The 57,671-nt window shown below is 33.7% G+C and carries 37 protein-coding genes (1 of these 37 running past the window's edge); 17 read left to right on the forward strand and 20 right to left on the reverse strand.

Translation table 11 applies throughout. The annotated features are described in order from the left end of the window. The 3 genes from GWR14_RS14940 to GWR14_RS14950 all read left to right on the forward strand — a co-directional run. Positions 1 to 2,915 (forward strand): T9SS sorting signal type C domain-containing protein (locus GWR14_RS14940; protein WP_163409882.1); only part of this gene is annotated, 2,915 nt, incomplete at its 5' end. A gap of 332 nt (positions 2,916 to 3,247) precedes the next feature. After that, entirely contained in the window at positions 3,248 to 6,388 is a 3,141-nt protein-coding gene (locus GWR14_RS14945; protein ID WP_163409883.1) for a DUF7507 domain-containing protein, read from the forward strand. 190 nt (positions 6,389 to 6,578) lie between these two features. Further along, the gene (locus GWR14_RS14950) at positions 6,579 to 10,424 is read left to right on the forward strand and encodes a calcium-binding protein (RefSeq protein ID WP_163409884.1); all 3,846 of its coding nucleotides are present in this window, start codon (positions 6,579 to 6,581) and stop codon (positions 10,422 to 10,424) included. Here GWR14_RS14950 and GWR14_RS14955 read toward each other — a convergent pair. Both GWR14_RS14955 and GWR14_RS14960 read right to left on the reverse strand, forming a co-directional pair. Then, on the reverse strand, positions 10,421 to 11,287 hold the full coding sequence (locus GWR14_RS14955) for a cupin-like domain-containing protein (RefSeq protein ID WP_163409885.1): 867 nt from the start codon (positions 11,285 to 11,287) through the stop codon (positions 10,421 to 10,423). The genes GWR14_RS14950 and GWR14_RS14955 overlap by 4 nt on opposite strands. Positions 11,288 to 11,427: 140 nt before the next feature. Then, positions 11,428 to 13,815, reverse strand: a complete 2,388-nt coding sequence (locus GWR14_RS14960) for an outer membrane beta-barrel family protein (protein ID WP_163409886.1) — start codon at positions 13,813 to 13,815, stop codon at positions 11,428 to 11,430. A 237-nt stretch (positions 13,816 to 14,052) separates the two neighbouring features. Between GWR14_RS14960 and GWR14_RS14965 the strand changes: the two genes are divergently transcribed. From GWR14_RS14965 to GWR14_RS14980, 4 genes are all read left to right on the forward strand, one after another. Next, positions 14,053 to 15,414, forward strand: coding sequence for a sensor histidine kinase (locus GWR14_RS14965; protein WP_163409887.1), 1,362 nt, complete (start codon positions 14,053 to 14,055; stop codon positions 15,412 to 15,414). After that, entirely contained in the window at positions 15,414 to 16,103 is a 690-nt protein-coding gene (locus tag GWR14_RS14970) for a response regulator transcription factor (RefSeq protein ID WP_163409888.1), read from the forward strand. Before GWR14_RS14965 ends, GWR14_RS14970 begins: the two co-directional genes overlap by 1 nt. Before the next feature lie 10 nt (positions 16,104 to 16,113). Continuing rightward, positions 16,114 to 16,533, forward strand: coding sequence for a hypothetical protein (locus tag GWR14_RS14975; RefSeq protein ID WP_163409889.1), 420 nt, complete (start codon positions 16,114 to 16,116; stop codon positions 16,531 to 16,533). A gap of 260 nt (positions 16,534 to 16,793) precedes the next feature. Next, positions 16,794 to 17,207: a helix-turn-helix domain-containing protein gene (locus GWR14_RS14980; RefSeq protein ID WP_163409890.1), complete on the forward strand. Its 414-nt coding sequence runs from the start codon at positions 16,794 to 16,796 to the stop codon at positions 17,205 to 17,207. Positions 17,208 to 17,598: 391 nt separating this feature from the next. Here the strand turns inward: GWR14_RS14980 and GWR14_RS14985 are convergent, their stop codons facing one another. From GWR14_RS14985 to GWR14_RS15020, 8 genes are all read right to left on the reverse strand, one after another. Continuing rightward, entirely contained in the window at positions 17,599 to 18,063 is a 465-nt protein-coding gene (locus GWR14_RS14985) for a hypothetical protein (RefSeq protein WP_163409891.1), read from the reverse strand. Next, positions 18,060 to 18,794, reverse strand: a complete 735-nt coding sequence (locus GWR14_RS23785) for an RHS repeat domain-containing protein (protein WP_246236327.1) — start codon at positions 18,792 to 18,794, stop codon at positions 18,060 to 18,062. Before GWR14_RS23785 ends, GWR14_RS14985 begins: the two co-directional genes overlap by 4 nt. A 70-nt stretch (positions 18,795 to 18,864) precedes the next feature. Continuing rightward, the gene (locus GWR14_RS14995; protein ID WP_163409892.1) at positions 18,865 to 19,341 is read right to left on the reverse strand and encodes a hypothetical protein; all 477 of its coding nucleotides are present in this window, start codon (positions 19,339 to 19,341) and stop codon (positions 18,865 to 18,867) included. Between the two features lie 3 nt (positions 19,342 to 19,344). After that, positions 19,345 to 23,616, reverse strand: a complete 4,272-nt coding sequence (locus GWR14_RS15000; protein ID WP_163409893.1) for a DUF6443 domain-containing protein — start codon at positions 23,614 to 23,616, stop codon at positions 19,345 to 19,347. A gap of 48 nt (positions 23,617 to 23,664) precedes the next feature. Next, a complete protein-coding gene (locus GWR14_RS15005) occupies positions 23,665 to 27,378 on the reverse strand; it encodes a choice-of-anchor D domain-containing protein (RefSeq protein WP_163409894.1) in 3,714 nt (1,237 codons plus the stop codon). Between the two features lie 764 nt (positions 27,379 to 28,142). Further along, positions 28,143 to 29,231, reverse strand: a complete 1,089-nt coding sequence (gene bioB, locus GWR14_RS15010) for a biotin synthase BioB (RefSeq protein ID WP_163409895.1) — start codon at positions 29,229 to 29,231, stop codon at positions 28,143 to 28,145. A gap of 172 nt (positions 29,232 to 29,403) precedes the next feature. Further along, positions 29,404 to 29,841 (reverse strand): hypothetical protein, encoded by a 438-nt coding sequence (locus GWR14_RS15015; protein ID WP_163409896.1) that lies wholly within the window; start codon positions 29,839 to 29,841, stop codon positions 29,404 to 29,406. Between the two features lie 119 nt (positions 29,842 to 29,960). Further along, positions 29,961 to 30,890, reverse strand: a complete 930-nt coding sequence (locus tag GWR14_RS15020; protein WP_163409897.1) for a bifunctional riboflavin kinase/FAD synthetase — start codon at positions 30,888 to 30,890, stop codon at positions 29,961 to 29,963. Positions 30,891 to 31,087: 197 nt separating this feature from the next. Here GWR14_RS15020 and GWR14_RS15025 point away from each other — a divergent pair, with 197 nt between their 5' ends. Beyond that, entirely contained in the window at positions 31,088 to 33,751 is a 2,664-nt protein-coding gene (locus GWR14_RS15025; RefSeq protein ID WP_163409898.1) for a zinc-dependent metalloprotease, read from the forward strand. A gap of 1 nt (position 33,752) precedes the next feature. Here the strand turns inward: GWR14_RS15025 and GWR14_RS15030 are convergent, their stop codons facing one another. Beyond that, positions 33,753 to 34,433, reverse strand: coding sequence for a ComF family protein (locus GWR14_RS15030; RefSeq protein ID WP_163409899.1), 681 nt, complete (start codon positions 34,431 to 34,433; stop codon positions 33,753 to 33,755). Positions 34,434 to 34,671: 238 nt separating this feature from the next. Here GWR14_RS15030 and GWR14_RS15035 point away from each other — a divergent pair, with 238 nt between their 5' ends. The 5 genes from GWR14_RS15035 (at position 34,672) to GWR14_RS15055 (ending at position 40,460) form a co-directional block, all read left to right on the forward strand. Further along, positions 34,672 to 36,210 carry a glycine--tRNA ligase gene (locus tag GWR14_RS15035; protein WP_163409900.1) on the forward strand — a complete coding sequence of 513 codons (1,539 nt, stop codon included), beginning with the start codon at positions 34,672 to 34,674 and terminating at the stop codon, positions 36,208 to 36,210. Between the two features lie 195 nt (positions 36,211 to 36,405). Then, positions 36,406 to 37,218, forward strand: coding sequence for a LytR/AlgR family response regulator transcription factor (locus GWR14_RS15040; RefSeq protein WP_163409901.1), 813 nt, complete (start codon positions 36,406 to 36,408; stop codon positions 37,216 to 37,218). A gap of 176 nt (positions 37,219 to 37,394) precedes the next feature. Beyond that, positions 37,395 to 37,631: a hypothetical protein gene (locus GWR14_RS15045; protein ID WP_163409902.1), complete on the forward strand. Its 237-nt coding sequence runs from the start codon at positions 37,395 to 37,397 to the stop codon at positions 37,629 to 37,631. A 107-nt stretch (positions 37,632 to 37,738) separates the two neighbouring features. Further along, positions 37,739 to 39,784: a tetratricopeptide repeat-containing sensor histidine kinase gene (locus GWR14_RS15050; RefSeq protein ID WP_163409903.1), complete on the forward strand. Its 2,046-nt coding sequence runs from the start codon at positions 37,739 to 37,741 to the stop codon at positions 39,782 to 39,784. Then, positions 39,774 to 40,460: a response regulator gene (locus tag GWR14_RS15055; RefSeq protein WP_163409904.1), complete on the forward strand. Its 687-nt coding sequence runs from the start codon at positions 39,774 to 39,776 to the stop codon at positions 40,458 to 40,460. The genes GWR14_RS15050 and GWR14_RS15055 overlap by 11 nt, the downstream gene beginning before the upstream one ends. Before the next feature lie 84 nt (positions 40,461 to 40,544). Here GWR14_RS15055 and thiL read toward each other — a convergent pair whose 3' ends face one another. Continuing rightward, the gene (gene thiL, locus GWR14_RS15060; RefSeq protein ID WP_163409905.1) at positions 40,545 to 41,591 is read right to left on the reverse strand and encodes a thiamine-phosphate kinase; all 1,047 of its coding nucleotides are present in this window, start codon (positions 41,589 to 41,591) and stop codon (positions 40,545 to 40,547) included. Positions 41,592 to 41,681: 90 nt separating this feature from the next. Here thiL and GWR14_RS15065 point away from each other — a divergent pair, with 90 nt between their 5' ends. Beyond that, entirely contained in the window at positions 41,682 to 41,852 is a 171-nt protein-coding gene (locus tag GWR14_RS15065; RefSeq protein ID WP_163409906.1) for a hypothetical protein, read from the forward strand. A gap of 127 nt (positions 41,853 to 41,979) precedes the next feature. Here the strand turns inward: GWR14_RS15065 and GWR14_RS15070 are convergent, their stop codons facing one another. Continuing rightward, positions 41,980 to 42,195 (reverse strand): helix-turn-helix domain-containing protein, encoded by a 216-nt coding sequence (locus GWR14_RS15070; RefSeq protein WP_007807654.1) that lies wholly within the window; start codon positions 42,193 to 42,195, stop codon positions 41,980 to 41,982. Positions 42,196 to 42,332: 137 nt separating this feature from the next. Here GWR14_RS15070 and GWR14_RS15075 point away from each other — a divergent pair, with 137 nt between their 5' ends. Then, on the forward strand, positions 42,333 to 42,527 hold the full coding sequence (locus GWR14_RS15075) for a hypothetical protein (protein ID WP_163409907.1): 195 nt from the start codon (positions 42,333 to 42,335) through the stop codon (positions 42,525 to 42,527). A gap of 290 nt (positions 42,528 to 42,817) precedes the next feature. On the opposite strand, the gene GWR14_RS15080 is transcribed toward GWR14_RS15075, so the two are convergent. Next, positions 42,818 to 43,738, reverse strand: a complete 921-nt coding sequence (locus GWR14_RS15080) for a hypothetical protein (RefSeq protein ID WP_163409908.1) — start codon at positions 43,736 to 43,738, stop codon at positions 42,818 to 42,820. 277 nt (positions 43,739 to 44,015) lie between these two features. Beyond that, complete coding sequence (locus GWR14_RS15085) at positions 44,016 to 48,071, reverse strand: T9SS type B sorting domain-containing protein (RefSeq protein ID WP_163409909.1); 4,056 nt, start codon at positions 48,069 to 48,071, stop codon at positions 44,016 to 44,018. 324 nt (positions 48,072 to 48,395) lie between these two features. Between GWR14_RS15085 and GWR14_RS15090 the strand changes: the two genes are divergently transcribed. Beyond that, positions 48,396 to 48,875, forward strand: a complete 480-nt coding sequence (locus GWR14_RS15090; RefSeq protein ID WP_163409910.1) for a DinB family protein — start codon at positions 48,396 to 48,398, stop codon at positions 48,873 to 48,875. Between the two features lie 65 nt (positions 48,876 to 48,940). On the opposite strand, the gene GWR14_RS15095 is transcribed toward GWR14_RS15090, so the two are convergent. From GWR14_RS15095 to GWR14_RS15115, 5 genes are all read right to left on the reverse strand, one after another. Beyond that, on the reverse strand, positions 48,941 to 49,900 hold the full coding sequence (locus GWR14_RS15095) for a helix-turn-helix transcriptional regulator (protein ID WP_163409911.1): 960 nt from the start codon (positions 49,898 to 49,900) through the stop codon (positions 48,941 to 48,943). 176 nt (positions 49,901 to 50,076) lie between these two features. Further along, positions 50,077 to 51,195 (reverse strand): hypothetical protein, encoded by a 1,119-nt coding sequence (locus GWR14_RS15100; protein WP_163409912.1) that lies wholly within the window; start codon positions 51,193 to 51,195, stop codon positions 50,077 to 50,079. Positions 51,196 to 51,626: 431 nt separating this feature from the next. Next, complete coding sequence (lepA, locus tag GWR14_RS15105; protein ID WP_163409913.1) at positions 51,627 to 53,423, reverse strand: translation elongation factor 4; 1,797 nt, start codon at positions 53,421 to 53,423, stop codon at positions 51,627 to 51,629. Positions 53,424 to 53,587: 164 nt separating this feature from the next. Beyond that, a complete protein-coding gene (locus GWR14_RS15110) occupies positions 53,588 to 54,325 on the reverse strand; it encodes an NUDIX hydrolase (RefSeq protein ID WP_163409914.1) in 738 nt (245 codons plus the stop codon). Between the two features lie 27 nt (positions 54,326 to 54,352). After that, the gene (locus GWR14_RS15115; protein WP_163409915.1) at positions 54,353 to 55,069 is read right to left on the reverse strand and encodes an NUDIX hydrolase; all 717 of its coding nucleotides are present in this window, start codon (positions 55,067 to 55,069) and stop codon (positions 54,353 to 54,355) included. A gap of 697 nt (positions 55,070 to 55,766) precedes the next feature. Here GWR14_RS15115 and GWR14_RS15120 point away from each other — a divergent pair. After that, positions 55,767 to 57,671, forward strand: the 5' portion of a protein-coding gene (locus tag GWR14_RS15120; RefSeq protein ID WP_163409916.1) for a SusC/RagA family TonB-linked outer membrane protein. Its footprint extends 1,233 nt past the window's final position; the window shows 1,905 of its 3,138 coding nt (coding positions 1–1,905); the start codon lies at positions 55,767 to 55,769; its stop codon lies off the right edge, out of view.

The raw sequence follows: 57,671 nt of genomic DNA on the forward strand, positions 1-57,671 counted from the left end.
CTTCAGGCTGGGAAATTTCGACAACTTCAGGTGGTAGCACTTATACAGCTTTATCGCTTCCATATACAGTGGCTTATACTGATAATGGCAAGAATATTAGATATTATGCTACAAATGGCTGCGGAACAACTTATAGTAATGTTGTAGCGATAACAGTAAATCCTCTTCCCGGAACTCCAACTGCTACTGCTGCTACTGATGTTACTTGTTCTAGCTTTTTAGCCAATTGGACTGCAGCTACTAATGCGACAGGTTATTATTTAGATGTATCGACAGTTAATAATTTTTCGAGTATTGTTGCTGCTTATAATAATTTAGATATTGGGCTTGTAAGCTCTTATAATGTCACGGGATTAACCAAGAAAACTACATATTTTTATCGATTAAGGGCATATAACAGTTGTGGCACAAGTGTAAGTTCTAATTATATTCAAATAAAAACACTAGATGTTGCTACTGCTACAATAAGTGGAACAACAACTGTCTGTAAAGACGCTGCTTCACCTGCTATTACTTTCACTAATTCTGAGGATAATGCCATAACGGTTACTTATAATATTAACGGAGGCACAAATTTAACAATAAATGTAGGCGCAAATGCTACAGCTACAGTTAGTGCTCCAACAGGAACTTCAGGAACGTTTGTTTATAATTTAGTGAGCGCAGTGTATCAGTCAGTAACAACTTGCCTTACTAGTCTGTCAGGTTCTGCTACAGTAACTGTTAGATCTACACCAACGGCAACGATTAGTGGTACAACGACAGTATGTCAGGGAGTAACATCTCCAAATGTAACTTTTACAAATCCGCTTAGTTTACCAGTAACAGTTACTTATAATGTTAATGGAGGTACAAATGCCACTGTAAACGTAGCAGCAAATGCTTCATCAACTGTTGCAGTTTCTACAGGTGCTTCAGGGGTATTTACTTATAATTTGGTTAGTGTAGCATATCAGTCAGGATCTGGCTGTTCTGCAACTTTAATAGGGTCAGCAGTTGTTACTATTAATTCAGTTTCAACAGCTCCAACAGTAGGTACCATAACAAATATTAGTTGTACAACGAATACCGGTAGTGTTGTATTGAGTGGTTTGCCAACAACAGGCACTTGGTCAATAACAAGTACACCAGCAACAGTAACAACACCAGGGTCTGGTAGTAGTACAACAATTTCAGGTTTAGGATTAGGAAGTTATACTTTTACTGTGACTAATACCAGTGGATGTCCTTCAGCAGCTTCAGCATCGGTTACAATTTCAGATTTTTCGTCAACCACCTGGAATGGATCAGGATGGAGTAATGGACTACCAGATGCGACCAAAAATCTTATTATTGCTTCGTCTTCAGGGGCTCCTTTTGCAGCTGATTTAGCAGGCTGCGCCTTGACGGTTAATAATGGTATAGTAGCATCAGTACCATCTGGGGTAACTTTGACGATTACCAATGCTGTAACGGTTACTGGTACTGGTTCCCTAACATTTGAGAATACAGCCAGTCTGGTTCAAATTAATCACATTTCGAATTCCGGAGCAATTGTTTACAAACGTAATTCAGCTCCAATGAAAAACTTTGATTATACGTATTGGTCATCACCAGTTGCAGGACAAACATTATACAATTTATCACCAAACACGCTTTGGGATAAGTACTTTTCATTTTCAGGTACAGCCTGGGTGCAGATCACCAATGGAGCGGGAACAATGGAGCCCGGAATTGGATATATTATCCGTGTTCCTAAACCAAATTCAACATATACCAATGGTAAAGATAACTGGACGGGTAGTAGCTATGTGCAACCAGTAGAATTTATTGGGGTTCCAAACAATGGAAATATAACTAGTAGTCAGACAATGGTAGCAGGGAATTTATATTTGATAGGGAATCCATATCCATGTGCAATGGACGCTGATGAATTTTTATTTACGAATCTTCATAACAGAGCTATTTTAGAGGGAACTATATATTTTTGGACACACAATACGGCTATTACGCCAACAGGAACACAATACAAATATACTTCAGATGATTATGCTTCTTACAACTTAACGGGAGGAACAGGAACAGCTGCCAGTAGTTCAGGGAATAAAACAGTACCAGATGGTTATGTAGCTGCCGGGCAGTCTTTCTTTGCAACAGCACAAGCACCCGGAAGTGTTGAGTTTAATAATTCTATGAGAGCTGTGGCTTATAATAGTACTTTTTTCAAACCTGGTAAAACATCAAAATCAGTAAAATTAGAAAAACATCGTTTATGGCTTAACATGATTAATTCGGAAGGTGCTTATAAACAGGCTTTAATAGGATATATAGAAGGTGCTACTAATAGTTTTGACAAAAGTTTTGACGGACTAAGTTTTGACGGAAATAGCTATATTGATTTTTATAGTGTTAATGCAGCTGATAATTATGTAATTCAGGGACGCGCTTTGCCTTTTAATGATACAGATGTTGTGCCTTTGGGCTATCGTTCAACTGTGGCCGGTGATTTTACCATTGCAATCGATCATGCCGATGGTAATCTGGCAACTCAAAGAGTTTATCTGGAGGACAAGCAAACTGGAATAGTTAATGAATTGACAGCAGGAAATTATACTTTTAACACAAAAGCCGGAACTTTTAATAACCGTTTTGTATTAAAATATACTAATCGAACACTTGGAACAGGAGATTTCGAAACAGAGGATAATTCGATTTCTGTAATTACACAAAACAAAACGATTACCATTAATTCTGTGAAGGATAATCTTGAAAAAGTTTTTATTTATGATGTTACCGGTAAACAATTATATACAAAAGATAATGTAAACAATCTTCAGCTTATAATGCAAAACCTGCCATTCGCACAACAGGTTTTATTGGTAAAAATATTTTTAGAAAATGGTACAGTTACAACTAAAAAGGTAATTTTTAAATAAGAAAAACCGAGAAATAAACCGAAAAATCCGGCAGCGAAAGTTGTCGGATTTTTTTTTGAATAATATAAAAGGGATTCGTTTCCGGAAATCCTAATGAAGTAAAGTAGCTTTATTCTTTCTTTTATTTAATCAAAAAACAACAAAAGGAGGTTTTATATCGAATAAATATGCTTTTAATCGAATTTGCTTTTTTTTATAGTTACGACGAAATCATTACTGCTATTTTTGCGCCCGTTAAATACTTCTTTTTAAGACTATAAGAGATGTTTTAGTAGTATTAATTTTGGTATTAACATACTGCCCCGAAAACCAATTTAAAATAACCTGCTACAATGATTCAAAAAATACTTTTGAAGGAGCGCCTTTTGCTACTAAAGGCTGTCGTTTTATTTTTTTTGTTTACTACATCTAAAGCTTTATCTCAAACTAGTGCCACCAGAATTTATACCGACTGGAATGGGTATTTTACATCAAGTTCAACTACTAGTGTTGTGGCTGACCAGCCAAATAACGAAAATAATTTATTAGCTTTTTCCTGGAATGGAAAGACTTATGCAACAGGTGCTAATAATGCTGTTTTAACTAGTCATTCTGTTAATTTTGAGAATAGTCGTTTCAGGGCTTTAAAAATCCAGTCTTTGCCATATGATGCTAGTAGTTATTATTTGCAAGGTTCTTATATTGATGGTTCTTTAACCAATAGGGTATTAACACCTGCTTTGGTTGGAACTCTGTCAACTCCTGCAGAATTAGCTTCCAGACTTACAGATGGTATTAATGGTTTAGCATTAGGAACAGGAATTGCAAATATAAAAGCAAATACTTCTGCTGAATTTAAAGTGGGTACAAATAATATACAATTAGGGATAATTGGAGATGGCATTCCTGATATCATAGTTACTCAGGTTGCTCAGCCTAGTTCAGTAGTTGATAAATTTAGTTTTGTTAATGCAGCAGGAGTCATTATAGGTAATTCTGTTAATATAGATTTTACTTCTAGTTCTATTCCCGCTGTTGGGACTTACAGACTGGATTTATTTAATACCAATAACGGAGCTCCAGCATCTGGTTTTAGTGCAAATGACACCCGTGATATTCGTTTGCTTGCCTTTGATTTAAGTGCCTTTGGAATTACAGATGCGACTTCATCACAGATAGATCGTTTTGTAGTTAATTTTTCAGGTAGTTCTGATTGTGCTTTTATCGCTTTTAATACAAATTCATTAAAATTAGCAACCGTAGCTTTAGTAAAAAAAGCAACATTGCTGGGATGTGGTGTAGGAAGTAAAATTCAGTATACTTTTGAAGTTACCAATACAGGGGAGGTTCCGTTAACAAATATAGTGGTAACTGATCCAATGATTGGTGCAATATCAGGTTCCCCTATTGCTTCTTTAGCTGTCGGGGCAACGACAACTCTAACCGCAGATTATACTATTACAGCAGCGGATGTAGCTTTAGGGAAAGTTACCAATTCGGCAAAAGTTACAGCTCTCGATCCTTCATCAAACACGGTCGAAGACATTTCAGGTTCTTCAACGGGGAATGACATCGAAACAGTTACTAATTTATTGACTCCGCCAGCAATTGGAACAGTAAAAAACATCACTTGTAATTCATTAGGGACTATTGATTTAAGCAATTTGCCTTCTACAGGAACGTGGACTCTTGAGAGAAACCCCGGAGGTATTACATCAACAGGTACAGGATCTACAACCACAGTATCAGGTTTGCCAATTGGAACCTATAGTTTTAGAGTGACAAACAGTACCGGATGTAAATCTCCTTCGACAGCAAATATTTCTATAACAAGTCAGACTACAAATACGTGGGATGGAAGTGCATGGTCAACAGGTTCAGCTCCAACATTAGACCAAAATATCGTATTTACCGGGAATTATCCTCCTGCAACAGATCCTAATGTTGATTTAAATGGCTGTACTTGTCTGGTTTCAGGAAGTACTACAAAAGTGACTATAAAATCAGGACGTACTTTAACAGTTACGAACTGGGTAAATGTAGCAACAGATGAGAATTTAATTTTCGAAAATAATGCAAGTCTGATGCAAACTACCAATGTTGTCAATACAGGTAAAATCATATACAAACGAATTTCTCAGCCAATGAAAAATTTTGATTTTACTTATTGGTCATCGCCTGTAGCTGGGCAAACGTTGTTTAATTTGTCACCCAATACACTATGGGATAAATATTTTTCATATTCAGGAACTGGCTGGCAGCAAATAAGTAACGGAGCAGGAACAATGGCATTAGGAATTGGTTATATTATCAGGACGCCTAAAGCGGGTGTTTGGTCTGCACCTTATCCTGAAACAGTAGTTTTTCCTTATGCACAGCCTGTTCAGTTTATAGGGGTTCCTAATAATGGAAACATTACAAGCAGTCAGTCTATGACGGTCGGAAATTTTTATTTGATAGGAAATCCTTATCCATCTGCACTTAAGACAAATGATTTTTTATTTACAAATACTAATAATCACAATGTTTTAAACGGAACTATTTATTTATGGACTCATAATACGGCTATAGTACAAAGCGGTTCAAAATATATTTATGTTTCTGATGATTATGCTTCTTTAAACGGGACAGGAGGTACTGCTACAACCAATGGTGGCAATAGTGCTATTCCATCCGGTAATATAGCCGCAGGACAGTCATTTTTTGCCAGTGCAAAAAGTAATGGAAGCGTTGAGTTTAATAATTCAATGCGTATTGGCGGAAGTAATAATGCACAATTTTTTAAACAGTCACAGGAATCAAAATCTGGAGATTTAGAGAGACATCGTTTATGGCTGAACATGACCAATTCTGGTGGTGCTTTTAAACAAACCTTAATTGGTTATGTTGAAGGGGCAACTAATGACTATGATGATGATTTTGACGGTCTCAGTTTTGACGGTAACAGTTTTATTGATTTTTATAGTGTTAATGCAGCAGATAATCTTGTAATTCAGGGCCGTGCTTTACCATTTTTAGATACTGATGTAGTTTCTTTAGGCTATCGTTCAACTGTGGCTGGCGATTTTACGATTGCTATAGATCAGGCCGATGGTAAGCTAGCTGCTCAGACTGTTTATCTGGAAGATAAGCAAACAGGTACCACCAATGAGTTGACAGCAGGTAATTATACTTTTAATACAAAACCAGGAACTTTTAACAACCGTTTTGTGTTAACATATACCAATAAAACATTGGGTACAGGCGACTTTGAAACTGAGGAAAATCAGATTTCTGTAATTGCTCAAAACAAAAGTATTACGATTGATTCTGTAAAAGAAAATATTGATAAGGTGTTTATTTTTGATCTTTCGGGAAAACAATTATCTAAAATAGAAAAAGTAAATAATCTTAAGTTGACAATGCAAAGTTTACCCTTTGCCCAACAAGTTTTATTAGTAAAAATAGTTTTGGAAAATGGATATGAAACGACAAAAAAAGTAATCTTTAAATAAGTTTCACCTTGAAAATAACAAAGAATCCGACGGCGAAAGTTGTCGGATTTTTTGTTTTCAAGATGTTTTATAATGAGTTGAAAATCACTAAATGTTGGTATTGTCAGATGCATGTTGTAAATATATATTGCATGTAAATTCTTACTAATTGATATTGTTGAATCATACGTGTAATCCAAATCTATTTATTTTGAAATTAAAACTGTACCATCTGCTAACTATTGTTTTTTGTTTTTTATCTATTGAAAATAATGCCCAACAGGGAAAATTAGATACCACTTTTAATACCTATGATGATGGTCTTAGCGGAGATGGTTTTAACAATACAGTCAGAACATTATCAATGCAGACTGATGGTAATTTAATTGTGGGTGGGGATTTTTTGAGTTTTAACGGAAAACCACTTTCTTATTTAACCCGATTGAAAGCAGATGGAACTGTAGATACAGATTTTGATACAGGATTTGGTTTTAACGGAAAAGTATATGCTTCATGTATTCAGCCTGATGGTAAAATCATTATAGGAGGTAATTTTACAAGTTTTAACGGAGTAAGTGCCGGCAGGTTAATTCGTTTAAATAATGATGGTTCGCAGGATACTGCTTTCAATACATTAGTAGCTGCCACAACAGGGATTATTAACCAAATTGCATTGCAGCCTGACGGAAAAGTTATAATTGTCGGAAGTTTTACAAAGTATAACGGAGTCACCGTAAATAGAATAGCCCGAATTTTAACTGACGGAAATTTAGATGCCTCTTTCGTTACAGGCTCCGGGACTCCTGCCAATATTAATGCAGTACAGATTCAGCCGGATGGTAAAATTATCCTGGCTGGAAATTTTATCAAATTTAATGGCGTTGATGCTAATAAAATTGTACGTCTTAATTCTGACGGAAGTATTGATGTCGGATTTAGTACCGGAACTGGTTTTGATAATGACATAAATGCAATGGTTTTGCAGCCCGATGGCAAAATTATTCTGGGAGGAGAGTTTACAGCTTACAACGGAACAGTATCAAACAGAATCATCCGACTGAATTCAGATGGAACAATAGATGCAACTTTTTTGTCAGGTACAGGTTTGAGTAATGGTGTGGTTCATGTTATAAAAACCGATTCATTAGGAAATATTATGTTGGGCGGCTCGTTCACAGATTTATACAATGGTTCAGACGTAAACCGATTACTTTTTTTAAATGTAGATGGTACTTTAAAAAGTGATTTTGATATTGGTTCTGGCCCGGCGTCTGCATCTGTTTTGGCATTAAGTAATTCATTAGAGGGCTCCTGGTTTGTTGGAGGTTCTTTCTCAGTTTTTGATTCACAAAATCAGGGGAGACTGGCTAAAATTGATACAAACGGAATTCATGATATTGGATATCTGTCTGCCGGAGTTGGTTTTGATAATTCGGTTTTAAAAGTTCTGCCTTTGTCTGATAATCGAACAATGGTGTTTGGTAATTTTTCCAGATTCAATGGAACTCCTTCTTCAAGAATTGCCCGACTTTTATCAAACGGTGATTTGGATATGACATTTAATATTGCTCAGACTGGAGCTAATAATGTTATAAAAACTGCAGCGCAACAGTCAGATGGCAAAATAGTTATAGCAGGAGGTTTTACCGCTTATAATAATACAATATGCAATCGTATTGCCAGAATCCTTCCGGATGGCAGTTTAGACAGCAGTTTTCTTTCCGGAAGTGGATGCAATGGTCAGGTGTATTCAGTAGTTATCCAAACAGATCAAAAAATCGTAGTTGCAGGAAGCTTTACAAAATATAATGGAGTTAGTGTAGGTCATGTTGTAAGATTATTACAGGACGGAACAATTGATAGCAGTTTTAACACTGTTTCAGGTACAGATGGAACAATAGATGTAATAATGCTTCAGCCGGACGATAAAATTATCTTAGGAGGAAGATTTGATACGTTTAATGGCACGGCACATTCCAGACTAATTCGTTTGAATGCAGACGGAAGTATTGATACCAGTTTTTCCGTAGGTATTGGATTTGATAAAAATGTATATGCTTTAGGTTTGCAGTCAGATGGAAAAATCATAGTTGGCGGCTCTTTTTTAAATTACAACGGAATTTCTAAAAAACGAATTTTGAGACTGCTTCCAGACGGAACTTTGGATACAACTTTTGATTCAGGTACCGGTTTCAGTAATAGTGACGTACGAAGTATTTTAATACAACCCGATGACAGGATTTTAGCAGGAGGTGGTTTTTCAGGTAATTACAACGGTACGACAGCTTTGCGTTTAGTACGTTTGACATCAAATGGAAGTATAGATACGTCATTCAACGTAAATCTGAACAGTACTTTATTTACAATGGAATTTACAGTTGACTCGAAACTAATAATTGGCGGTAATTTTAATTCGGTTTCAGGAGTTGCAAAACACAGGATTGCACGTTTGAAATTGTGCAATAACAGTTCAAAATGGAATGGTACTGACTGGTCTAATGGCACGCCTTCAGCAGGAAAAGAAGTAACATTTGAAGAAGATTACTTGTTTTCATCTTCAGTAAATGTATGCTGTTGTATTATAAATTCAGGGAAAATAGTAACTGTTACCGGTGGCAAAACTTTGGGACTGAGTTTTAATTATTCAGGCGCGGGAACTTTGGTTTTAGAAGACACTGCTTCTTTATATCAGTCAGATGATGATATGATTAATTCCGGGATAATTCATCTTAAACGTAAAACAGCACCTGTTCGTAAATTCGATTATACGTATTGGTCTTCTCCTGTTGAAAATCAAAAGTTGGTTGATGTTTCTCCAACAACACTATCTGATAAGTTTTTTTCTTTTGACCCCGACGTAAATTATTGGAAAGGGGAAACATCATCTAATATCATGACAACCGGAAAAGGATATATTATTCGGGGGCCACAAGAATTTTCGACTACAATTCCTGAAAAATATGAAGCGGTTTTTAAAGGAATTCCGGTTAATGGAAAAATAAAAACTCCAATTAGAAATTCAGAAAGTTTCAATTTAATAGGGAATCCATATCCTTCGGCTCTTGATGCGGATGCCTTTTTAACTGTTAATTCGGTAAATATAAAAGGAACTCTTTATTTCTGGACTCACAATACGCCAATAACTAATGGAAAATATGTTTCTGATGATTATGCCGTTTATAATCTATTAGGAGGTGTAGGTACAAGATCTGCACTTGCCTCAGGAGAAAATAATACTCAGCCGGATGGTACAATTGCTTCCTGTCAGTCTTTTTTTGTGCAGAGTATTACAACGGGAGAAGTAAAATTTGAAAATAGTATGCGAATTTTAGAACAAAACGCATCATTTTTTAAACCGGCTAAAATTACCGAAAAGAAAAGGGCTTTTGAAAAAAACAGAATCTGGCTCAATTTAACTAATGAAGAAAATGCATTCAAACAGATTTTATTAGGTTATATTGAAGGAGCGACTAACGGTTATGATACAGCTTTTGATGGCGAATCTTTTGACGGTAATCAGTATGTTGATTTTTATACTTGTAATGAAGAAAAGAATTGGGTTATCCAAGGGAGACAATTTCCTTTTCAGGAATCAGATGAAGTTGTTTTGGGATACAAAACTCAAATTAGTGGAAACTTCAGTATAAGTATTGATCATCTGGATGGAATTTTTAGCGGTCAGCAAGAAGTTTATCTTGAAGATAAAGAACTGAAAATACAGTATGATTTGAAAAAAGAACCTTATAAATTTTCAACTCAAAAAGGGATTTTTAATAATCGTTTTGTTTTAAAGTTTAGCAATAAAACATTAAATCTTATTGATATTCAAAAGAATAAAACTGGAGTCGTTATTTTCCAAAAGAAAGGCCAAATTGTTATAGAATCTGATTCAGCCATCCAAAAAGTTCAAATTTATGATCTTGCCGGTAAATTGATTTTAGAACAAAATTTCAATCAAAACTCAATAGTGATTTCTAATCTTAAGTCAAAGAATCAGGTTTTGGTATTTAAAGTTAAAACAGAAAATGGTTTAGAAACGAAGAAAGTAATCTATTAAGTTTCATTAAGTAATTTTTCATGAGTATTTGTAATTGCCTTTTCATTTTTATAATCAATCCATTTTTGACCTTTGAATTTTCGCATCATGATATCAAAATGCCGCATGATAAAAACATTATAAGCTGCTTTTGACAGATTGGTAATGTTTTTAGGGAAAGAGCGCAAACTCATAGAAAAACCTGGAGTCAGATATTTCATGTAATGCCAGTAGCCTTCGGGCATATACAGCATTTCGCCATGTTTTAAATTGGTAATATACCCTTCGGCGTTTTTCAGGGCAGGAAATTTTTCATAATCAGGATTGTCAAAATCAATGTCTTCTCTTGAAATCAAAGCATGAGGAACTTTATACATATATTTTGACTGATCTGGAGCAAAAATCATACACTGTTTTTCTCCATGAAAATGAAAATGAAGAATATTCGAATAATCAATGTCAAAATGCATAAAAACCTTTGCATTTTCTCCCCCAAAAAATAGCATCGGCATTTGTTTGACTAATTTTAAACCAATATCAGGCCACAAAAAATCATCTTTCAAAAGAGGAACTTCTTTCATTAAATTATAAAGAAAAATGCGGTAATTGGTTGGTTTGGATTCTAAAAGAGCAATGTAATCGCTCATTTTCATTTTAGTATGAGCTTCATTAAAACCATCTTCATGATTTACAGGCCTGTCATCGTATAAAGGAACGATAAGATCTCCTGCAATTTCGTTGATATAGGATAATTTCCATTTATGATAAGCGGGCCAGTCTTCAGTAAGCTCTTCAACAACTACGGGTATTTGGTTTTTTACATATTGGGAAATAAAATCAGATTTTGAGATTTTTTTTACCCTTTCGATTTGTTTTAACTTCATCTTTTAAAATAAAAAAAATGCTTATAACTCTGTGTAACAAGCAATTTAAAAATATTTACTGAAATAGATGAACTCTTTTAACTAAATTTTTAATTCGATAGATGTGTAATAATTCAATAATTGAGAACAAAAGGCTTGATTTAAATCCTTTTTTGTTCTTCAGTTTGTACTCTGTTTTTTTCTTTCAATTTTTGATTACCGAAGTTGTATTTAAAACCAATTTTAAAACTCTGGGTGTCGCTATAATCTGTAAAATAGTTATATTGATTTGCATATTTGGTAGTAACTGTTTGTTTTTCTCCACGATAAACATCAGAAAAAATGATGTAAAATTCCCAGTTATCATCAAATAGCTTTTTTCGAAACGCAAAGTCTAAACTGCTAGACTGGCTGATGGTAAATGTGCCCTGAACGGATGGTGAATTATAATAAAAATTAGCTTCCGCTGTAAAATCTTTTTTCTTATTGAATGTAAACTTATTATTGGTACTTCCGTTAAATTGAAACCGACTGTTATTATAAAGTTTTTGATCAATTCCCTGAAAAGTATCCTGAGTATAATTGATGCCGGTTTGAATTCCGGATTCCCACCAGTCAAAGAAAATGAGATTAGTGTTGAATTCTAAACCCAAAGCAGTATTTTTTTCGATATTGGTAAGATGATATACAACTGTAGTCGTTTCATAATCCTGATACGAAATTTCCATTGATGGATTTTTTTCATGTCTGTAATACAAATCAAAATTGTATTTATCTTTTAGAATATAAGTCAAATCCAAATTATGAATGATCGTGGGCTGCAATTTTGGATCTCCAACAAAATAGGAATAGGAATTGTAATATGATCTGAAAGGATTTAGCCAGCTGTATTGCGGTCGGCTGATTCGTTTTCCATATGAAAATCCAATTTGATGATTTTCATTGGCTTTGTAAAGGGCATAAAACGTTGGAAAAAGTTTAAAATATTTTTGTTCGTTTATTTCGGTTACCGTAACCGAATTGCCTTTTAGTTGAGTGTATTCTCCTCTCAATCCGGCTTTCAGTGTCCATTTTTCTATTTCTTTGTTATAGCTTGTATATCCTGCAAAAATGGTTTCATCATACAAAAATTGGTTAGTTCTGTCAGCGTTTTCAATTAATTCACCATTAATTTCATCTTGAAAAATAAGCTGGCTGTCGGCTTTTACTTTTCCAAACTTCATTCCCATCTCAATTCCGTTGTCTTCATTCGAATAATCTGATTGTGCTGAAAAAAGCTGAATTTTTTGCGTATTGTCGCTTACAAATCGAGTTTGTCTGTACGGAAGATTGTCGGGAAATGAAAACGATGAAAAAATATCCTGATTTTCATTGTAATAGTAATGCGTATAATCTGAAGAAAAAGAAAGTTTTTCTTTCTCTTTAAATTTATGATCATAAGAAAAATTGTAATCGCTGTTTCGAGATGATTTTTTTCTGTTATTTTGAGTAACATACAGAGAATCCGGATTTCGGTTACGGTCATAAATATAAGTAGGAACATTATAAAATCCATGGACATTTGGAGTCATAGAGTCGGTGACACCAAAAGATATTGTATTTGAACTGTCTATTTCGTATTCTGAATCCAGACGAAATGAATTTTGTGATGGAGATTTATTTTTTCTTCTCATGGTGCTTTCCCAAATCGAGTTGGTTTCGCCTGAACTGTCCAAATAATGAATAAAATCTTCTCCCTCTCTCACATACGTACCCGAACCAAAAGTATAACGTCCCGACAGTGAAAGTTTTTCTCCTTTGTAAATATGACTGGTAGAAATATTTCCTTTTGCATAAATAGATTGAGTGTAGGAGCCACTCAAAGTTCCTTTATAACCCAATTTTACATTTTTCTTCAGCTTGATATTTAAAACGATGGCTCCCTGTGCTTCATATTTAGCTGGCGGATTTGTAATTACTTCAATTGATTTGACATCTTCACCATTGGTATTTTCTAAAAATTGTTTCAATTCATCTCCGGTTAAATAGACCTTTTTGTCATTAATAGTAACCAGAATACTGTTGCTTCCTCGAACAGTCATGTTGCCGCTGCTCATAGTTGTTACGCCTGGCGTTTTACCCAGAATTTCCCAGGCATTATTAGTAGAAAGTGATGAGTTTTCTACGGTAAACTCTATTCGGTCAATTTTTCTTTTTAGAATTGGTTTTGATGTAGTTATGGTGACATCATTGAGTATTTCTGCATTTTGTTCCAGTATAACTGGTGAAAGTTGAGAATCTGACTGTACATCAATATTGAGGTGTTTCTCAGCATATCCATAAGAACTGATTTTCAAAATGTACTTTTCTTTTTCAACGTCAAATATTTCAAAAAAGCCTTTTTCGTCTGTTTGAGTGCTTTTGTAAAATACTGAATCCTGCTGTTTTAATAAGGAAACAGAGGTAAATTCTATCGGAATATTCTTTGAATCCAGGATAGTTCCTGAGATTTTGTGTTGCCCAATTCCAATAAGTGGAAAGAGTAAGAATAAAAAAAGAGGCTGTTTCATGATGTGATGATTTGTTGGGAGCAAATCTCTGAAACCTCTTTGGAGTATTGGGTTAATAGAGGGTTAATGATGGGTTAATGACTTATGGGTTATTTAGTTTGATAAAAATGAAATAAAGCTGAACCCCGATTTTTATGATATTCAATTTCAGCATTCGGTTAATAAAGGGTTAATCACTTATTTATTGAAAGCTGAAAAGAATTATTCAGGTAAATTTGTTTTGTTAATTGTTATATCATGCAAAACAAAAAGAAAATTGCGTATTTAATAGGGGCATGTATTTTTACGGTAATGGCTCTGGCGGCTATTCAGGGCTATTTTATATACAATACTTATAAATTAACTGAAAGGGAAGTCAATACCAAAATCAAAAAGCAAATTGCTGAGTTGGAAGACCATCCTGAATTTGAGGCGATAAAAGACAATTGGATGGAGCAAACCGGAAAATTAGCTGAAGAATATGTTTATAAAAAAATAGCAAAAAAAGAATATTTAAAACTCATTCAGAAGAATCAGGACTCCCTTTCCGATGTTATGAAAAGATATATGGAAAAGTCTAAGAAACCGGAAGATTTTGAAATAGGTTATAGTGATTATTTAACGTCTCTGGTCATTATAAACAACAATAAAACGGATTCGGTTTATAATGGGAAACTGTTGATTTTTGATAACAAAGTAAAAAGTGACAATGAAATTTCTTCTTCAACCGGAAAGTGGCAAAACACTAATGAATCAGAATCCGATAATCCAGGTTTGGTAAAGTCAAAATATGCACTATTATTGAAAACAGAACAATTTTACAGTTTTGCAAGCTGGCAAAAAACAATTCTGAGTCAAATGGCAGGATTGTTATTGTTTTCTCTGGTTTTAATGTTTTTTGTCGTGTATCTGTATTATCTCTCAATTAAAAATTTAATCAATCAAAAAAGAATTGCAGATATAAAAACAGATTTTGTAAACAACATTACGCATGAATTTCAGACTCCTTTGGCAACAATGGATATCGCAATCAAAACATTACAGCGTAAGGAAGACCAAATGTCAAAAGAAGAATATAAAACGACTTTATCTTTAGTAGAAAGACAGAATAACAGACTTCAGAAATTGTTTCAGCAGGTCGCGAATGTTTCAGTTAATCCAGTCGCCGATACAAGTTCTTCCATCGAAATAGGTTGTAATGAAATCAAAGAAATAATAGATGATTTCAGACTTTCTAAACCTGATATTTTAATTTCCTGTGAGCAGAGCCAAGAAACCATTGCTCTAAGAATAGATCGCTTCCATCTTAATACAATTCTGATCAATCTTTTAGATAATGCTGTAAAATATGGCGCTACGCAAATAAATATTGAACTGAACTGCATTGATAATAAATTTTTACTCAGTATAAAAGATAATGGAAAAGGAATCTCTCCAAAAGAACACGTAGCCATTTTCGATAAATTTTACAGAGTAGAAAAAGGAAATCTTCATAATACCAAAGGTCTCGGCTTAGGATTATTTTATGTAAAACAATTGGTTGAAGCTTATCGTGGAGATGTAAAAGTAATCAGTGAAGAAAATAAGGGAGCTTTATTTTTAATATCAATTCCGTTATGATGAAACATATTTTATTAGTAGAAGATGATTTTGATTATGCTTCAGTTTTGAAACAATATCTGGAATTTTCAGGGTTTAAAGTATCCTGGAAAAAGAACGGTAAAGGAGCTTTGGAATTTCTTCACGTTACGAAACCTGATATTTGTATTTTGGACGTAATGATGCCGCAAATGGATGGTTTTACTTTAGCTGAAAAGATAGTTGACCAGTTTCCGGAAACGCCATTTGTTTTTTTAACTGCAAAATCGTTACAGCAAGACAAGATTAAAGGCTTAAAATTAGGAGCCGATGATTATATCGTAAAACCTTTTGAAGTAGAAGAATTAATTTTAAGAATTGGTAACATTTTAAAGCGTTCTCAAAAAAGTGAAGAAAAAATTGTTTTAAAACAGAACTTCGCAATTGGGAGTTACACTTTTGATTCTGAAAATTACTTGCTGAAACATCAGACAATCACATATAGAATTACTGAAAAAGAAGCCCAATTAATCTTTTTTTTATATGCAAACAGAAATAAGCTAATTAAAAGAGAAGAAATTTTAAGGGAAATCTGGGGTAATGAAGATTTCTTTTCAGGCAGAAGTATGGATGTTTTTATAAGCCGTTTAAGGAAATATTTTAAAGAAGATTCTGCTATAAGTATTTCGAGCGTAAGAGGTTTGGGGTTTGAGTTTAAGATTAACAATTAAATCACAGATTATGAAACTTATTATAGTACTTATTTTTATGGCTATTAGTTTTTTAGCGAATTGCCAAAGCAGACCAGCAGTACCAAATCCTCCAAAAGTTAAGAAGTCTGAAACAAAAACTACAAGTTCCAGTTCATCTGTTTCGGTTCAAAACTCAGATTCGTCTTATAGTTTCAAAGCCTCTTTTGATTCTGATAAGAATGAGAAAGTAAAAAAGATAATAACAGATCATTTTGATAATCAATACCTTATTTCTAAAGGAGAAGTTTTGATGTGGAAAAAAATGGATTCAGATGAAATTGTTTACAGTGTTACTTTTAAAAACGGGAGTTTAAAAATGAATGTTGACAAAGAATTAAGTTCCGGAAATACTGTTAGAGAATTTGAAAAGCTCGGAAGTAAGTTAAGAGAAATGATCTCAAATGATTGAAATAGAAAAAAGCTTCATCAGTCTCAAATGGATTTGTTGTATCAAACGCTCCCCAAAAGGATGTTTTGTTCTTTTTCATAACGGAAGATTTTAAAATTAAAAAAAGAAGTTCTATTTTTTCAAGACGATAAACTATTCTATATTTAGATATGATATCTGACAAAATGGATGTTTTACAGGATATTTTTTTATCTTTGAGATTCATACTTTTTAATCCGGATGGCTTTATCTTTGAGCCTATAGAAAAAATTAAACTCATTATGGAACAGAAAATTCATCAGGGAAGAAACGTAAAACGCTTCAGAGAAATGCTTGGAATCAAACAAGAAGCATTGGCTTATGATCTGGGGGAAGATTGGAATCAGAAGAAAATTTCTATGTTGGAGCAAAAAGACGTAATTGAAGACAGTCTGCTTAAACAAATCTCATATTCATTGAAAATTCCTGTTGAGGCTTTTCAAAATTTTGATGAGGAACAGGCAATAAATATTATCTCTAATACTTTTAACGACCAATCGAATGGCTACAATTACTATCCAACATTTAATGTAAATCCTGTTGAAAAATGGATTGAAGCTTTAGAAGAAATTAAACGATTGAATTTAGAACTTTTAAAAGCAAAAGATGAACAGATTAAAGTTTTAGAAAAATTACTAATGCAAATTAAGCATTGATAAAAAGATAAAATACTTGTAGAACAGGTTAATTGATTCAGGGACTTGATACCTGAAAAAAAGATAGTTTTTAAAATGGTTCATGATTTCCTGGCTCAAATGAAGCTTTAAGATTTCTTTGAGAAATTTAGCTTCACTATAAAATACAAAAAGACCTCGCAATCAGCAAGGTCTTTTTTTATACTTTGTCGAGTTTCTTTATGAACGCCAGCCAGAGGAATTGCATTAATCGTTGTGGTTATTTCTGATCGAACCATTCTAAAAGTCCACACGAAAGGATTCGTGTCTGATAGGGATAAAATAATATTCTTTTTTGGTTTATTACATAGTTATTTTACAAAAACATCTAATCTGAAAACACTACCGGAAAATACTTATCATCCTTAGAACGTTATTTTTTAATACGCTTCAATTCTCCTGTATTTTTAAAATATAGATGACTATCTTCATACCATTTTATAATTGCTTTTAAATAGTCAAATATTTCCTTATCAGGTTTATCGTTTAGTAAATTCAGACTTTTATCAATAATTAATTTTAAATCTTCAAAATCTAGTATAAAAAAATCTTTACCATTTTTGAAAAGAAGATAATCTGTGCCATTAGTTGAATAGACAGTTCTAATTATGTAAATACCTTTGTTCTTATATCCTAACTCAGTTCCATCTATAATTTCATACGCACCAATGTCCAATCTATTTTCTATCGTTATTTCCCCATTTTTGATAAAAAACTCTTTAATAACATTTTTCATTTTCCTAATGGTTTCATCATCATCTACTTTTTGACTTAGTGCTGACTGATAAATAGTAAGAAAAAAAACTAAACACACAATATTTCCCAAATTTATTTTCATTTGATTTTCTTTTCTAATATTTCTTTCATAATTTGATCCGCAACTTCTCCTGGTTTTTTTTCAATTTCTGCTCTCGTTGCCCCAGATTGTTGCAGTTTAATATTTTCTGGAGTTGCATGCTCTACTTCTTCCCCTAAAGTTACCGCAATGAAATCTTTCATTTTCATTCCAGAATAATCAATACCATCAATTATATTTTTAGCTCCTTGACCTTCAGCTGTGTTTTTTGCTACTTGTTCTGCTAAATAATTTTCACTTGCTGTATAAATTGTAATAGTAGACTTTCCTTCTGGATTATCGGTTTTTGGTGTAGTCGTTTTTCCTTCCAGAATGTTACCATTTTTACTAATAGGAATTTCATCTCCAATTACCTTTATTTCAATTGGCTGGGCTGATTTTACCAGCTTGTCAAATTGTTTCGCACCAGTATCTGAAGAATTCCTTAATGCGTTTCCAAGATAAATATCCTGTTTTGTTGTATGTTCAGTGTATGCTCCTTTTCCTCCATTCGCTTTAGGATCATAAATTAACTTTCCTGCGCTATTTATCCAATCATTTGGAGCCATTCCATCAGGATCAATAAAATAAACGGGATTATTAAATGCATAATTATAAGGACTATGTCTTCTCATTTTCTCCGCCAACGGGTCAATATTCATCCAGCGTCCAAGTGCAGGGTCGTAATTACGTGCTCCATAGTCGTACATGTCAAGCCCCCAGTTCGTCTTCAAGCTCTTTTGCATTAAAGCGAGACCTCCAAAGCGATATTTATACAAGATATCTTATTAGGTTTTAGTCGTATTACATAAAACCTAATAACGAATTACTGTAAATAATTTTATAAACTTTTTTTGTATTTAAAATACTGTCATTCCCAACTCCATCTTTTAAATATTGATTTTTTTCTACATAAATAAATTTATACGCTTTAGCTAAATCACTTTTAACTAAAACTTTAATATTCATGTCTATATCTTTAATTTTTACATCATGATTATTATCAACTCTAATCATTTTTGCTAATCCAAAATTTTCCATTGTTTTCATAGAATCTTGATATAAAATATGTTTGTCATTTTCTACAATTATTTTTTCGCCATGATAAAAATTGGTAAAAATTAAAAGTGAATATTTTTCTGCTTTAGCATCATATTGTTTTAGAGTTTTCTCAACAACATGTTTGAATGATGCATTTTCAAAATCTTTTATCTGAAAATCATAACTTTTACAGCTAATTGCAAATAAAATCAGTAAAAAATATAATAATTTCTTTTTCATTTTTTAATTTTTCAAAGGTTGTTCAATCTCAACTTTCTTTATTATTTCTGTTCTTTGTTCTTGAGTAATATTTGTACTGTTATCTTTATTATTCATTAAATTAGGTTTATCACCACCAGTATGCTTCAATCCGCCAACGTGTCCATCTTCATGACTACCTGTTTTTGTAGCAGTTGGGTTACTTTTATCAGATATAATTGAGTTCCCATTTTTATCAAATTCAACATTATTAGGGACATTTACTTGAGTTTTATTTACCTGAGTATTACCATTTGCTGAAGTATATCCTTTTCCTCCTGGTTCACCTGCTTGACCATTTTCAACAGTTATAGCATCATTATATTCCCAAGTTATCGTTGCTTTTGGGTCATATACTACTTTTGCAGTAACGGTTTCTCCATTTTTTGTTTGTCCACTAAAACTATTTTCTGTGGAGCACATTCTTTCAGATACCATTTGACTAACCTGTGCAGAAGTTGCATTGTTTGTATTATTAACTATATTTACGGTGTAAGTCAAAGTGATTGATTTTCCATCTTGAGAACGTTCAGAATATAGTTCTAGTCCTTCTAATTCTCTACCCAGTCCTAATTTGTTTTCTTGAAATGCATAAGGCGAATTATAAGCATATTGCTCTGCCAATGGGTCAATACACATAAATCGTCCTATTGCATAATCATAATTTCTCCATTTAAAGCTGTCCCAGTTCAGTCCCAGCTCATCTTGACGCTCTTGACCTTGGTACTTATATTTCAAAGCAGGATTATTAGTTGATGTCACTACATTATTATCTTTGTGTTTCATCCCAAAAGGATAATAATTGTTTTCTTCAATAATCTCGTTATTAGGATTTACTTTTTTGATGCTAACATCATCAAACCAAACCGTTCCTCCTCCATTGTTGTCTATTCTTAAATTAATACTTGTAATATTAGATGGTACTGACACTTTTTTCTCTAGATATACCCATCTATTTATATTGTTAGATCTCACGTAATCAAAATTAGTATAATATCCTGTTTCTGCATTTGTTTTCATAAAGAAAAATATATCTGCAGAAGGGCCATTGCTATACACCCAACCAGAAAAAATATAATCTGTTGTTTCTGTATTGTTAATATTTATCCACGTATTACTATGCACATACAATTCGCCAGTAGTTAATTTCTCTATTTTTGCACTTATATTTCCAGAGTATTTTTTGCTTGTATCATAAGCCGTTACTGATGCCCCATATTGAGCGTTTAAACTATCCCAATTACTGCTAGACTCAAAATCATCTTTATAAATTTCAGTAGCAGCACCCAATATCACCCCATCATTATTATTATCAGAATAACTCAATCGTACATTCCCTAAATGGTCTTTGTATTGATAGATATAATTAAAATTTCCTGAATTGTATTCTACATATCCTTCGGGTTGTGGAAAAAACTTTAACACATTATCTTCGTATTGGAATCCGCTGGCATAGTCAGTCCTAACTCCGGGATTAACTTTTTTACTTTGTTTTACCCCAGTTGCATCATACACATAATCAATAGTACCGGTTGCCAATGTTACCTTAGTGGGAAGATTAAGATAGTTGTAAACGATATCTGTTATACCTTTATTTTTGTCCAATAGTAAATTTCCATTAGCATCATATTGATAATCATTACCTAATTTATTACCGTCAAAAAAACCTTGATCTATATATTGAGTTGGACTATAAGGATCATTAACACTCATTAATTTATTTCCACTATCGTAGGAGTACTTCAAATTATCCATAACGGTCCCAGGGGTCTGATAAGTTGAACTTACAACAGGCATGTTACGGATCATTTCCAAAATATTTCCATTACGGTCATATTGATGAATATATTCTCCAAATTGATTATTAAATATTTCATTTTCAAAATATTTACCTTCTTTAAATCTATTCAGTGCATCATAGGAATAATTATATTGTTTTGAGTTGGAATTTAAATTATTTGTTTTCCACGATATACTACTAATATTTCCATTATATAATGGAATGCTGTTGAAAGTATCAAGTGATGAGTTTACTACTACAGTATTATAATATAATCCATAACCAAACAAATCTGTTCCTAGATTATTTGTATTATTAATACTTTTAAGCCATCCCCGAATATTATAAGCATAGTCAACGGTTTGTAATCCTTGTGCAAGTTTCCCTCCTACTTTTTTACTGATTAATTGCCCCAACTCATCATAGGTGTTTGCAACAATAATCTCCGGTGTTGCTGCTCCGTTTACAGCTTGTGTTTGTTTTAATAATCTTCCGGCCTGGTCATAGGTAAAAATATCTTCTACAGTAACAGTATTTATAACTGTGCCGTTAATAGCCGTTTTTTTAGTATGTGTCGAAAATGTTTTCTCTATTTTACCAATAAAATCCAATTTGCTTTGTAGAACATCTGTAGTAAATAAATAGTTGTTCGTTTTTGCAGTGTATATGGCACGTCCCTTTGCATCATAACCTGTAATTGTAGTAATCCAATAGGGAGCAATAGGATCTAGTATTCTGACTTTAGTTCCTGTTGACAGACCTTTCGTCAAATTTTGTGTATTAGCAGCATTATTGTAATTGATAATATCTATCCCTAAAACGCTTGAGGGAAGTGTCAATCCGTCTGCATCAAAACTATAATTATCAAAGTAATTGATCGTATGTAATTCCAATATATTAGAATTTGGATATACATTGGTATCATTGGAGTAATAAATGGTGGTCCCTGCTATGGTTGTTGATATTGCACTTTTTGTTACATATTGAGCAGTTATTGCATCAGCTGCAATCTGCATATCTGCTCTGGAACTATTACTGTTCATTACTCCGGTGTATGCTACTCTTCCAAAAGCGTCATATTTGGTAAAAAGCCATTTGTTTTGCCCTTTTAGATTAGAATCCCTGGTCAAAATAGGCAGATCTAATTTATTATATACAATTTCTTCCCACTCTTTTCCCGGAAGTTTCTTTTCTATTAATCGATTGCGTCCATCATATTTGTATTGATAAATTAAATCAGAAAAGCTCGATCTGTCTAAAGAAGGGGGAGTATAATTGCCTTGGTATGGAGTGAGTTCATTAGAAAAATAATCTACATAATAGCCAGCTGAGTTTGGATATACCATTGCTCCGGTTGAACTAAAATACAAATCACCATCCTGAATGTATGCAGTACCTGCTAAAACAGGATTTCCTTGCGCATCGTTCATCATAATATTTGCCAAAGGCATATTAGGTAAAGTGGGTGTAAAATCTAAATCAATAATTTTTCCAGATTTCAATATTGATCCGGGAATAAAATCGTAAGCATACAGGTCTAATTGTATAGTATTTGAATGTATATATACATTAATGTCACAATAGGTGTTGATTCCGTTTGTAAAAAAGTTGAAATTATAAGATTCATTATCGGCATAAAAAGAATAATTTTTTTCATATCCCTGTGTTATGGAATTATAAGTAAAGACTTTAGGAGGCAATACATAAGTCAGATTTCCATAATCATCGTATACATAATAAGTGTCAAGCCACTTTTCGGCATTGAAAGTACGTTTTAAAACAATTCTGCCTTCCTTGTCTTTGAATTCTTCTGTTGTATGGTCGTTAGGATAAGTCTGGCTGGCCTGCCAGTTCTCGTCTTTGGTAATAACTTTGTATAATTGTGAAGGATCATAAATGCCATTATCTTCCAAATAAGGGTTTTCTGTATTGCCACTAATAAAAGAAACCCCAAAACGTCTCACCTGATCAGCATTGGTATTGGTTTGATAATCCAGTCTTATTTCATGACCATTTCCAAGTTTCCAGTCTTCACCAGGAGCTGCCTGTTTTAAGATCCTGTTAAGAGGTGAAGCTTCAAATTCTTTTTTAGAGAAGGGATTACTGGTGTTTTCGTATTTTGGAACGTTGTAGAATGTACCAACTTCTGTCAGTGCAGTAGTTTTGAAATTGAGTGAAGCGGCTGCCGTTGGAACATAAGGCAAATACTCTTTTTCCTGACGCCCAAAAGCATCATATTCAATAGGCGTAACAATATCTTTTCCTGAACCCGACTGTTGATGGGCTACTTGCTGTATAGGACGCCCCAAACCATCAAAATAGGTAATGTTTTGGTCGGCCTGTAAAGCAGTGGGATTTGTAATACTAGTGGTTGATTCTACTTTATAAGTTGTCGTTTTTATATAGTTCTCTGTTTGGGTTTGGCTAAAAAGTAAAACAGGAAATAAGATAAATAGTAATAGACTTATATTTTTCATATTTCTTTTTGATTAGTTTATTGCAATGTTATTTATACTTAAATTGTACTAATTGGTCGTTTCTGCAGCTCCGCTTACCGGAAAAGTGTTAATACCTGCTGTCTTATCTGAAAAGACATTAATTGTTGAGTCATATGAATAATAAGGATTAGAAGGAGGACAAAAAGAAACTGTGACATTTTTGCTTTGTCCCGGAGCTATAGTACCGTTGGTCCAGTTAACAGCAAACGGAGCTCCAACTTGTATTCCGGTAATGGTTAATATTGTATTTCCTGAATTTGTTATAGTCATGGTTCTAAAGGAACAACCGTAGGGGTTGCCTGGCATGGCAAACATCCATCCAAAATTCAGATCACCTGAAATATTAATGATTTTAGATATTACCCCACTTCCATTAACCGCAATCGTATTAAATCCTTGCGCATCTGATAAAACGGTTATAGTACCCGAATAACTTCCGGCTACTGATGGAGAAAATACAATTGTAATATCTACTGATTCGCCTGGCGCAAGAGTATTGGAACCATTAACAGTATAAGTGTAACCGGAAGGAACTGTTAATCCACTAATTGTAAAAGAAAGACTACTGGAATTTGTAACTCTTATGTTTTTTGAAACAGAAGTTCCGTAAGGTACATTTTCGAAACTTAAATTATTGGTTGATAAGCTTATTCTTTTGACTTGTTTATAATTATATTTATAATCCTTTATAACTTTATTAAGGTTGTCCTTAACTAAGTCAAGCCTGCCAAAAATATCATAGTAATAATTTTTAGTGTTGTTATTAGGAGAGCTTTCAGATAATATACCAATAGAGGGATTATAAGTATAAGAATACACCTGTGAGTCTGGTAATTCTTGCCTTAACTGATCTGTAACGGACTTAATATAAATATCATTATAACTTGTACTTAAAGAATTAAGAACTGTTATGCCCAGCAAAGTTTCTATCTGATTGTAAGTAGAGTTAACAATCTTAGCTACAGGATAAGTTTTATTATATGCCCATAGATAACTGGTTGAAACACTACCTCTTGGTTGTATTTCTAATAGATTTCCTTTATCGTCATATCTTGGAAAAGATATTTTCTCTTTATATTTGCTATCTGATAAAAAACCTGATGTGTTAATAGTTGAAAAATTAAAACTGTTACTATTAATAAGGCTGTTAACTTCTAATTCCAAAATCTTTTCTAATTTTAAGTTTTCAAAATAATTTAGTTTTCCTCCTGTTATATATTCCACTCCTCCTTTTACTATAGAATTATTCACTTCTACAGGTACATTTACAATATTATTTATTTGCAATGCAGCAATATCATGAGCCTCATCTGTAGCGGGTATTGGGGCTAAAGGTACATTAGCATAATCAATAGGGTATTTATATCTCGTTTTAATTTCATTCCCTTCAGAATTGATAACCGATGTAGTTCGGAGTAAATTACTACTAGAATCATAAGTATAGCTGGTACTGGTATTAGTTAACGTACCATTTCGAAAATATTCTTCAATAGTCTGATTTTTTAAATACGGATAAAAAGTATATATAGGGAAACTTATCTGTTTATATCCACACACATATGCATCAGTAACATCTTGATTTGACCTGACATAAGTGTTATATCTCGCCGGGTCATCGTTGTATTGATTTGAAACTTTTTTTAATAAAAACTTATCTGCTGCATAGTATTTTGTATCTATTAGTTGTCCACGTTCCAAATCTAATTTACCAAAAAGTTTTTTGGGATTCGAGGTAATCAAATTGTAAACATTAGATTGAGCAAAGGGATTTTTATCTAAATAACCATTATCCTGATTTGTGTAGGAATATACAATATATCCTTCACTGGACTTTTCAGTTACCTGAGAATAGGTAATATGATTTCCGTTTGTGGTATTTAAATAATTTAAAGGATTACTGCTAAATTTATAAAATGGAAAGCTAGTTCCTGAGCTAATTAATTCTCCGGATTCATAATATAGAGGTTCTCCGGATAGAACACCACTTGAAAACAAACCTCCATTGATATAATCATTGGTATAAAAATATTCTTTAACCTGAGGAACAATAGAAAACGCGTCATAAGTATCTATTTTTTTTATTCTTAAACCTCCTGCTATTTTATTTACGGATAATGTTTGCAAGGCTATATTAGGATTTTGTTTTACTAGTTTAGAGTAATTGTGAGGTTCAAATGTAAATTCGGAATATCCTCCTGTAGGATAAATTATTCTTTTGATAATTTCGGCATCCATCAAAGCCGGATTGGATTCTCTTGATTGAGAATAATCAGTCATCATATTGGGATTTTGGAATATAACAGTATTATCTCCATTTTGTTTATTTATAGTACCCCAATAATTAGTCCCGTTATAAAAACCCCAATGATCTTCCATCCCTGAATTATAAAGAGGGAGAAGTTTATCATTATACTCCATTCTATAAATCGATTCCGTTTGATTCCCTGATAATGATAAAAACTTTACAGCTTTGAGTTTAAGACGTTCCGTATTCTTCTCAATATATTCTAAAGCTATTTTTTTTGTTGTTTTGTTATTAGTTTTTACCTCTATACCATCGAGTTTATGATAACGCCATGAATAAGATGGTTTCATCATAAAATAATCATGATTCTCTGACTTAGATTTAAATACCCAATTTAGCTCATTGGATATTGACTTAGAAAAGCTACAGATTAGCCCATTGTCTGTTTCAATCTTGTCAAGGTAGGCACTTTTAATCAAATACTTGTTGTTTTGATTAATATCATGAGTAGAATGGTAAGCATCAACTCCACATTGCCGACCTCCTGATATTTCAAAATAAGTAGTTTGTTGAAAGCTAAAATCTGTGGTATAGTAAAACGTAACATGATTTCCTGAAGGCGAAATTATTTCTGACAAATGCCATGCTGAAGGTTGAATATAAGTTTCCCAGCCGTCATCAAGAGATGAATAGTCAGGCATATCAGGGGGATGCGTACCAACATATGTAGGAAAAGATATAGTTGCAGGAAGGGAAAATTCTATAGCATTAGGCTGTCCTCCAAAAATATATTGAGTACCATCTCCGGTTGTCAAAATAAATTTGGTGAAACTCCTAGGTAGAATTGCATTTCCTGAACCAAAATTAACGGAGTAATTAGTTTGCATTTCATGTACTACTTTCAGGTTCAAATTTTCTTTTGATTGTACAATCCATTTGCCCTCATGATTAAGCATGAATTTTCCAGAAATATTATTAACATTAAAACTAAACTCATCAGGAGATAAATCTCTACCTGATAAAGTACTCCAATTATTAGCGTTTAATGTAGTGTATGAATCATAATAAGAAGCTGGTGTACCACAATAATCAGAGAGGTTCGTATATGTATTATAATATATACAAACATTTTCATCAAATTTACCATTTGTATTTCTCCTTATAACTCCTCCTGCTTGTAAACTCCAGTTCAGTCCCACCCAGGTTGGATGCTGATCTGGTCTGCAACCTCCGGCATCATATTGTAAATAAATCGGTACATTAATCGAACCATTTTTAATTTCAGTTAATGGAATATTAATATTAGGGGCACCAGTAAATAAAGAAACAGGAATATCTCCAAATTTTCCTAAACTAGCTGCATTAGGGCTTTGAATACTCGGTTCAGCTGCATAGTTAGGTGCGGGTGCTGGATTAGGAGCTTGTGAAAATATTTTTAGATTAATAAATAAAAGGGATACGGTAAAAAAAAATGACTTAGGTAATTTGTATTTCATATGGTTTTGGCTATGTTTCTTTTAATTGTTGGAAAATAATCAAACTGCAAAAAAGAATGTAAGATTTTATTTTGTAAAAGTAACAATTAGGATTGATTTTTAAAATTTATTTATTCTAAATAAAAAATAAAAACACTGTTGGAAAACTACTTTTTATGCTTGAAATGAAAGAAACTACCTTAATTTAAACTACTTATAGATTTTTAAAACATTAATAGTTGAATATAAATTCTAATAAAAACCAAACTTTATCTTGAAAACAGATATACAAATATTGAATCAGACGAAAAGTTTAGTTTCTTAAACAGATATTAGAGTTTTGAAATATAAAATTTTAAAATACATAAGTAATAATTCTTTTAGTTATATAGTTAGAAAACATGAATTAAAAATTTACTCAATTAGGCAACAATTTTTATTAATATTAAATAATTTCAGATAATAACATCAGTAAAATTAACATTTTCGAAATGGGATCTAAATATATAACATCTTACTCGTCCTCGTTTGTGAAAGACTCAGATGCTAGATTATAAAGTGTGCCAACTTAAATTGAAAGTCAAAAGGTCGTGTTTGCAACCGATAAAATAAAGAAAGTCAATTCAATAAACGAATTAGTTTTTGTTTTGTAAGAAAAAAATGATTTCTGTATTCGGGTTCAAAATAGCATAGATTTACTATTATACTCATAATTAAAAACAAAAAAAAATGCTTTTGACAATTGTATGTCAAAAGCATTTTTATTTATGGTTTGAGAAAAAATCTTAAACTTTTGATTTAATCGAATGTTCAACATTTCTTTCAATAGTATGTCCAGGTCTTGTCCATTTTGGTTTTTCGCCTAACGGAGCAAATTGAGAATCTGCTGCTTCAACTGTTTTAGGCTGAGAAATTTTGGTAAAAGGCTTTTGCGGAATCAATCCTAACATTTCAAACATTTTCATGTCTTCGTTTACATCCGGGTTAGGGGTTGTAAGTAATTTGTCTCCTGCAAAAATAGAATTTGCACCGGCAAAAAAGCACATAGCCTGTCCTTCACGACTCATATTGGTTCTTCCTGCAGATAAACGAACCTGTGTGTCAGGTATTACGATTCTGGTAGTGGCTACCATACGAATCATCTCCCAGATTTCAACCGGTTTTTCATCTTCCATCGGAGTTCCTTCAACAGCAACCAAAGCATTAATTGGCACAGATTCCGGTTGTGGATTTAAGGTAGAAAGCGCTACAAGCATTCCGGCTCTGTCTTCGATACTTTCTCCCATTCCGATAATTCCGCCGCTGCAAACCGTAACATTGGTTTTACGAACATTTTCAATTGTTTCTAAACGGTCTTCAAAAGCACGTGTCGAAATAACATCTTTATAATAATCTTCAGAAGTATCTAAGTTGTGATTGTAAGCATACAAACCTGCTTCAGCAAGACGCTGCGCCTGATTTTCTGTAATCATACCCAAAGTACAGCAAACTTCCATATCCAGTTTGTTGATGGTACGAACCATTTCCAACACCTGATCAAATTCCTCACCATCTTTTACGTTTCTCCAGGCAGCTCCCATACAAACGCGTGATGATCCGCTTGATTTTGCACGCAAAGCCTGAGCTTTAACCTGACTTACACTCATTAGATCATTTCCTTCAACACCAGTATTGTAACGGGCAGCCTGAGGGCAATAACCACAGTCTTCAGGACAGCCACCGGTTTTGATTGATAATAATGTAGAAACCTGAACTACATTTGGGTCATGTTTCTGTCTGTGAATTGTCGCTGCTTCGTATAGCAGGTCCATTATAGGTTTGTTATATATGGCGATTATTTCGTCTTTGGTCCAGTTGTGTTTTTTAATGCTCATTGATACATTGTTTTTGATGCTCCAAAAGTAGTTAAATTGTTCTAATCAACCAATGTTGAACTCCTTTAATGAATATTTGACAGATAATTTCAAAAAGAAACGCTTTAAAATCATAGAATTATATTTTTTTATGATTTTAAAGCGCTTAAATAATAGCTTTTTTTCTGAAAATTTAATCAGCGATATATTTGTTGTTCCAGTATAACATCGTCATTAAGGTAACAATTACGCAGGAAGCCAGTCCTTCAAACAACAAACAAATACAATAAGTTGGTACCGAAGGGTTTCCTCCGAACATAAAAGTTGCTGATAATGACTGAACGTAAGCATCTCCTCCTCTTGCATAACTATAAACCAGTAATCCGAAAACGCTCATGGATACACCTACTACAGAAGTCGCCATTGCCGAAACAGCATTGGATACAAAATTGTTTTCCCCTTCCTGCAGGTTCATGTGCATTGTCCTGTTAACGCCATAAAAAATAAAGAATACATTCAGGGTACGTAAATAAAACAAATCAGCTAAACCTAATACATTCATCAGTAAAAAATAAATGCCTATGCCAAGGAATATTAGTGATCCGTTGACAATTTCTTTTGGTAATTTCATGATGGTTATTTTTAAAGAAGTTAATAGTAAATATTTGGTAAACAGTAAAGTATATTAAATTTACTAAAAAAATAAATACAATGATTTAAAAATAACGAAAAGTATTGGTTTTGAGTTTTTTATAATTGACTCACAAATTCTAAAGCATTCTTTTTGTCCAGGTTTAATTGTTCTTTCAGTAAATCAACCGAGCCAAATTTTTGTTCTTCGCGCAAGTATTTTAATAACGAAATTTCAAGTTTTTCTCCGTAGATATCAGCATCAAAATCAAAAAGATTTACTTCGATGGTTTGTTTTTGACCGTTTACAGTAGGATTGAAACCGATATTCATCATTCCGAAAACTTCTTTATGACCGATGATAGTCTTAATCACATACACACCGTTCTTTGGAATCAGTTTGTAATCTTCTTCAATCTGGATATTGGCCGTAGGAAAACCAATTGTTCTGCCTAATTGTTTTCCTTTTACAACTTCGCCGGTTAAAAAATAAGAGTATCCCAGATATTCATTGGCCAAAGTCATATTACCATCCTGTAGTGCTTTCCTGATTTTGGTTGAACTTACCGAAACATCCTGGATTTCCTGAGCTGAAATTTGTTCCACTTCAAAACCATATTCTGCTCCAAAAGCGATTAAATTGTCGATATTGGCAGTTCTGTTTCTTCCAAAACGATGGTCGTGACCAATGATTATTTTATGAATATGAAATTGGTCAACTAAAATAGAATGTACAAATTCTTCGGCGGTCAGTCTTGAAAAACTTTCGTTAAATGGATGGATAACAAGGTTTTCAATTCCTGTTGCTTCCAGAAGTTTGGATTTTTCGGGAATAGTATTTAAAAGCTTTATCTCTGATTTTTCCTGAAGGACCATTCTTGGATGCGGAAAAAAAGTAAGTACGAGGCTTTCATATTTTCCGTTTTCAGTGTTTTGAGTAATTCTTTCCAGAATTTTTTTATGACCAATATGTACGCCATCAAAAGTGCCAAGAGTCAAAATGGTTTTCTTGGTCGAGTGGAAATCGTTAATAGAATGAAAGAGCTTCAAAACAAATTATTTAAGATGATGCAAATTTATACTATCTATTTTAAATCTGATAGCAACCTGAATTGATTTTTTGAATTGATTCGTCTGGTTTTTGTGAAAAAGAACTAATTCGTCGACAGGAAACAAATATCTGTCGATAATAGATAAGAATTTAACTTAATTAATTTAATTTTGATTCTCTAAATAACCTCTTGATTATGAAAAAACAACTACTTGTCCTGCTTTTTATTTTTTGTTGTATTGCAGCTCATGCTCAGACAAATGTTCTTTGGGAAAAAGTGAATTCTGTTTCTGCTAAAAAAGCCGGAAGTGCTTCTGGTCAGGATAAGTTATATTACAAACTGAATGAAAATCTTTTTACTCAGAAAGTTTTGGCTTCAGGTAAAATATCAAAAAGTGCAGCGTCTGAAATTACCATTCCAAATGCAGAGGGTGTTTTAGAACGATTTATGGTTTGGGAATCTTCAAATTTTGATCCTGAACTGCAAGCAAAATACCCGGAAATCAGAGCATATGAAGGAGCCGGTCTGGATGATAAAACTGCAAAAATCCACTTCAGTGTGGCACCGATTGGGGTTCAGACGATGGTACTTCGTGCAGACAAAGCAACTGAATTTATTGAGCAAAATCAGGATGATAAATCAGAGTATGTATTGTTCACTTCTAAAAATAAGGACACTTCAAAATCGATGATTTGTGCAACCAAAGATGATAGTAGTAAAAACTCTTCAGGAAGTACAGCCAAGACAGCATCCAATACAAAAACTTTAAAAACACTTCGATTGGCAATATCATGTACAGGAGAGTATACCGCTTTTTATGGGGGTACAAAAGCAGGTGCATTAGCAGGAATGAATGCTACAATGACAAGAGTGAATGCTGTTTTTAATAAAGATCTGGCAGTACAATTGAAGTTAATAGCCAACAATGAAGATATTATTTATACAAGTGCCGCTACGGATCCTTATTCTAATGCTAACACTGGTGCAAAAGGTGCATGGAACTTAGAAGTTCAGCAAACTTTAACAACAGTTATTGGAAACAGTGCTTATGATATTGGTCACTTATTTGGGGGTTCAGGAGGTGGAGGAGATGCAGGCTGTATAGGCTGTGTATGTGATAATCCTGTTTCGGCAACAGATGATCAGGCAAAAGGAAGTGCTTTTACCTCGCCTTTAAATTCTATTCCGCAGGGAGATACTTTTGATATTGATTATGTAGCTCACGAAATGGGGCATCAGTTAGGAGCTACCCATACTTTTTCTTACGCAATCGAAGGGACCGGTACAAATGTAGAGCCGGGAAGTGGATCGACTATTATGGGGTATGCAGGAGTAACAGGTGATTATGATATTCAAAACAATTCTGATGATTATTTTGCCTATGCGAGTATTTTACAAATCCAAAATAACCTTGCGACAAAAACTTGTCCGGTAAGTACAGCAATTGCAAACAATCCTCCTGTAATAAATGCAGGTTCAGATTATACAATTCCATTTAATACACCTTTTGTTTTAACAGGAACAGGTTCAGATACTGAAGGGGATTCTATTACCTATTGCTGGGAGCAGAATGATAGTGCAACTAACGAGGCATCAGGAAGCAATAGTATTGCTTATCCTTCAAAACCAGACGGATCATTATTCCGGTCACTGCCGCCTACGGCATCATCAATTCGTTATATGCCAAGTCTGAATACTGTGCTCCAGAACAGATTAACGACAACCTGGGAATCAGTTTCATCAATACCAAGAAATCTGCATTTTTCTTTAACAGGAAGAGACAATGCAGTCTTAGATACTCCTCAGACAAATACTGGTAATATGGTCGTTACAGTAAGTTCTGTTGGACCATTTGTAGTAACTTCTCAAAATACTACAGACATTGGCTGGCAAAAAGGCTCTTTTCAGCCTATAACCTGGAATGTAAATAATACCAATACATTAGGAGGTTCTGCTAATGTAAATATTAAATTGTCGACAGATGGGGGACTGACTTTTCCAATAACCCTGGCCGCCAATACACCAAATGATGGTTCAGAGACTATTACAGTGCCTTCAGATGTTACTGCTACAAATTGCAGAATTTTAATTGAACCAACTGCTAATATTTATTATGCTTTAAATACAAATTCGTTTGCAGTAGGTTATACATCGGCAACGACTTGTAATTCTTATAGTTTTGGCAGTGCGTTTAGTATTCCTTTCTCGAGTTCTTTTACAACAAAGACAGTCACTGTACCGGCTTCTACCGGAACGGTATCAGATGTAAATGTAGCTATAAATGTAACGCATGACAGATTTTCGGATATCGAAATTCAAATAGCAAGTCCACTGGGTACTGTTGTAAAATTGTATGATAAAGATTGTGCTATTGTTAGCTCGACATTAATACTTGGTTACGATGATTCGGGAGTTGCTTTGGATTGTTCTAAAACTACCAGCCAGATTGTTTTGCCGATAGAATCATTAAGCGCATTTAATGGGCAAAATCCTCAGGGAACATGGACGTTCAGGGTTCGTGATGCCGTTTCCGGAGCTTTCGGAACTATAAATTCTGCTTCGGTAAATATCTGCACTCAAACGTTCACACTGGATAATTCTGAATTTGAAAAGATAGATTTTGTATTATATCCTAATCCAAATAAAGGAAATTTTACTGTTCAGTTCGACAGTGATTCAACCAAAGTAGTAGAAGTAACAGTACATAACATTTTAGGAGAAAAAGTATACAGTAAAACTTTCAATAAAACTCCGTATTTCTACGAGAATATTCAGATGCAGAATACTACAGCCGGATTGTATCTGGTAACGGTGACAAATGGTGATCGAAGAATAGTTAAAAAAATAATCGTAAACTAAATTAGTGTGCCATTGCCATACAAACAATACTGATTTTAGCTCCCGGAATTTTAAGTAATGAACGGGAGCAGGCTTCAAGAGTGGCACCGGTAGTAAGAACGTCATCAATAAGCAAAAAATGTTTGTTGTGGTTCTCTTCTGAAAAGTTTACATCGAATACATTTTTTATTCCTTCTGAACGACCTAAAAGATTTTTTTTGGATTGTGTTTTGGAGTATTTGGTTCTAAATAAAATCGAATTATCATAAGGAATATTTAATCCTTCAGACAAAGCTTTCCCAAAAGTAGTGACCTGATTATAGCCGCGTTCTTTAAACTTTTTTTGGTGTAAAGGAACAGGGATTACAACATCAAAAGCAGTTTTGAGATTGATGTTTTTTAAATCTTCCACATACCAGTTTCCCAGAACGGTTCCGATTTCCTCGTTGCCTTTGTATTTCAGATTATGAATCAGTTCCTGAACTATTCCCTTTTTGTTGAAATATAAAAAAGCAGAGGCATGTTCAATTTCAATTTTGCCATAAAACTTTTTTACTGCTTCATTATTAGAGTCTAAATGATATTGTGTGAGAGGCATTTCATGACGGCAATTAGTACAGAAAACAATTTCATTAGTCATTAAAAGTGTATGACAACCTGCACAGACTTTAGGGAAAAAGAGGTTTTTTAAAGATTCAAACATGTTTTGTTTTTAATAAAAGTAAGAAAAATATTAAAAATAAAAAAAATGCATGTTGAAAAGTTAGATGTGTAATTCAAAAAAAAGAAAAATCAAATTAAAAGATTTTAAATGTAGATTATTTGAAAAAATATTCTGAAGTGTAAAAATCAGGATTTATTTATAAAAAATTAGAAATCAAGGGGCAATCTTCAGTTATTTTTCTTTTTTTTAAATTCACTTTTTATATTTTTGCACCACTATGGCAAAACAAGAAGATATATTTAAGAATGTGGTTTCGCACGCAAAAGAGTACGGATTTATATTTCCGTCAAGCGAAGTATACGATGGATTGAGTGCAGTATATGATTATGCACAAAATGGTGTCGAATTAAAAAAGAATATCCGTGAATATTGGTGGAAATCAATGGTTCAGATGAATGAAAATATTGTAGGTTTAGATGCTGCAATATTAATGCATCCAACAACCTGGAAAGCTTCAGGCCATGTTGATGCTTTTAATGACCCATTAATTGATAATAAAGATTCTAAAAAAAGATATAGAGCTGATACTTTAGTTGAAGATTATTGTAAAAAACTTGAAGATAAGGCTGATAAAGAAATTGATAAAGCAAGAGCTCGTTTTGGTGATGCTTTTAACAAGGAAGAATTTATAACGACAAATGCTCGCGTAGTTGAATATCTTGCAAAAAAGAAAGAAATTTTATCAAGATTAGCAAAAGGTATGACTGATGATCTTCAGGATGTGAAAGCATTGATAGAAGAATTAGGAATCGCCGATCCTGAAACCGGTTCTAAAAACTGGACAGATGTTAAGCAATTCAACTTGATGTTCGGAACAAAATTAGGAGCTTCTGCAGAAAATGCAATGGATCTTTATTTACGTCCGGAAACGGCTCAGGGTATTTTCGTTAACTTTTTAAATGTTCAGAAATCGGGTCGTATGAAAGTTCCTTTTGGAATTGCTCAAACCGGTAAAGCGTTTAGAAATGAAATTGTTGCACGACAATTCATTTTCCGTATGCGTGAATTCGAACAAATGGAAATGCAGTTTTTTGTGCGTCCGGGAGAAGAAATGAAATCATACGAATACTGGAAAGAAACTCGTTTGAAATGGCATTTATCTTTAGGATTAGGAAAAGAAAATTACCGTTTTCACGATCATGAAAAATTAGCACACTACGCAAATGCAGCTGCAGATATCGAATTTAATTTTCCTTTTGGATTCAAAGAATTAGAAGGTATCCACTCTCGTACTGATTTCGATTTGAAAGCACACGAAGAATATTCAGGAAGAAAATTACAATATTTTGATCCTGAACTGAATGAAAACTATGTGCCATACGTAGTGGAAACTTCAGTTGGTTTGGATCGTATGTTTTTGGCTGTTTTTGCAACTTCATTGCAGGAAGAAACTTTAGAAGACGGTTCAACAAGAACAGTTCTGAAATTGCCGGCAGTTTTAGCACCAACAAAAGCGGCAGTTTTGCCGTTAGTTAAAAAAGATGGATTGCCTGAAATTTCAAGAAAAATCATTGAAGATTTGAAATGGGATTTCAACGTAGCTTATGATGAAAAAGATGCTGTAGGACGTCGTTACAGAAGACAGGATGCTCTTGGAACTCCGTTCTGTATCACGGTAGACCATCAGACACTTGAAGACGAAACGGTAACAATTCGTCACAGAGATACAATGAAACAGGATCGTGTAAAAATTACTGAATTAAGAGCTATTATCGAAAATGAAGTTTCGATGAAAAACTGGCTGATGAAAATGTAGTTTTTTAATTTTCAATATATTAAATCCCAAATTCCGATAGGAGTTTGGGATTTTTTTATGCTATGCATCCGGTTGTTTTTTTACAGATGCTCGTTATACGTTTCAATATTTTTTATAACTTTAGATGTTTTCTTTTACAGAAAATATTCTTCCCCAAATAAATAGATTAACCCCCAAAATTTAATCACAGAACAAATGAATTACACCTACATTATTTTAGATGATGATCCGGAAAGTGTTGAACGAATCAGGACAATTGCAAGTGAGTTTTCGGAGCTGAATTTTATAGCTTCGGCCAATAACTACAACGATGGACTTAACCTGATTCTGAAGCATACACCTGATTTGGTTTTTTTAGAAATTGATCCCAAAGACAAAGCCAGTGGGCTTGGTCTGACCTTAATTAATGGCTTATTGATGTATTTGAAAGAATTGCCAAAAATTATTGTAACAACAAAAAGTAAGGATTTAGCGTTTGATTGTATTCAGTATGAAGTAAACGATTATTTTCTTAAACCGTTATCAGCTATAGATTTTGTAAAATTGATTCATAAACTGAATAAATTATATAACGAAGATGAGGTACTCCTGGTTCAGAAACTGAAACCAAAAGAAAAACAAAATCTGGAAGAAGGTATTCAAATGAATAAAAACCGTAAATCTTTCATTTTATGTGTAAAATCATATGGAGACCATCGTTATATTGATTCAAATGAAATCTGTTATTTTCAGGCCGATAATAACTCGACAGATATTCATTTGAAAAACGGAGAAATGATTACGGCTTTTAAAACACTGAAGCATTTTGAAACAGTTTTGTCAAATCCTTTTATCAGGATACACAACAGTTATATTGTAAACCGGAATTATATTTCGAGAATTCATACAGGAAATTCTTTATGTTACATTAAAAAAACAACTATAAAACTGCCATTTTCCAAGTCTTACAAAGCAAATGTGGACTTCATAATTAGTGAATTTGCCAATGAAAATTACATAGAAACTTAAAATAAAACCATCTGCCATGATTTGCTATCTATTCACTCATGAACGGGTAGCATTGACCATAAATGCCTTTTTCTAAGGCGATTGTTGAGCTTTACTGTATTAGTTTTACAACAGAATTCCGAACGAAACGGAATCAGAAAATGTAAAAAAGTATAACAATATAAAACTCAACGGTCATGAAAAAATTAGCTTTAACAACAGGATTATTCTCTTTAGTAATGGTATTAACTTCATTTAATACTTCTGCAACAACTACTAATGATACTATAATAAACAATACAACAATCGGTATTGATGGAAATCAGTCAGCAGGACAAAGCAGAAAAGTGGATATGATGGGTTCTGACTTATCAAATCAAAAATTAAGTATTGATGGAAATCAGTCAGCAGGACAAAGCAGAAAAGTGGATTAATTACTTGTAATTCATTTAAATATATCAAAGGCCGTCTAATTTAGACGGCTTTTTTGTTTAAGGCTAATAGATAGTTTTGTATTTTTGATTAAACATTACAGACGAAGTTGAAAAAACACTACCTGATATTACTTATTTTTTTTATTGGTTGTAGCAGGCAAAATGAGGGTACTCATGTGTCTGGTGGCTCCAAAGACAGCCTTGATTTGTATTTATCCCTTGCTAATGAATACAAATTGCCTGTAGAGGTAAAACAAAAATACACTCTCAAGGCTTTTGAAGTTATCATGAGCCAGCCCGATGATTCTCTCAAAAGAGTCAATCTTTTCAAAGTTGCCAATCGTTACTTTAATATGCGCGACTGGAACGGTTATAACAAGACGGTTAAAATTATCTTAGAAAAATCACAAAAAGCAAAGGATTCTGTGTCAATGTCCAAGGCATATATTTATCTGGGAGATTATTATTCATCTCAGGCATCATCAGACAGCGCTTTTGCCTGTTATTATAAAGCAGAAAAGCTATATCTGGCGGTTAATGATTTTTATAATCTTGCCAAAACCAGACTTAGCAAGGCTCTGTTGCAATTTAATGAAGGTGATTATTATGGGAGTGAAAAAGCAGTTTTTAATGCGCTGAGTGTTATTAAAGGCAATAAAAACAATGATGTCTTATATGAAGCTTATAATCTGCTCGGAATTTTAAATAATGAATTAGGCGAATATGACAAAGCGATAGAATTTCATAATAAAGCAATTGCCAGTATTGACAATAACCTGATTCCTGCTGAATTTCAGTCGAAGGCGACTTCGTTAAATAATATTGGGTTTGTCTATCAGAATCTTGATGATTACAAAAAGGCTAATTTCTATTTTAAAAAAGGGCTGGAAGAGAAAAACCTCTATAATCAAAAGCCTGAGTTATATGCAATTTTGCTGGATAATTTAGCGTATTCAAGATTCAAATTAAACGAGAATAAGGAACTTCCGGATTTGTTTTACAAGGCCCTGAAAATAAGGGACAGTCTCCAGTTGACAGCAGGTATAACAGCTAGTAAAATGCATTTGTCGGAATATTTTGCTGCTAGGAAAGACACGGCAAAGGCACTTCATTATTCAAATCAGGCATTGTTAGTTTCAAAACGAACTAAAAATTTCCGCAATGTTTTGGTGGCTTTAAAACAGTTATCATTGATTCAGCCTGAAAAAGCTTCAAAATATTCAGAAGACTATATTCACCTGAATGACAGTCTGCAAAAGGCAGAACGTAAAATGGGGGATAAATTTACGCGGATAGAATATGAAACAAATGAAATAAAAAGCGAAAATTCGAGTTTAGAGATACAGAATAGAACTTTGGTGTATGTTTTTAGTATATTTTCGCTCATTGTTTTGTTCTTCTATATTTATAAAACACAGCAGGCGAAAAACAGGGAATTGCTTTTTAAACAGCAGCAGCAGGTTGCAAATGAGGATATTTACAATCTGATGATTTCGCAGCAAAATGCAATCGAAACAATGCGAATCCGCGAAAAGAAAAAGGTTGCGCAGGAATTGCATGATGGTGTTTTAGGAAGAATGTTTGGCGTGAGAATCAGTTTAGACAGTCTTGATAAACTGGATGAAGAAACTGCAAATGATAAAAGGAAAAAATATTTGCTTGAACTCAAGGAGATTGAACAGGATATAAGAGAGATTTCGCATGATTTAAACAAAGAAAAATCAGGGCTGATCAATAATTTTGTGGCAATTTTAGAAAAGCTGTTTCAAAATCAGATGAATACATTTGATACAAAACTGGTTTATAACATTGATTCAAATATCAAATGGGATTTGGTAAGTAATGTGGTGAAGATTAATTTATACAGAATAATTCAGGAAGCACTTCAAAATGGTAATAAATATGCACAGGCAGAAACAATTACTGTTGAGTTTAAAAATGAAATTAATTACCTGGTTTTATTAATATCTGATGATGGGGTCGGATTTAATACACACAAAACAAAAAAAGGCATCGGGCTGCAAAATATTGTGTACCGAACGGCAGAATGCAACGGGAATGTTGAAATACATTCGGCGAAAGGAGAAGGGACTTCAATTATAATAAAGATACCAATTGATCAAAAAATAAATAAAATTCATAATGAAAGCTGATTCAACGCTTAAAAAAACAAATAGGATTCTCATAGTAGACGACCATCCGTTTATTATTGAAGGGTATAAAAATGCCATTACGCGTTATAATCCTGATACCCATGAGTTTTTGATTTCTCAGGCAAAAGATTGTAAGTCTGCTTATGAAATTATTACAGATCCGGAAACGGTATCTTTTGATATTGCTTTTTTAGATATCAGCATGCCGGCTTATGATGAAAAAGAAATTTTTTCGGGAGAAGATTTAGCTAAGTTGATTTCGGAATACATGTCTCATTGCAAAATAATTCTGCTCACGATGTATACCGAATTATTAAAAATAAAAACAATCATTCGTACCATAAACCCAAACGGTCTGATTATCAAAAACGACCTTACCTTTGATGAATTGCTCCTGGCTTTTGATAAAGTATTAAAAAGCGATAAATATTACAGTCAGTCGGTTCAGAAAATGCTGAATCAGTCACCTCATAATTCGATTGAGGTTGATGAGTTTGACAAACAGATTTTGTTTCACTTATCTAAAGGAACTTCTGAAGAAGAAATGCCGCACTATATTCCTATTTCAATAAACGCTATAAAAAGACGGAAAAAAAGTCTTAAAGAACTGCTCAAAATAAAAAATGATTCAGATGATGATTTGGTAAAAGAAGCCAAAAGCAAAGGTCTTTTTTAAACTAAATCCCAAAATAAAAAATCCAAATTCCAATCGTAATATATCATTGGAATTTGGATTTTTTTTATTTGAAATTTAAAAAGTTTATTCGCTCAGCGCATCCCAGCCTCTGGCTTTCAAAGTGATTTTGGTATTTGCTCTTGTTACCAGGTGTACTCCTTCGCTTTCCTGTGTCATATGCCCAATAACAGAGAAGTTTGGATTTCCTTTTATTTTATCAAAATCATTAATATCGATTGTGAATAAAAGTTCGTAATCTTCACCACCGTTAATCGCAACGGTTGTACTGTCTATATTAAATTCTTCACAAGTCGAAATAAACTGAGGATCCAATGGTAGTTTGTCTTCATATAAATTACAGCCTACTTTTGATTGTTTGCATAAATGAATAATTTCAGAAGATAATCCGTCAGAAATGTCAATCATGGAGGTTGGTTTTATTTCAAGAGCATGTAAGAGTGTACGAACATCTTTTCGGGCTTCAGGTTTTAATTGTCTTTCGACCAAATAAGTGTAAGGATCTAAATCCGGCTGATTGTTTGGATTTACCTGAAAAACCTGTTTTTCGCGTTCCAAAACCTGTAATCCCATGTAAGCCGCACCAATGTCTCCGGTCACCACTAATAAATCAGTTTGTTTGGCTCCGTTTCTGTACACGATTTCATCTGCATCTGCTTCACCAATTGCTGTGATGCTGATAATTAATCCTTTTTGAGATGAGGTAGTATCACCGCCAATAACATCTACTTTATACTCCTTTGCAGCGTGTGTAATTCCGTCAAATAATTCTTCTAAGGCTTCGAGAGGGAAACGGTTAGAAACCGCCACAGAAACCGTTATTTGCGTTGGTTTGGCATTCATAGCGCAAATGTCAGAAACATTTACAACTACAGATTTGTATCCTAAATGTTTCAAAGGCATATATGCCAGGTCAAAATGTACGCCTTCAATCAGTAAATCAGTAGAAACGACTACTTTTTTATCCTTAAAATCAAGAACAGCCGCATCATCGCCAATGCTCTTTAAAGTCGATTCCTGAGTAACATCAAAATTTTTGGTCAAATGCTCAATAAGGCCAAATTCGCCTAATTGCGCTATACTGGTACGTTGCGGATTTTTATCTTCGATCATTTTTCTAAAGTTCCAAAGTTTGTAAGCTGCAAAGGTACAAAGTTGATGGTGGAATAACTATAAACGGAGCCTGATTATTGATTTATCAAAATGAGTAAAATAATCAAAATAGAAAAATGGATAATCAATGAACTTAAATGCTCCTTATTGAGAAATGTTTTTATCAGATTAACTATTGTAAATATCCCAACTACAAATGGTGCCAGCAAAATTAATATTGCATTTGGTCCAGGCGCACAGATTCCACTAGGGAGTACATAAAAAAGAATGGATGCGATTAAAACATAAACTAAATAAAATGCCAAAGTTTTTAAGCTGTTTTTTTGGCAGGCAGTTAGATTTTTAAAAATCATTTTTCAATACTGATTTGAGTGCAGGATTATAATATTTATTTTTTCAGTTTCAAATCACTAAATACTTCTTTAAACATTTCACCGGGATCAATATCAATGGCCAAAGCAATCAAATACAATTCGTCTGCTCTGAGTTTTGTTGATTCATTTGAAGTCAATTGAGACAATCGGGCCTGACTGATTCCGGATCGTCTGGAAACCATTGCTCTATTCACAGATTTCTTGGTGAGATATAGTCCTAAAGGAGTCATAAGATTTCGAATTTATATCCGTAAATATAGTTTGATTAAAGAAAAGTATAGAATGTCTAAAGTTTTATCTTGTATTTATATAGAATATCATTATATTTGTTTAGAAAGTCTAAAGATTTATTTTTAAAGCTTACATTATGAGTAGAAGGTATACTAAAGCCGATTTGGAACAAATCGTTTCTGTGCAATTGGAAAATTTAAATGCGATGCATGATTTATTAAATATCATGAAACATCAAAATGAACTACTTAATAATGCTAACAATAAATTGAAAGATGAAATGACTAATTTTAAGCAGAAGGTATATCCAACTCGAAAAAGAAATTCTTAATTCAGTGAAGACTTTATATAGCATTCAGATTTTTAAAAATTTCAATCTGGTGCTCGTTTGCAACGAGTACCTGTTTGTTATAAAAACTAAATAAAGCGTTTGTAACGCGGCTATTTAAATAATTATTTTAAGGAACTTTTGAGTTAATAACCGCGTTACAAACGCTACGATTTATCTTTTAATTTATGTAGATACTCGTTGCAAACGAGCACCAGATGAGTTGAATTTAGTACTTCAATTTCTTAGAAGCACCAAACCCCGCTTTTGCAATATGATGTTAGCAGAGGTTTTTATTTCCAGAACTGCCACCATTTCTTTTCGTCATCACTATTTGTTGTACTATTTAGAACATAATTATTTGTCCTATTATTTATCATATTTAGTTCCTTCAACATTTGTAAGTTTGTTTTAGAATCAATTTTATCAGGGTCGAAACGGCATAGCATCTTAAATCTGTCTAAAGGCATTCTTTTATTTATGTTATTAGATAAATTTGGTCGATTTGAAATTTCCGTAATAATAGCAAACAAATTCATGAACTTTCTGCTATTATTTTTATGAGACCACGGATTTACAAAAACATTAATTTCATTCTTTTGAGCAAACTCTATTATTTGGTCAAAATATTTAAATAGTTCGTCATCTGAAAATTTATTTGATAAATCTTCTTTAGAAATTGGCTCATCAAGGCTATATTCTTTCTTTTTTTCCTCAACAGTATTATTGTTTTTAGTAAACACATATCTTATAGCTTTTTCATTTGGTTCAATGTCCCAAAATCTTTTACCGATAACGACCTCAATTTGATTCCAAATAATTTCAGATGTGTCTTCAGATTTTTCTTCTACTTCTAACTTGTCTCCTTCATCAGTCATTCTCTCCTCATTAACTTCCATAATAGATCTTTTCTCAATTCCATTTTCGCAGTAGTTAATGTTGAATGCCATTGAGGTTTCAGAAAGTGCAAATGTTAATGTATTGTCATTTTTTAATAGAAAAGACTCAGTACACATATCCATTCCGATAAATATTAGAGTTCCTTTTTCTGAAAAGTAGACATTACAGATTTCATCTTCAGTCCAATTGGATGAAGCAGTTTCAAAGTCAATTTCAGATTGCTTTTCCAGATTCCAACCCAATTCCTTTTGTAATTGGTCAAATTCTTTTTCATAATTTTTGTTTATTGCTAAACCTGATATATTAAATCCCATATTTTTTATGTTTCTTGTTTTTGAAATCTCTGCTAAACCATGTATACCCGTTACAAAATAGCACTAAACTACCCATCATAAGGTGTGTAAACAAAGTTTTTTTCTTCCAAATATAAAAAAATAATAATCTCAACCTTACAAAAATGTTCTTCTGCCTGCGTGAAGGATGGGAGCAGGTTACCGAAGTAACGCGGACAACCTGACAGCATGCCGGTAAGAGGGCGAATAATCGCAAAGTATGTTGCCCTCTTACCGGGATGGTGGCACGCCCAAATGATTATCGTTTCATGCTAAAATGAGCTTTGAATACCTGAATTGTTCCGTTTTGAGTATAGGTGGCCTGAAACCAGTAATCTGAAGATGGGAGCGGACTGCCATTGTAATTGCCGTCCCAGCCGGAACTTGAAGGTTTGATCGTTTTTAAGAATTTACCATAACGGTCGAAAATAGTGATGACGGCATCGGGTTGATAAGCGAGGTCAGGGATATTCCAGGTGTCGTTGTAGCCATCGTTGTTTGGAGTGAAAAATTTGGGGTATTTGAGTACTTTGGCAAACAAAATCTGATTGTCGCAATTGGCTTTTATGTCTCGTATCGTAATAGCGTGCTCTCCCGAATCGACATCGTGAAATATATTGCTGGTTTGAAAATTGCCGTCATCCAGCTGATATTCATAGGTTCCGTAACCATTTGTCAGGTTTACGATTATATCAATAGTATCTTGAAAATCATCGGAAACGGTAACGGTTGCAACCGCCGGACTGGATTTATCGACGGTAACTGTGGCAGGATTGTAACCGCAGTCATTACCTATATCAGGCACGTTTTTGACAGGTACAACGGTGTAAACTCCTTCCTGAAGTGCGGTGTAAGTTGATCCTGTACCCATTTTGGCTCCGTTTAAATACCACTCAACAGTATAATCGGGAGAATTAATTCCCGAATTCAATTGTACCGAATGCTGTAATTCTCCGGTTTTGAAATCGACACAGATGATTCCGTTTTGTACTGTGAAATTTTTCAGCGGATAAATGGTAATATTAAAATCATCCTGAGCAAAGCAGCTTGAATTTGTTGCTGCCGATGCGTAAATATACATTTGCTGACTGGAATTTAATTTTTGTCCTGCGGTATATTGGATTCCGGTTGCATTGGGACCGCTGTAATAATTTCCGACCGTCAAAGGAGGCAACGTATAACTTTCGCAAATAGCAACATCAGGAGTACTTACCAATATAGGAGTTGCGGAAATGGTAACTGTAAAGCTCTTTTCGCTAACGCACGTCAGACGTGTACCGACAATAGCGTAAACATAAATGGTCTGAGAAGTTTTTAAGATGGTGCCGGCAGGAATAACAGAGCCTTTTCCGCCAGGCTGTGTATAATAATTTCCTAATTTTAGAGGCGGTAATGTATAACTGTCGCAGGCATTTATATTGCTGAAATCGCCAACATCTATTCCGTTATAATTGACTTTGAAAAACGTTTCATTGCTGCAGGACGTAAAATCTGCCCATTCGTTATAAATATAGATGGTCTGAGTGGTGTTGATGGCAGTTCCTTCGGGAAGCTGAGTTCCCGTACCTCGAGGACCTCCTGTAGCCGTATAATATTTTCCATTTTTTAGTTTCGGGAGTTTAAAATCGGTACAGGTTACCACATCTGTAAAGCTGTCAACCAGAGGAAGAGGTCTGATTTCGATAGTAAAACTATGCTCGTTTGTACATTCCGTCCCTACTGAATATACATAAATAGTTTGTGTTGACGTAATGATGTCGCCCGCTTTTAATCGTGTGCCTCCACCATTGGTTTTTGTAAAATAGTTTCCATTTACCAAAGGCGGTAAGATATAATGGGTACATTCCAGCCTGTTGGCCGGAGTATCTACTAATGGCAACGGTTTTATGGTGATTTCATATTTCAGGTTTTCGGTACAATTGGGCGAAGTTGTTGTTGCAGCATAATAATAAACGGTTTGAGAACTGGTAATCACTGTTCCGGCAGGAATATTTTTGCCCTGACCACCCGGACTGTCATAGTAACCGCCAATGGCCACTGGGGGCAAAGTAAACCTTCCGCATCGTGAAACCGGAACAAAAATCGGAGAATTGATAATATCGATTTTAAATGAATGTTCATTGGTGCATCTTCCGTCATTTGCAAAAACAAATACTTTCTGGCTTGAAGTTATTTTGTCTCCGGCCTTAAGAGCTTTACCTAAACCTCCGGATAATGTAAAATAGTTTCCGTTTGCCAAAGGAGGCAGTGTATACGAATCACAAGTGACAACATTAGCGGGTTTGTCTATTTCGGGTAAAGGATAAACCGTAAAAGGGACAGCTATGTCACGGCACACTGCTCCATTAATAACGGCATAATAATAAATTGTCTGACTGGTTGTAAATGCAGTGCCTTGCGCGATGGTATCTCCTTGTCCTCCTGGTTGGGTAAAAAAGCCACCCGCTGGCACCCGTGGAACGATGTATTGACCGCAGGCTTCTTTTTTAAAACCAATTTCGTAAATCAGGGTTATATTAAAGTTGGTCTCATTAGTGCAGTTGTTTGCGTTGGGACCTCTGTAAATATAGTAAACGCCTCCTTTGGTGATGATATCTCCGGCATTCAGTTTAGTTCCTGTTCCGTTTGGGCCAGTATTATATTCGCCATTTGTAATTGGTGGTAACGTATAGTTATTGCAGGCAATAACATCCTGAATTTTATCTACTGCCGGAAGTGAATTAATAATTATGTTAAAATTGACTGTAGTATAACAAGCCGTACTCGAAACATTCTCAATTCGTACCCAGATGGTTGCAGGCGATTGTGATAAAGACGTAATGAATGCTTTGGGATCCGTAATATTGTTTCTGGAGCTGTTGGCATCTGTTTCACTATTGTAATACCGGATTTTATATTCGGAAGGATTTAATCCGTTTAGAATTGCGGTTTCCTGAACAGTTAAATCAACGGATACTTTTTTAGAGATATTGTCACAAACATTTAAGTCCGTTGGTTTTACAACATTGATGGGGTTTGTTACCAATAAATTAAATGAAATTATATTATTGCAAAAGAAAGTTTTGTCATAAACAGGTACCGCTTTTATGTATATGGTCTGATTACCAGAACTGGAATAAGAGCTTAGTTGATTTTCGGGTATTATTGGCGCATTTGCATTGGCTGCAGTTAAAGATTCAAAATAGTAAACGGCATATTTTGTTGGGTCAATTCCTAATGCAACCAGATTATTCTGAGTCAAATCATATTGATAAATACCGCTTGCATTATAACAGGCAGTTAAGTTTTTTGGAGATTTTATAATTAAATCATTAATGACAACTTCGTCTTTAACCACACAGCCTGAAAGTGTTGCCGTAACTCCGTAAGTTCCGGATTTATCAACGGTCAAGGTATTACCGGTTTCGTTTGGAATTATGGTTCCATTCAGCGTCCAGACATACGAGTAATTGCCAACAATATCAGATTTAAGTGTAATTTTTTCGCCTTGGCAAATGGTTCTGTCGGGACCTAAATCCATAGTGGTCATAAAACTGCCTCCTTTTATAAAAACTGCCGAATCGTAATTGCTGTCGTTATAATCGCCAATAGCCAGTTTTATACGATACGTTCTGTTTGGAACTACCGTTGAAGAAGCAGTTAAAACTTTGGTTTCGCCTCGCATATTAATCGCGGACTGAGTGAGGTTTGTAACATTATAGCGGTCAAATAAATTAGCATTGGCAGATAAACAGGACGAGTTGTATTGCTGATCTCTGATGTTCTTAACTGAAACAGGCGTGGTTGTTCCCGGCAGAACGGCAAGATTTGTAGAAACACCGGTTGTTAAATCCGTCAGTATAAAAGCAAAAACATCACTGAATCCACATTGAAATTCACCGTATTCATTTGATGCAAAAAGAAAATCAAAACTAAAATTGCTCGACAAAGGGGTAAAATCAAACTGAAGGAAACTTACATCCGTGATTGGAACAACTTGTCCGTTGCTGTCACTGATAATTTGTAAATCGCTGTCAGTTGAATTGTTTAGTTTACTGCTCTCATTGATTCCGGTATAAGATCCTTCGGTATATTTGGCATTTCCGTTTCGAATAATGATTCCGTTTGCAATAGGGAAATTAGGATTGGTGTTTGTGAATTTACCGATACCCAAACGTGAAGAAAATTTGAAGTTACTTTTGTTTGAACAGCCATTTTGCATTAACTCCGTTCGTATTAGTTCAGGTATGCCCAAAGTTGTGGTGTCGACTATTATTCCTTGTGATGAAGATATTGCCGAATAAAATAATAAAATCAGAAGTAGAGCAGATCTCATAATTCATTATTTTATAAATTTGGGTATTTAAAATTACGAAATTATTTCTTTTTAAATACATGTTTGTCAGTATTTTATGATTTTGTTAATCTATCGTAAAAAAATGATTTACATTTTTGATTTTGTTAAAATGACGGATAATTTCTTTGTAGAGACGCACTGTCGTGCGTCTAATACCTTGTGATAATATTAGAAGTTAGACGTACGACAGTGCGTCTCTACGGCAGGAAATAAAAAATATTTATTTTTTTATTTCCTGCTGACAAACTGTTGTCACCGGCCCTAAATAATTTTGAAGTATCAACAAATTAAAACTTTAAAATCATGAAAACATTAGAAGCACAAGTAATTACTTCAGAAGATTTATTGAAACACTGGCAGGGACACAGAGCATTAACACGTCGTTTAATTGAACTTTTTCCGGAGAAAGATTTCTTCGAGTTTTCAATTGGCGGAATGCGTCCATTCGCAAAATTAGTCGATGAGCTTTTGGCAATTGCTGCTCCGGCTCTTAAAGGAATTGTAAATCGTGACAGCCAGCCTTACACTGAAGGAGGAGAGGAACTCATTTTTAAAGCGCAGTATCTTGAAAAATGGGATGAAGCGACTGAAGAAATCAACAAATACTGGGAACAATTAGCTGTAGAAGATTTTAGCGAAACTTTTAATCTTTTTGGGCAATACGAATTTCCGATTATTCAGAATATATTGTATTTTATTGATAATGAGGTGCATCATCGTGGTCAGGCATATGTTTATTTAAGAGCTTTAAACATCGAGCCGCCATTTTTCTGGGAAAGATAAATTCCTGAAATAAGTTAAAAACAACTCCCAAAGACAGAATCTAAAATTCTCTTTGGGAGTTTTTTTCATAAAAGTCTTTGTCTGTTGATTTCCAGTAATTCAAGAGTTCGTGTTTTTAAACTTTCCGGTTCCAGAATTGTGGCGTGATCTCCAAACATTAAAAACCATCTTGGAAAACCGCTGTCGATATCCCGGCACATAAACGTCATTTCTATTTTTCCGTCGATTTCTTTTTCAGAAATAAAACCGTGATATTTTCTTTCTGTTGACAGATATCTTGCAATTTTTTTATCAATTAAGATGCGAACTTTTGTAGTTGGACATGTTTCTGTTTTAGTCAAATAGGTTTCCAAAGAATCGTGTTCGATGGTGAAATCAAGATCTGTTTTTGTGATGCCCTGAATCCTGTCGGTTCTAAACTGTCGGTAATCTTTTCGCAAATGGCAGTATCCCAGAAAATACCAGTTGTTATTATCGTGAAAAACACCAACAGGTTCTAAATTTCGCTGTGTAGTTTCGTCTCTTTCATACGTTTTGTACGTCAGAAGAATCTGTTTTTTCTCGGCAATTCCTTCAAAAAGCACCGCTAAAGTATTTGGGGAATTATCGTTAAACAGCGGTTCGGCAGTTTGCATCACCACTCGCGATTCAATATTCGAAAGATAATCTTTATCTGTACTCCTTAAAACCGATTTTAATTTATACATCGCCGATGCATAATGTGTTCCCAAAGACGGATCGGTAAATTTCTGCATCAGTTTTTCGGCTGCAATAAAACTGCTTACTTCCTCGCGCGTAAACATAACCGGAGGCAATCGGTAACCTTCCATCAAAGCATAACCAACTCCCGCTTCGCTGTAAATAGGAACTCCCGAAGCTTCAAGAGTTCTGATGTCCCTATAAATGGTTCTCAGACTGCATTCAAAACGATCTGCCAGTTCCTGCGCTTTTACAATTTTCTTGGATTGTAGTTGGATTAGGATGGCGACAATACGGTCAAATCGTTTTGGGGTTTCGTCGAGCATTTTTTTCTTTTGAAGGTTTTGAGGTTTTTTGAAAAGTTACAAAGTTTCAAAGATACAAAGGTTCAGAGTTTAAAGAAATAAAAAATCTGTCCCAAATTAGGACAGATTCATTGGTTAAATTATCCGCAATTTGCATCTGTAGAGATGCACAGCAGTGCGTCTAACACAATCATGTTTTAAGCTTTAAATTTTCTGAAGGATTGAATCATTTCATAAATGCCGAAAGCAATTACAATTTTTCCAAATATGAAGATTAGCCAACTTAATGGATTTGTTAGATAAACTCTATCTGTTTCTAAAGGATTAAAGAAATCTGTAACAAGAAAAAATCTGAATAAACCAACAAAAAATGCATTGATTTTTTCAGGATCATAATTGCCAGGATTTTCTATTCTATATAAAATTGAGTACCAGAATAGTCCAGAAAATAAGGTGAATCCTAACGACCAAACCCAATTTCCGAAGTTAGAAGACCATTTTGTTGCCCAAAGAATTGATGTATCTTTGAAATTTTTAAATAAACTTAATTCTTTATAATGAGCTGCGAGTTCATAATTTCTGTAAGTATTAAAGTCAATTTTGTTTTCCGTTTTTTGGAGTTCTTGTTTTATCGCTCTTAAAGTTCTTTTCCATTCTAAAATTTTAGATTTATCTTTTAAATATGACTTATCTAAAACCTTATTTATTTTCATTTCATCAAAGTATGCACCTCCGCCAAATTTTACTTCAAATAGTTTTAGTGTATTGAATTCGGCATCAGTAAATGAAGAAGATTTACCAAAGGTACATCTCTCTATTTCTAATAAATCTATGGAAGAGTTATTAAATAATGAAAAACCTTTAAATTCACAAGCATTAAATTTTACATAAGAATTGGTTCCGTTTTTACAATTTTCAAACCAAATAGTACTTAAAAAGTCACATTGTTTAAATTCGAATTTACCAATAAAATTAGAACTTGAAAAACTTGCTTTAACAAACGTGTTATTATAAAAGTAGTTGTTTTTATAACCTTTATATGATTTTAAATTAAAGTTGAAGCTATTATTTTTAAAAGTTATTTGTTCATTAAAACAGTTTCCACTAAAAAAAAGGTTTGAAAGTGTAGAATAAGTAAAATCGAAATGTCCAGTTTTTTTTGTTTTGTCACCAAATATGTTTTTGATAAATTTAAATATTCCTCCTATGTGATTAATATTTTCAAATGAGAAAATCTCTTTAATTTCTGTATTTGTTATTTGAAAATCAGTATTTAATTCTATTTTGCTATTTATTTCATTTGAAAATTCAAACACATTAAATTGTGATATGCCACTGTCTAATAATCCTTTTTTTATTTTAAGAGATTTTAAAGCCTGAGTATTGTTAAAGAGTAATTGGTCAAAATTACAGTTTGAAAAAGTAATGTTACAATTGAAAGTGCAGTTTTTGAATTCTAAAATTAATTGATTATCCTGAATATTGGTAAAAGTCAATTGGTCGCAATTAATAGTGCAATTCTCAAAAGTAACCCACCCAGACTTAATTTGCTGAATATTTAGCGATTGTCCAGACAAATCAAATAATTGTCCATCAAAAATGTCCTCTCTTGCTAATTTGTTGTAAAAATCTAAAGTGTTAACCATATTGAAGTTCTCCTAATTCAAAAATAAACAAAAAACCCAACAACTTTTACGTCATTGGGTTAGTCTATATTCTTTGTTCTTTACTCTATTCTCTAAAAAAACTAGTCGTTAAGTTTCAAAACAGCCATAAACGCTTCCTGAGGAATCTCAACATTTCCGACTTGTCTCATACGTTTTTTACCTTTTTTCTGTTTTTCAAGAAGTTTACGCTTACGCGAAATATCTCCACCGTAACATTTTGCGGTAACGTCTTTACGAAGTGCTTTAATGGTCTCGCGAGCGATAATTTTTGCTCCAATTGAAGCCTGAATCGGGATTTCAAATTGCTGGCGTGGTATTAATTCACGCAATTTTTCACACATTTTCTTGCCAATAGTATAGGCATTATCTGCGTGAATTAAGGCTGAAAGAGCATCTAATTGATTAGCATTTAGTAAAATATCCATTTTAACCAATTTTGATTCTCTCATTCCAATTGGAGAATAATCAAACGATGCATATCCTTTTGAAACTGTTTTTAATCTATCATAGAAATCAAATACAATTTCCGCCAATGGCATATCAAAATTCAATTCAACACGTTCTGTTGTTAAATACGTTTGATTGGTAATTTGTCCACGTTTTTCGATACACAAACTCATCACATTACCCACAAAATCAGCTTTAGTAATAATAGTTGCTTTGATATAAGGTTCTTCTACCCGGTCTAATTTTGTAGCCTCTGGCAAGTCACTTGGATTATTTACGATAATCGGAGTATCTGGTTCTTTTTTAGTATATGCCAAATATGAAACGTTTGGAACAGTAGTAATTACTGTCATGTTAAACTCACGCTCTAAACGTTCCTGGATAATTTCCATGTGTAACATTCCTAAGAATCCGCAACGGAAACCAAAACCTAATGCGGCAGAACTTTCTGCAGAAAATACTAGCGAAGCATCATTTAATTGTAGTTTTTCCATTGATGCACGTAAATCTTCAAAATCTTCCGTGTCAACAGGGTAAATTCCGGCGAAAACCATTGGTTTTACATCCTCAAAACCTGTAATCATGTTGGTAGTTGGGGCTTTGGCATCAGTTATCGTATCACCCACTTTTACCTCTTTTGCTTCTTTAATACCCGAAATCAAATACCCAACATCTCCTGTCGAAATCACATTTTTCGGAACCTGATTCAGTTTCAAAGTACCTACTTCATCAGCAAAATATTCATTTCCGGTTGCCATGAATTTGATTTTCTGGCCTTTTTTGATTTCACCATTCATTACTCTGAATATTACTTCAATTCCACGAAACGGATTATAATGCGAGTCAAAAATCAAAGCTTGTAACGGTTCTTCAGGATTTCCTTTTGGAGCAGGAATTTTTTCGATAATGGCAGCTAAAATATTTTCAACCCCAAAACCTGTTTTTCCGGAGGCGTGAATAATATCTTCTAATTTACATCCTAATAAATCGATAATATCGTCGCTAACTTCTTCAGGATTAGCACTTGGTAAGTCTACTTTGTTTAAAACCGGAATAATTTCCAGGTCATTTTCTAAAGCTAAATATAAGTTTGAAATTGTTTGTGCCTGAATACTTTGTGCAGCATCCACAATCAAAAGTGCACCTTCGCAGGCAGCGATAGATCTTGAAACTTCGTATGAAAAGTCAACGTGACCGGGAGTGTCAATTAAGTTTAAGATATATTCTTCGCCTTTGTATTTGTATTCCATCTGGATGGCATGACTTTTAATAGTAATACCACGCTCACGTTCTAAGTCCATGTTGTCAAGCAACTGCGCTTTTTCTTCACGAGCTGTAACGGTTTGTGTAGCACTTAGTAATCGGTCAGCTAATGTGCTTTTACCGTGGTCAATGTGTGCAATAATGCAAAAATTACGTATCTTCTTCATTTTAATATATCAATTCTCTTAATTGAGTTTTAAGTCTTTTTTGGGTATAAATTGCACTGCAGCAATTGCTTTGGTACATGTTATTAAGGCGCAAAGATAGCGCAAAGTTTTGGATTCTGGAATGAAGTTGACTGATTGTTGATTTCAGTAATTTAAAAGAAGACTTAAAACTCAAAATTAAACCCTTTTTCAGTCAGTTTTTTATAGATTTCAGGATCAAATTTGTACAATTTTGCGGCTCTGTGAGAAACGTCCTGTTGCTTTTCATCTAAGGCAGCCAGCAATTTCATATGTAGAATTTTTCTGCGGAAATTAGACTTGTCCAGTTCGATTCCTAATATTTCTTCGTAAAGATGCATTAATTGTAATAAAGTAAATTTTTCAGGTAAAAGATTGAATCCGATTGGAGCCTGACGGACTCTGTTACGAAGTTGCATTAAGCTGAATTGCAGAATTTCCTGGTGGTCAAAAATCAGTTCTGGTAATTCATTTATTTTGTGCCAGGTCGCTTCCATCAGGGTAAGACCGGCTTTTACGTTATAATCTTCGCGATTTACCAAAGTGTAATAACCAATGGTAACAACCCTTCTTCCAGGTACGCGGTTTGGGTCTGTAAAAGCTTTGAGTTGTTCCAGATAAATGTTGTCCAGACTTGTAAGCTCATATAAAATTCGTTGTGCTGCATCATCAGAACTCTCTTCTTTTTGTAGATATCCTCCAAGAAGTCCCCACTTTCCAATACTTTCCCCTTCGGCATGATGTGCCAGAAGTACTTCAAGGTTTCCTTTGTTGAAACCAAATATGACACAGTCAATCGTAATTCCGTCTATAACCGGCTTTTGGATTTCTGAAACACTTCTGTTATCAGTTCTGGAAGTTTTTTTAGAGTGTAAAAATGCCATTTTGTGTGCTTTTTTTATAAGCGGGTTTTAAAATTCAAAATTAAATCCTTTTTCAGTAAGTCTGGTATAAATTTCCTGGTCAAATTTATATAATTGTGCTGCCCTGTGTGAGACATCCTGTTGTTTTTCATTAAGAGCAACAAGTAATTTCATGTGAAGAATTTTTCGTCTGAAATTAGGTTTGTCCATTTCAATTCCTAATATTTCTTCGTACAAATGCATTAACTGCAACAATGTAAATTTTTCGGGCAGAAGCTCAAAACCAATTGGTGCCTGACGAACCCTGTTTCGTAAATGTTTCAGACTGTATGTTAGGATTTCATTATGATCATAAATCAGATCCGGAATTTCATTAATCTTATACCATTTGGCATCAGATGCTGTAAAACCTGCCTTAATGTTGTAATCTTCTCTTTTGATTAGGGCATAATATCCAATCGTAATAACCCGTCTGAGTGGAAAACGATCCGGATTTCCAAATGCTTTTAGTTGTTCCAGATAAATTTGGTCTAATGCTGTCAGTTCATTCAATAATCTGTGGGCAGCATCATCAGTACTTTCTTTTTTATTGATCCATCCTCCGGGAAGTCCCCATTTTCCTTTGCTAATTCCTTCTGCGTGCTGTACTAAAAGTACTTCAAGGCTTCCTTTGTCAAAACCAAATATAACACAGTCAATCGTAATCGCATTCATTGCTGAATAATCGTTTTTTACGGCAATGCTATCATGTAAATTACTAACCATGCTGTTAAAATTTTGACAAATTAAGTAAATAAAAATAATAATAAGTACTTAGAGAGGGATATATTTTTAAACATGTTATTAAAAAGCCTTTAATTTTAAGAATAGTCGTTTGGTATTGTAATAATTGTTTTAAATCATTAATAATATATGTTGTAAAATGGTTATTTATTGATAATATTTTATTGTTAATGAATTGATATTTTAATTAATAAATAAAAATATTGCTATAATTATTTTAAATGAAAAAAAATACTGCCAATATTTTGTTAATATAGAAAAATTGCACTACACTTGTAGTCAAATTAACCATAAGATAAATTCGTTTTGACTATAAGTGAATTGAAAATAAAAAAGTATTAACTAAAATTTTATCAATGCTTTTATAGAAATTAAATCAGAAGCTCTGGTATTGATTTGCAGAGAAGGCTTTTTTGAATAAAGTTTAATCAAAGAATCTTGGGGAATAAAATTCTGCAAATGGCAATAGCAGTATTTAAGAAATCAGATTTACGGACCATTTGATGTATTGTTAAATTTCGAAAAGGGAGCGTTCTCCGGAAAGGAATTTGAAAAACCAATATGTGCAAAAGGAGCTCTTCAACCCTTTGTGGCAAATCAAAAATTATAGATAAAATCCCGAATGCGTTTTACTTAAAAAAATTACTAACAACAAAATTTAACCAAATTATTAATGATTATGAAAAGCAATTATTGTATTAAACCGACAATGCTCCAGTTTTTCCTGGTGCTGCTGCTTAGCGTATTTACGATGCAATCTGGTTTTGCACAGGAGCAATCCCAATTTGTAAGCGGAAATGTAAAATCGGCAGACGACGGTATGGGAATTCCTGGTGCGACGGTAGCAATTGAAGGAACCAAAAAAGGAACATCAACAGATTTTGATGGGAATTTCAGAGTAGAGGCAAAGGCAGGTGATGTGATAGCTGTAAGTTTTATGGGATATAAAACACAGCGTATAACAGTAGGAACACAAAAAACGATTACGGTTACTTTACAAACAGAAGCCTCAGATCTTAAAGAAGTGGTAGTTATTGGTTACGGAACACAAAAAAAGTCGGCAGTAACAACTGCGGTAACTCAGGTAAGTGGTGAAAATCTTGCCAAAACAAATACTATAAACGCACTTCAGGGGTTGCAGGGTCAGGCAGCTGGTCTTCAGGTTACTTCTACTTCAGGGCAGCCTGGAGAAAAAATGAACGTAGTTATCAGAGGTTTGGGAACTACAGGAGGAAGCAGCCCGCTTTATGTGGTAGATGGTATTCTTACTGGTGATATTACTTATCTGAACAACTCTGATATCGAATCGATTTCGGTTTTAAAAGATGCTGCTTCGTCTGCTATTTATGGGTCACAAGCTGCTAATGGGGTTATTTTGGTAACAACAAAAAAAGGAAAAAGAGGTTCTCCTGGAAAAATTACTTTTGATCAGTATTACGGAGTACAGTCGGTTGCCAGAAAAGTTGATTTGTTAAATGCTAACGAATATGCTGTTATTTTAAATGAAGCTGCTGTAAACTCAGGTAAAAATCCATATTTTACTAATGACCAGATTGCTGCATTAGGAAAAGGTACTAACTGGATGGATAAAATGCTAACGGATAATGCAGCTACTAAAAACTTCTCATTTGGTGCTTCAGGTGGTTCAGAAACTTCTGTTTATTCTACCTCTTTGTCTTATTTAGGACAGGAAGGAGTAGTTGGAGGAAAGGATTTGTCCAACTATGAGCGTTACAATTTCAGATTCAACTCAGAGCATAAACTTTATAAGGATATCCTAACCTTAGGACAGAATCTAAGTTTTGCTTATGTGGATAAAAACGGTATTGGAGTTGGAAATCAATATAATAATTCTTTGAGAAGCGCATTCCAGACCACTCCATTATTACCAATGTACGATGCCGATGGAAATTATTATAATACTACAAACAACAGTGAACCATGGCTGGCAGGTGTAGCAAATCCGTATGCAATGATGGATTATAACAATCAAAATGAGAGTAATAATCAAAAACTGTTAGGGAATGTTTATTTGCAGGTTGATCCTATTAAGAACTTAACATTTAAGACGACTTTAGGACTTGATTATTATGTTTCAGAAGGACATTCTTATAAGCCTGTATATCACTTATCAACTTATGCAAATAATGATTTTGATACAGTAAATCAAAATATGAGCAAAAACAGAAGTATTAACTGGGATAATTTAATAACATATAAGTTTAATGTGGCAGAAGAACATCGTTTTGAGGCGATGGCAGGAACATCTTATATTAATTATGCAGGAACTTCAGTAGAAGCAAATAATGCAAATTCTGTTTTTAATGATTTAGAACATGCCTGGATAGACAATACAACTAATAAAGATGGTTCAAAAATAACCATTAAGGGTAAAAAAGAAGAGAATATATTGATGTCTTACTTTGGTAGATTAAATTATAATTTTAAAGACACCTATTTGGTTAATGCAACTTTGAGAGCAGATGGATCGTCTAAATTTGCTCCGGGTAATCAATGGGGTTATTTTCCATCAGTATCTGCCGGATGGGTAATTTCAAACGAAGGGTTTTTGAAAGATTCACAA

This window comes from Flavobacterium ajazii, from assembly GCF_010614725.1.
GTDB lineage: Bacteria > Bacteroidota > Bacteroidia > Flavobacteriales > Flavobacteriaceae > Flavobacterium > Flavobacterium ajazii.

Bases quoted from the DNA above. Each gene is read 5' to 3' on its own strand.
- GWR14_RS14945 (WP_163409883.1), top strand. From the start codon at position 3,248: ATGATTCAAAAAATACTTTTGAAGGAGCGCCTTTTGCTACTAAAGGCT.
- GWR14_RS14955 (WP_163409885.1), bottom strand. From the start codon at position 11,287: ATGAAGTTAAAACAAATCGAAAGGGTAAAAAAAATCTCAAAATCTGAT.
- GWR14_RS14960 (WP_163409886.1), bottom strand. From the start codon at position 13,815: ATGAAACAGCCTCTTTTTTTATTCTTACTCTTTCCACTTATTGGAATT.
- GWR14_RS14965 (WP_163409887.1), top strand. From the start codon at position 14,053: ATGCAAAACAAAAAGAAAATTGCGTATTTAATAGGGGCATGTATTTTT.
- GWR14_RS14970 (WP_163409888.1), top strand. From the start codon at position 15,414: ATGAAACATATTTTATTAGTAGAAGATGATTTTGATTATGCTTCAGTT.
- GWR14_RS14975 (WP_163409889.1), top strand. From the start codon at position 16,114: ATGAAACTTATTATAGTACTTATTTTTATGGCTATTAGTTTTTTAGCG.
- GWR14_RS14980 (WP_163409890.1), top strand. From the start codon at position 16,794: ATGGAACAGAAAATTCATCAGGGAAGAAACGTAAAACGCTTCAGAGAA.
- GWR14_RS14985 (WP_163409891.1), bottom strand. From the start codon at position 18,063: ATGAAAATAAATTTGGGAAATATTGTGTGTTTAGTTTTTTTTCTTACT.
- GWR14_RS14995 (WP_163409892.1), bottom strand. From the start codon at position 19,341: ATGAAAAAGAAATTATTATATTTTTTACTGATTTTATTTGCAATTAGC.
- GWR14_RS15000 (WP_163409893.1), bottom strand. From the start codon at position 23,616: ATGAAAAATATAAGTCTATTACTATTTATCTTATTTCCTGTTTTACTT.
- GWR14_RS15005 (WP_163409894.1), bottom strand. From the start codon at position 27,378: ATGAAATACAAATTACCTAAGTCATTTTTTTTTACCGTATCCCTTTTA.
- bioB (WP_163409895.1), bottom strand. From the start codon at position 29,231: ATGAGCATTAAAAAACACAACTGGACCAAAGACGAAATAATCGCCATA.
- GWR14_RS15015 (WP_163409896.1), bottom strand. From the start codon at position 29,841: ATGAAATTACCAAAAGAAATTGTCAACGGATCACTAATATTCCTTGGC.
- GWR14_RS15025 (WP_163409898.1), top strand. From the start codon at position 31,088: ATGAAAAAACAACTACTTGTCCTGCTTTTTATTTTTTGTTGTATTGCA.
- GWR14_RS15030 (WP_163409899.1), bottom strand. From the start codon at position 34,433: ATGTTTGAATCTTTAAAAAACCTCTTTTTCCCTAAAGTCTGTGCAGGT.
- GWR14_RS15035 (WP_163409900.1), top strand. From the start codon at position 34,672: ATGGCAAAACAAGAAGATATATTTAAGAATGTGGTTTCGCACGCAAAA.
- GWR14_RS15040 (WP_163409901.1), top strand. From the start codon at position 36,406: ATGAATTACACCTACATTATTTTAGATGATGATCCGGAAAGTGTTGAA.
- GWR14_RS15045 (WP_163409902.1), top strand. From the start codon at position 37,395: ATGAAAAAATTAGCTTTAACAACAGGATTATTCTCTTTAGTAATGGTA.
- GWR14_RS15055 (WP_163409904.1), top strand. From the start codon at position 39,774: ATGAAAGCTGATTCAACGCTTAAAAAAACAAATAGGATTCTCATAGTA.
- thiL (WP_163409905.1), bottom strand. From the start codon at position 41,591: ATGATCGAAGATAAAAATCCGCAACGTACCAGTATAGCGCAATTAGGC.
- GWR14_RS15065 (WP_163409906.1), top strand. From the start codon at position 41,682: ATGAGTAAAATAATCAAAATAGAAAAATGGATAATCAATGAACTTAAA.
- GWR14_RS15070 (WP_007807654.1), bottom strand. From the start codon at position 42,195: ATGACTCCTTTAGGACTATATCTCACCAAGAAATCTGTGAATAGAGCA.
- GWR14_RS15075 (WP_163409907.1), top strand. From the start codon at position 42,333: ATGAGTAGAAGGTATACTAAAGCCGATTTGGAACAAATCGTTTCTGTG.
- GWR14_RS15080 (WP_163409908.1), bottom strand. From the start codon at position 43,738: ATGGGATTTAATATATCAGGTTTAGCAATAAACAAAAATTATGAAAAA.
- GWR14_RS15085 (WP_163409909.1), bottom strand. From the start codon at position 48,071: ATGAGATCTGCTCTACTTCTGATTTTATTATTTTATTCGGCAATATCT.
- GWR14_RS15090 (WP_163409910.1), top strand. From the start codon at position 48,396: ATGAAAACATTAGAAGCACAAGTAATTACTTCAGAAGATTTATTGAAA.
- GWR14_RS15095 (WP_163409911.1), bottom strand. From the start codon at position 49,900: ATGCTCGACGAAACCCCAAAACGATTTGACCGTATTGTCGCCATCCTA.
- lepA (WP_163409913.1), bottom strand. From the start codon at position 53,423: ATGAAGAAGATACGTAATTTTTGCATTATTGCACACATTGACCACGGT.
- GWR14_RS15110 (WP_163409914.1), bottom strand. From the start codon at position 54,325: ATGGCATTTTTACACTCTAAAAAAACTTCCAGAACTGATAACAGAAGT.
- GWR14_RS15115 (WP_163409915.1), bottom strand. From the start codon at position 55,069: ATGGTTAGTAATTTACATGATAGCATTGCCGTAAAAAACGATTATTCA.